At 38.6% G+C, this 57671-nt stretch carries 44 protein-coding genes and 1 pseudogene (2 of these 45 running past the window's edge); 25 read left to right on the forward strand and 20 right to left on the reverse strand.

Annotation, left to right across the window (positions count from 1 at the left end; translation table 11 throughout):
* Nucleotides 1-371: the 5' portion of a YciK family oxidoreductase gene (locus ASU03_RS04540; RefSeq protein ID WP_057830672.1), read on the reverse strand. 367 nt of this gene lie to the left of the window's left edge; the window shows 371 of its 738 coding nt (coding positions 1-371); the start codon lies at nucleotides 369-371; its stop codon lies off the left edge, out of view.
* A 280-nt stretch (nucleotides 372-651) separates the two neighbouring features.
* On the opposite strand from ASU03_RS04540, the gene ASU03_RS04545 reads away from it, so the two are divergent.
* On the forward strand, nucleotides 652-3111 hold the full coding sequence (locus ASU03_RS04545; protein ID WP_057830673.1) for a VolA/Pla-1 family phospholipase: 2460 nt from the start codon (nucleotides 652-654) through the stop codon (nucleotides 3109-3111).
* Nucleotides 3112-3271: 160 nt separating this feature from the next.
* Nucleotides 3272-4330 (forward strand): protease SohB, encoded by a 1059-nt coding sequence (gene sohB, locus ASU03_RS04550; RefSeq protein WP_082627140.1) that lies wholly within the window; start codon nucleotides 3272-3274, stop codon nucleotides 4328-4330.
* A gap of 166 nt (nucleotides 4331-4496) precedes the next feature.
* Here the strand turns inward: sohB and ASU03_RS04555 are convergent, their stop codons facing one another.
* On the reverse strand, nucleotides 4497-5858 hold the full coding sequence (locus ASU03_RS04555; protein ID WP_057830675.1) for a dicarboxylate/amino acid:cation symporter: 1362 nt from the start codon (nucleotides 5856-5858) through the stop codon (nucleotides 4497-4499).
* Between the two features lie 254 nt (nucleotides 5859-6112).
* Between ASU03_RS04555 and ASU03_RS04560 the strand changes: the two genes are divergently transcribed.
* Nucleotides 6113-8428: an Ig-like domain-containing protein gene (locus ASU03_RS04560; RefSeq protein ID WP_057830676.1), complete on the forward strand. Its 2316-nt coding sequence runs from the start codon at nucleotides 6113-6115 to the stop codon at nucleotides 8426-8428.
* 84 nt (nucleotides 8429-8512) lie between these two features.
* Here the strand turns inward: ASU03_RS04560 and ASU03_RS04565 are convergent, their stop codons facing one another.
* The gene (locus ASU03_RS04565; RefSeq protein ID WP_057830677.1) at nucleotides 8513-9619 is read right to left on the reverse strand and encodes an arginase family protein; all 1107 of its coding nucleotides are present in this window, start codon (nucleotides 9617-9619) and stop codon (nucleotides 8513-8515) included.
* Nucleotides 9620-10036: 417 nt separating this feature from the next.
* On the opposite strand from ASU03_RS04565, the gene topA reads away from it, so the two are divergent.
* Nucleotides 10037-12745 (forward strand): type I DNA topoisomerase, encoded by a 2709-nt coding sequence (gene topA, locus ASU03_RS04570; protein ID WP_057830678.1) that lies wholly within the window; start codon nucleotides 10037-10039, stop codon nucleotides 12743-12745.
* A gap of 83 nt (nucleotides 12746-12828) precedes the next feature.
* Here the strand turns inward: topA and ASU03_RS04575 are convergent, their stop codons facing one another.
* Entirely contained in the window at nucleotides 12829-13197 is a 369-nt protein-coding gene (locus ASU03_RS04575) for a ribosome recycling factor family protein (RefSeq protein WP_157465808.1), read from the reverse strand.
* Nucleotides 13198-13320: 123 nt separating this feature from the next.
* Nucleotides 13321-14091: a hypothetical protein gene (locus ASU03_RS04580; protein WP_057830680.1), complete on the reverse strand. Its 771-nt coding sequence runs from the start codon at nucleotides 14089-14091 to the stop codon at nucleotides 13321-13323.
* 281 nt (nucleotides 14092-14372) lie between these two features.
* On the opposite strand from ASU03_RS04580, the gene cysB reads away from it, so the two are divergent.
* Together cysB and ASU03_RS04590 are read left to right on the forward strand one after the other, a co-directional pair.
* On the forward strand, nucleotides 14373-15347 hold the full coding sequence (cysB, locus tag ASU03_RS04585; protein ID WP_057830681.1) for an HTH-type transcriptional regulator CysB: 975 nt from the start codon (nucleotides 14373-14375) through the stop codon (nucleotides 15345-15347).
* Nucleotides 15348-15671: 324 nt separating this feature from the next.
* On the forward strand, nucleotides 15672-16514 hold the full coding sequence (locus ASU03_RS04590; protein ID WP_057830682.1) for an HDOD domain-containing protein: 843 nt from the start codon (nucleotides 15672-15674) through the stop codon (nucleotides 16512-16514).
* Nucleotides 16515-16629: 115 nt separating this feature from the next.
* Here the strand turns inward: ASU03_RS04590 and rdgC are convergent, their stop codons facing one another.
* Together rdgC and ASU03_RS04600 are read right to left on the reverse strand one after the other, a co-directional pair.
* A complete protein-coding gene (rdgC, locus tag ASU03_RS04595; protein ID WP_057830683.1) occupies nucleotides 16630-17553 on the reverse strand; it encodes a recombination-associated protein RdgC in 924 nt (307 codons plus the stop codon).
* 76 nt (nucleotides 17554-17629) lie between these two features.
* Nucleotides 17630-19369, reverse strand: coding sequence for a sensor histidine kinase (locus ASU03_RS04600; RefSeq protein WP_057830684.1), 1740 nt, complete (start codon nucleotides 19367-19369; stop codon nucleotides 17630-17632).
* 481 nt (nucleotides 19370-19850) lie between these two features.
* On the opposite strand from ASU03_RS04600, the gene ASU03_RS04605 reads away from it, so the two are divergent.
* From ASU03_RS04605 to ASU03_RS04680, 17 genes and pseudogenes are all read left to right on the forward strand, one after another.
* Nucleotides 19851-20798 (forward strand): porin, encoded by a 948-nt coding sequence (locus tag ASU03_RS04605; protein ID WP_057830685.1) that lies wholly within the window; start codon nucleotides 19851-19853, stop codon nucleotides 20796-20798.
* A gap of 231 nt (nucleotides 20799-21029) precedes the next feature.
* On the forward strand, nucleotides 21030-21725 hold the full coding sequence (gene phoB, locus ASU03_RS04610) for a phosphate regulon transcriptional regulator PhoB (RefSeq protein WP_057830686.1): 696 nt from the start codon (nucleotides 21030-21032) through the stop codon (nucleotides 21723-21725).
* A gap of 43 nt (nucleotides 21726-21768) precedes the next feature.
* Nucleotides 21769-23073, forward strand: a complete 1305-nt coding sequence (gene phoR / locus ASU03_RS04615; RefSeq protein WP_057830687.1) for a phosphate regulon sensor histidine kinase PhoR — start codon at nucleotides 21769-21771, stop codon at nucleotides 23071-23073.
* Nucleotides 23074-23202: 129 nt separating this feature from the next.
* Nucleotides 23203-24165, forward strand: a complete 963-nt coding sequence (locus ASU03_RS04620; RefSeq protein WP_057830688.1) for a PstS family phosphate ABC transporter substrate-binding protein — start codon at nucleotides 23203-23205, stop codon at nucleotides 24163-24165.
* 225 nt (nucleotides 24166-24390) lie between these two features.
* Nucleotides 24391-25320 (forward strand): 4-hydroxy-3-methylbut-2-enyl diphosphate reductase, encoded by a 930-nt coding sequence (ispH, locus tag ASU03_RS04625; RefSeq protein ID WP_057830689.1) that lies wholly within the window; start codon nucleotides 24391-24393, stop codon nucleotides 25318-25320.
* Between the two features lie 471 nt (nucleotides 25321-25791).
* Nucleotides 25792-26367 (forward strand): type IV pilus modification protein PilV, encoded by a 576-nt coding sequence (gene pilV / locus ASU03_RS04630; RefSeq protein ID WP_057830690.1) that lies wholly within the window; start codon nucleotides 25792-25794, stop codon nucleotides 26365-26367.
* Nucleotides 26368-26413: 46 nt separating this feature from the next.
* Nucleotides 26414-27454, forward strand: coding sequence for a PilW family protein (locus ASU03_RS04635; RefSeq protein ID WP_082627142.1), 1041 nt, complete (start codon nucleotides 26414-26416; stop codon nucleotides 27452-27454).
* Nucleotides 27445-28002 carry a pilus assembly PilX family protein gene (locus ASU03_RS04640; RefSeq protein WP_057830691.1) on the forward strand — a complete coding sequence of 186 codons (558 nt, stop codon included), beginning with the start codon at nucleotides 27445-27447 and terminating at the stop codon, nucleotides 28000-28002. Before ASU03_RS04635 ends, ASU03_RS04640 begins: the two co-directional genes overlap by 10 nt.
* A 163-nt stretch (nucleotides 28003-28165) precedes the next feature.
* The gene (locus ASU03_RS04645) at nucleotides 28166-31234 is read left to right on the forward strand and encodes a pilus assembly protein (protein ID WP_057830692.1); all 3069 of its coding nucleotides are present in this window, start codon (nucleotides 28166-28168) and stop codon (nucleotides 31232-31234) included.
* 317 nt (nucleotides 31235-31551) lie between these two features.
* Nucleotides 31552-31965, forward strand: coding sequence for a type IV pilin protein (locus tag ASU03_RS04650; protein ID WP_057830693.1), 414 nt, complete (start codon nucleotides 31552-31554; stop codon nucleotides 31963-31965).
* Between the two features lie 830 nt (nucleotides 31966-32795).
* Nucleotides 32796-33365 carry a type IV pilus modification protein PilV gene (gene pilV, locus ASU03_RS04655; protein ID WP_057830694.1) on the forward strand — a complete coding sequence of 190 codons (570 nt, stop codon included), beginning with the start codon at nucleotides 32796-32798 and terminating at the stop codon, nucleotides 33363-33365.
* Between the two features lie 72 nt (nucleotides 33366-33437).
* The gene (locus ASU03_RS04660) at nucleotides 33438-34418 is read left to right on the forward strand and encodes a PilW family protein (protein WP_269432992.1); all 981 of its coding nucleotides are present in this window, start codon (nucleotides 33438-33440) and stop codon (nucleotides 34416-34418) included.
* Nucleotides 34412-34957 (forward strand): PilX N-terminal domain-containing pilus assembly protein, encoded by a 546-nt coding sequence (locus ASU03_RS04665; RefSeq protein WP_231731486.1) that lies wholly within the window; start codon nucleotides 34412-34414, stop codon nucleotides 34955-34957. The genes ASU03_RS04660 and ASU03_RS04665 overlap by 7 nt, the downstream gene beginning before the upstream one ends.
* A 37-nt stretch (nucleotides 34958-34994) precedes the next feature.
* Nucleotides 34995-38573: a pilus assembly protein gene (locus ASU03_RS04670; protein ID WP_057830695.1), complete on the forward strand. Its 3579-nt coding sequence runs from the start codon at nucleotides 34995-34997 to the stop codon at nucleotides 38571-38573.
* 2 nt (nucleotides 38574-38575) lie between these two features.
* Nucleotides 38576-38669, forward strand: a pseudogene (locus ASU03_RS22045) (prepilin-type N-terminal cleavage/methylation domain-containing protein); the annotation flags it as partial.
* Between the two features lie 127 nt (nucleotides 38670-38796).
* Complete coding sequence (locus tag ASU03_RS04675) at nucleotides 38797-38985, forward strand: type IV pilin protein (protein WP_057830696.1); 189 nt, start codon at nucleotides 38797-38799, stop codon at nucleotides 38983-38985.
* Nucleotide 38986: 1 nt separating this feature from the next.
* Nucleotides 38987-39334, forward strand: a complete 348-nt coding sequence (locus ASU03_RS04680; protein WP_057830697.1) for a TapY2 family type IVa secretion system protein — start codon at nucleotides 38987-38989, stop codon at nucleotides 39332-39334.
* A gap of 130 nt (nucleotides 39335-39464) precedes the next feature.
* Here ASU03_RS04680 and ASU03_RS04685 read toward each other — a convergent pair whose 3' ends face one another.
* From ASU03_RS04685 to ASU03_RS04730, 10 genes are all read right to left on the reverse strand, one after another.
* Nucleotides 39465-40058 carry a GspH/FimT family pseudopilin gene (locus ASU03_RS04685; protein ID WP_057830698.1) on the reverse strand — a complete coding sequence of 198 codons (594 nt, stop codon included), beginning with the start codon at nucleotides 40056-40058 and terminating at the stop codon, nucleotides 39465-39467.
* 115 nt (nucleotides 40059-40173) lie between these two features.
* Entirely contained in the window at nucleotides 40174-40794 is a 621-nt protein-coding gene (locus ASU03_RS04690) for a GspH/FimT family pseudopilin (protein ID WP_057830699.1), read from the reverse strand.
* A gap of 564 nt (nucleotides 40795-41358) precedes the next feature.
* The gene (locus ASU03_RS04695) at nucleotides 41359-42534 is read right to left on the reverse strand and encodes a chorismate mutase (RefSeq protein ID WP_057830700.1); all 1176 of its coding nucleotides are present in this window, start codon (nucleotides 42532-42534) and stop codon (nucleotides 41359-41361) included.
* Nucleotides 42535-42644: 110 nt separating this feature from the next.
* Complete coding sequence (locus tag ASU03_RS04700; RefSeq protein ID WP_057830701.1) at nucleotides 42645-43031, reverse strand: MAPEG family protein; 387 nt, start codon at nucleotides 43029-43031, stop codon at nucleotides 42645-42647.
* Nucleotides 43032-43093: 62 nt separating this feature from the next.
* Nucleotides 43094-45538: a penicillin acylase family protein gene (locus ASU03_RS04705; RefSeq protein WP_057830702.1), complete on the reverse strand. Its 2445-nt coding sequence runs from the start codon at nucleotides 45536-45538 to the stop codon at nucleotides 43094-43096.
* A 311-nt stretch (nucleotides 45539-45849) separates the two neighbouring features.
* Nucleotides 45850-46290, reverse strand: coding sequence for a hypothetical protein (locus ASU03_RS04710; RefSeq protein WP_057830703.1), 441 nt, complete (start codon nucleotides 46288-46290; stop codon nucleotides 45850-45852).
* Between the two features lie 475 nt (nucleotides 46291-46765).
* Nucleotides 46766-48934 carry a malate synthase G gene (locus ASU03_RS04715; protein WP_057830704.1) on the reverse strand — a complete coding sequence of 723 codons (2169 nt, stop codon included), beginning with the start codon at nucleotides 48932-48934 and terminating at the stop codon, nucleotides 46766-46768.
* 350 nt (nucleotides 48935-49284) lie between these two features.
* The gene (locus ASU03_RS04720) at nucleotides 49285-50037 is read right to left on the reverse strand and encodes an LrgB family protein (protein WP_231731487.1); all 753 of its coding nucleotides are present in this window, start codon (nucleotides 50035-50037) and stop codon (nucleotides 49285-49287) included.
* Entirely contained in the window at nucleotides 50000-50386 is a 387-nt protein-coding gene (locus ASU03_RS04725) for a CidA/LrgA family protein (RefSeq protein WP_057830706.1), read from the reverse strand. Before ASU03_RS04725 ends, ASU03_RS04720 begins: the two co-directional genes overlap by 38 nt.
* Nucleotides 50387-50392: 6 nt before the next feature.
* Nucleotides 50393-51340: a LysR family transcriptional regulator gene (locus ASU03_RS04730; RefSeq protein WP_057830707.1), complete on the reverse strand. Its 948-nt coding sequence runs from the start codon at nucleotides 51338-51340 to the stop codon at nucleotides 50393-50395.
* A 333-nt stretch (nucleotides 51341-51673) separates the two neighbouring features.
* Here ASU03_RS04730 and ASU03_RS04735 point away from each other — a divergent pair, with 333 nt between their 5' ends.
* Entirely contained in the window at nucleotides 51674-53257 is a 1584-nt protein-coding gene (locus ASU03_RS04735) for an isocitrate lyase (RefSeq protein ID WP_057830708.1), read from the forward strand.
* A gap of 128 nt (nucleotides 53258-53385) precedes the next feature.
* Here the strand turns inward: ASU03_RS04735 and ASU03_RS04740 are convergent, their stop codons facing one another.
* The 3 genes from ASU03_RS04740 to ASU03_RS04750 form a co-directional block, all read right to left on the reverse strand.
* A complete protein-coding gene (locus ASU03_RS04740) occupies nucleotides 53386-54171 on the reverse strand; it encodes a DUF481 domain-containing protein (RefSeq protein WP_057830709.1) in 786 nt (261 codons plus the stop codon).
* 627 nt (nucleotides 54172-54798) lie between these two features.
* Complete coding sequence (gene lysA / locus ASU03_RS04745) at nucleotides 54799-56061, reverse strand: diaminopimelate decarboxylase (RefSeq protein WP_057830710.1); 1263 nt, start codon at nucleotides 56059-56061, stop codon at nucleotides 54799-54801.
* A gap of 480 nt (nucleotides 56062-56541) precedes the next feature.
* Complete coding sequence (locus tag ASU03_RS04750) at nucleotides 56542-57066, reverse strand: NADPH-dependent FMN reductase (RefSeq protein WP_057830711.1); 525 nt, start codon at nucleotides 57064-57066, stop codon at nucleotides 56542-56544.
* A gap of 157 nt (nucleotides 57067-57223) precedes the next feature.
* Here ASU03_RS04750 and ASU03_RS04755 point away from each other — a divergent pair, with 157 nt between their 5' ends.
* On the forward strand, nucleotides 57224-57671 hold the 5' end (the start) of the coding sequence (locus ASU03_RS04755; RefSeq protein WP_057830712.1) for a LysR family transcriptional regulator. Its footprint extends 470 nt past the window's final position; 448 of the gene's 918 nt are visible here — the first part of the coding sequence; it begins with the start codon at nucleotides 57224-57226; the stop codon falls past the right edge of the window.

Raw genomic sequence — 57671 nt, forward strand, 5'->3', positions numbered from 1 at the left:
ACTTTCATCACATCATTAAACACTTGCTCATGAATTTGAGTAAAGGGCGTAAGTTCACCTAAAATTGAGGCATTAAGTAATGCACCATCTAACTGACCAAATTGACTTACAATAGTTGAACACATATCAATATAGTTTTGCTTAGTGGCACCCTTTAAATCTAAAGGAATAATCGCGGGCTTAGCTAAGCCAAGGGCTACAATTTCATCATAGACAGCTTCAAGTTTACTAACCGTTTTACCCAGAAGAATTACTGTGGCACCAAGTTTGGCATAAGTTAATGCGGCAGTGCGGCCAATACCAGCACCAGCCCCCGTAACTAGAATGGTTTTGTTGTTTAAACAAGCATCTTTTATTGAATAATTAAACATCTTAGATCTTTTCGCTGTGTGTGAGAAAAATACCTGTCTATTCTACTCGTTGACATTTTCATTGACGAGAAAAAAGTTTATTAACATGAAGAAACAACACAAAGTAAGACAGAATAATACAAAAAAGTAAAAAAATACTAGCACCTTGTGACATCTTGGGGTAACTTGAACTGGTCTAACTAGTTATTCAAACGTTAGTTTGAACTTTAGTTCGAAAGCTAAAATTAAAATAACTTTAACAACTATACATAATAAAAATTAAGGCATTGGGGAATTTAACATGAAAAAGCTAGCTCTCAGTCTTGCAATTATTAGTGCACTTGGTTTAAGTGCCTGTGATAGCGAAACTATCGAAGATGTACAAAAAGAAGTTGCTGATAATGGCTCAGCGGTTAAGTCGTTAGCTCGTATTGTTTTTGATCCCGGTGCGGGTGCCGCAGGCTTGTCTGTTCCAAATGACTTATTGTTTTCTGGATCCCAAGATGGCACGTTAAACTTCCCAGCAGAAAACTTGGTCGATGAAGACGGTAATAAAATACGTCCTGATTATTTGGATCCAACAGTTGTTATGGGGGCACTTGATGGTTGGTCGGTTAGTAACCCTTTTGTGCTTAAAATTAAATTCCCACTAGATACTACATTAGATGCAAGCTCAGTAATGAATCCTGCTTCTGTACGTATTTTTGAAACATTGATGGGGCAAGATGCAGGTTGTGAGGCAGTACCTCGTGGTGCTGCTTGTAAAGTGGTTAGTGAATTAACTTTTGGTGTTGATTTTGTTGCACAGGCAAAAGGCAATAATATTGTCGTTGCTCCCCTAAAACCATTCGCAGGTAAAACAAGTTATATCGTTGCATTAACAAGTAGTATCCAAGACAGTAACGGCACCTCAATTGCAGGCTCAAATACGTATGAAACCGTTCGTCAAGATATTACTACGAACCCATTAGCAACAGATGCTCAAAAAAGTTTACAAGGTGTTATCAATAGTTATGAAAATGCTATTGTCGATTTTGGCGCTGATAAAGACAGTTTAATTTATACTTTTGCTATGACCACACAGTCAACAACCGATTCATTAGTAGCTCTTAAAGGTTTAATGGCGAGTAATGTGCCCGCAATGCTTGCTAATGCAATGAACGGTATACCAGCCATTGGCTTTCAAGATAAAGGCATGTCTGTTGCTGATGTTTTAGGCGATAGCATCCCGGATGAACTAAAACCTTTATATAGTGCTGCTAACTATATGAAAGGTTCAATAACACTCCCGTATTACCTTGCCATACCAACGGCTGAAAATCCTCTAGCACCTACTAATGATTGGTGGAAAGCTTTATGTGATTCAGGCGCAATGTTGGCTGGATTAGCCGCAGTGAACCCTAGTGCAATTCCTGTTGAAGCTATTAGCCCAACTGATCAAGCTTGTATGGATATATCCGCTGCTAAGAATTTACCTGCGCCAGGTTTACGTGATTTAGGGATTGATGTTGAACGTCATATAACTAAATTTAATCCTGTACCGGCAGCACGCATTATGATGCCTATAGATGTTCAAATGACTACACCTAACTTAGCAGTAGCAAATGCTGTTCGTGCTGGTTTGGGTCTTGATGATTTAGTTAAACCTGAGGCTGGTTGGCCGATTGTTATTATGCAACATGGTTTGTCTGGCTATAAAGAACAAATGTTAGCCGTAACAGGGGCACTTTCTATATATGGCATTGCCACAATAGCAATAGATGCACCTTTACATGGTAGCCGTGGTTTTGACTTAGATGGCGATGGCAATGATGACATAAATGGCAGCGATACCACATTACATTACATTAACTTAGCTAGCTTATTAACGGGTAGAGATAATTTCCGTCAGACCATAGCGGATACTTTAGGTTTACGTCTAGGGCTTAACTTTATCGGGGCAGTTGATACTAATGGTGACCCAGTTGACTTAATGATAGATAAAAGCAATGTGCATTATTTTGGCATTTCTTTAGGTGGGATAATGGGTATAAGTATTACAGCAATGGCAAATACTCCTTTAGAGCCGCAAGTAGATGGACTTTTCAAGTTCAATACAGTTTCATTATCAGTACCAGGTCTAATGTTGGCAAACTTTGGTATGGAATCACCTGCTTTTTCAGGTTTGGTTAAGTCTAATCTTGTCTACAAAAGCTCTGCTGAATTTAAAGCCTTTGTTGATATGACATTTCCCAATGGTTTCACTCAAGATCAGTTAACAGCAACGTATGAAGCGTTTTACAGTGGATTATCCCCAGAAGAGCAAGCCGAGTTGAATACCGTTTTTGCTGAGTTTACTTTTGTGTCACAAACGGTAACTGACTCTGGGGACCCTATTAGTTATATCACTGATTTAGCTGCAAGCAATACACCTATAATGTTAACCGAAGTTGTGGGTAATGGTAGTGATAACCTGCCTGACCAAGTAGTGATTAATACAACGCCTAACACTCCTATGGGTGGCACTGAGCCAGCTATTGCATTATTAGGACTACCTAGTGTTTCAACTACATTGCAAGATGCAGAAATGCCGGTTTCTGGCGCTATCCGTTATGCTTTTGGTCATCATGGCTCGGTGTTAACTCCGGTGGCTATTCCTGGGGTGGCTCCTGATGCTGAAATGACAGCTAGGACGACAAAAGCAATGCAAAGCCAACTCGTTACCTTTATTTTAAGTATGGGTCATACTATTACAGTAACCGATGAAGACATTGTGAAGTAATAGTTTCTCTCATAATATTTATTGCGAAAGCCCTCTTTTGAGGGCTTTTTTTTGTCTAGTGTTTACATTATTTTTACTGTTGTTTGCAAGCGAATAAAATAGTGTAGAATTAGCGCAACTAGTTTTATCCTTGTTTATCATTATATCCTCAGGAGTCCTCTTGGAATTTTTATACGAATACGGTATGTTTTTAGCAAAAACGGTTACTTTTGTTTTGGCGGTAATTGCCATTATCATTGCTATTGCTGGCGCAGCCATGAAACAGCAACACAAAAAAGGTGAATTGGAAATCACCGACTTGTCTGAGCAATTTATCGAGACCGAAGAAGATATTATTCATGCCTTATTAACCAAGGAAGAATATAAAGAAAAAGAAAAAGCCGATAAAAAATTAGCAAAAGAAAAAGCAAAGGCCGATAAAGCAAAAGCTAAGTTAGCTAAAGCGGGCGAAGCAGAAGAGCCAAGTAAAGCCCATGTATTTGTTATAGATTTTAACGGCAGTATTGATGCTAAAGAAGTCAGCTCGTTACGTGAAGAGGTAACAGCGATACTTTCTGTGGCCAAGCCGACAGATGAAGTATTTATTCGTTTAGAAAGTGGTGGCGGTATGGTACACGGCTATGGCCTAGCTTCCTCGCAACTTGACCGCATTCGTCAGCATAATATTCCACTGACAGTCTCTGTTGATAAAGTGGCTGCTAGTGGCGGCTATATGATGGCGTGTGTAGCTAATCATATTATTTGTGCACCCTTTGCCATTTTAGGCTCTATTGGTGTCATTGCCCAAGTGCCTAACTTTAACAAATTACTTAAAAAGCATGATATTGAATTTGAGCAATTTACCGCCGGTGAATTTAAACGCACAGTGACTATGTTTGGTGAAAATACTGAAAAAGGCAAAGCCAAGTTTATTGAAGAACTGGAAGAAACCCATGTGTTATTTAAAAACTTTGTCAGTGAACGCCGACCTAGTTTAGACATTGCTAAAGTTGCAACCGGTGAACACTGGTTTGGTACTACAGCGCTAGAGCTAGGCTTAGTTGATAGCATTCAAACCAGTGATGACTACTTACAAGGAAAAAGTAAAAGTCATAAAGTTGTCGCGATTAAGTATGAAATTAAAAAAGGCTTGGCCGAAAAGTTTTCTAAAGCAGCGTCATTGTCAGCTGAAAGTTTTATCGGTAAGTTATTACAGCGTAATAATATTTTTCCTGGCTAGTCAGTAAATCATTAACTAAGCTCAAATCAAGTGAGCATGAACTGAACTGAGTTTAGTTTAACCGTTGATAAGATAAAAAAAAGCCTTGCTGAGTTTACCCAGCAAAGCTTTTTGTTTACTAGTAGCCAGTTATAACATGACTCTCGACTTCTATTTGACTTCTGATTTAGTTATCTTTTAAGTGTTTAAAGTTTATATCGTCAATGTTTAGACCTGCTTTGGCATCTAAATACATCTCATGGTCAAACTGACCTTCACTCTTAGCAATCACCACACTTACCATACTATCGCCAGTAACATTGACGGCAGTACGAGTCATATCAAGTAAACGGTCAACACCTATAATTAACGCAATACCTTCCACAGGTAAACCTACTTGCTCTAATACCATGGCTAGCATAATCAAACCAACACCAGGAACACCTGCCGTGCCAATGGAGGCTAAAGTCGCCGTAAGAACTACCATTAAGTAGTCAGCCAAGGTTAAATCCTGGGAGAAGACTTGCGCGATAAATACCGTGGCGACACCTTGCATAATGGCTGTGCCGTCCATATTAATGGTGGCACCAAGTGGTACGGTAAAAGAGGCAATAGAGTTTTTAACGCCCATCTTCTTCGTTGCAGTTTCTAAGGTAACCGGAATGGTAGCGTTAGAGCTGGCAGTCGAAAAAGCAAAAATAGCGGCATCACGCATCTTCTTTAAAAATATCAACGGGTTTAAACCGGTTAATAATTTTAGAATGATAGGGTAAGTGACGAAAGCATGGATCAATAAGACAAAGAAGACCACAAAGAAGTATTGTATTAAGTTACCAAAGGTATCGAGTGATACTGAAGTAAATAAGGTTGCTAATAGTGCAAAGACGCCATAAGGAGCGATATTCATTAAGATAGAGACTAAGCGCATAATGACGACACTTAAATCGTCAAATATTGAAGCAATGCGGTCACCGGCTTTTCCTGACAGGGCAATGGCAATACCAAAGAGTAAGGCAAAAACAATTATCTGCAACATATTGCCTTGGGCAAAGGAAGCAAAAGGATTGGTAGGGAACATTTGAATAATAACTTGCGCTAAAGAAGGTGCTTCTCTACTAGTAAAACTGCTATTCGCTACCATATTTACTCCTTCTCCCGGAGCAATAAGTAAGGCGACAAAAATAGCAAAACTAATGGCGATGGCGGTAGTAGCGAGATATAAACCAATGGCTTTACCACCAATTCGGCCAAGTTTACTGATATCTTTTAATGAGCAAACCCCGCACACCAGAGAGACAAAAACCAGTGGCACAACTAACATACGTAAACTGGCCATAAATATTTGCCCTATGACCTCTAAAACACCATCAACGAGAAAACCTTGCAGGGATAAATCAAAGAAATAAAGGTTGATGATTTTGTCAGAGCCATTTGGCATCAGCCACTGTAAGAAGGTTCCCAATAATATACCGGCAACCATACCGATAACAATACGGCTAGTTAAATTGGTTTTTTTGAGAGCAGGGGAAGTTGTTTGATCAATTGTCATAGTGTCTATGTTACTTCAGCTAGGTGGTAAGTTAAGTGGTAATAATTAAATAGCTATTACGATTAAATTTTAATGGCTTAGATTAGCAATTATTGACGAGATTAAAAACCACTTTATTGCCGATGTTGCAAAAGTTAAACAACGGTTAACTCATTATAGGAATGTAACTTTTTTTTAAGAAGCAGTACCTTTTTGTTATTTATAAGTTAATATGGTTAAAGTATGAAAATTAAAAATAAATTTAGGGAAGCTTTATGCAGTTATTTCGACGTTTAAGTTTTACCATGTTACTGATGTCGTTAATGACTTTAGTTGCCTGTGGTGATGGTGATGGTAACCTTCTGGGTGATGGTGATGATGCCGTAACCTTAACAGTTACAAAATCCGATGGTGATTTATCAGCGGCTAATGATATAACCATTACCGCTACTGTTTTGGCTAATGGTAGCCCAGTGGCTAATAAAACCGTTACCTTTACTTTTGCCGTTGAAGGCTCTGCGACATTTGACCCTATAACAGGTACTGCAACAACAGATGCAGATGGAACCGCCGAAATCAAGATTAACGTAACTGATTATGAAGGTTCAGTTAAAGTTATTGCCAGTTATGAAAGTGCTACTGACAATATTAGCTTTGAGAGTGCAGGAAATGGAGTGAAAATTGTTATTGGCGAACCACAGCCTGCCACTATCACATTATTCGCAAGCTCTCAGCAATTGCCTTCAAGTGGCGTAGAAATGATTACGCTTACCGCTATTGCTAAAGATGTTAATAATCATTTATTGGTAGGAGTAACTATTAACTTTAATGTTGATAGTGGCACTATAGGCGGAGTTGAGAATGCAGAGGGTGATATTTCAAACGTAACTGATATTAATGGGCGAGTTCAAAAAGGTTTGATAACCCCTGCTAACCCAGAAAATAGAGTGATTACCGTTAATGTTAGTAGTAGTGATGGTGATGTCACTGATAGTTTAGAAATAGAAGTAGTAGGTACAACAATAACGTTAACAGGTACTAGTTCTTTAGCATTAAATGATGAATCGAGCTATATCGTTAATGTTTTAGATTCTGATGGTAATGGTGTAGCCAACAGTACGGTGGCAGTTTCTTTGTTAGGGCTATCAACCGATGCACCTGCAGGCAAGGTTGCCGATATAACAATTCCCGCAACGGTAACTACAGATGCTGAAGGTCAGGTAACCGTAAAAGTGACTGGTATTTCTGGGGGTACTAATACTCTTCTTGTTAGTTCACTTAGCGCATCAGCGAGTCAAGATGTATCAGTACAAGCGGATTCGTTCCTATTTACTAGCTTTAGTAATGGCGTTGTCAGTGTTGACCCTGCAACCACGCCTGTTGTTCCTGATGTATCGTTAATACAAACAGCTTCGCTAACACTTACGTGGCGAAGAAATGCTGTTCCTGTCGTTGGTAAGGAAGTAACCTTTACCACCACACGAGGTGTTTTATTAGCAAATGACGGTGTAACCATCATAACAAAATCGATAACTGATAATAATGGACAAGTAACGGTTAACTTAACATCGAATAATGCCGGTAAAGCGCTGGTTACCTTTGTAGGATCGGATACTGTTGATGATAAAGCTATAGAGTTAACTAACCAGCTAGAATTTGAGTTTTTTGCCGATATTGCTGCAAAAATAAAGGCGCAAGCATCACCGAATTCTATTGGCCCAAATGAGCAAAATTCGACCATCTCTGTCGTAGTTAAAGATGTCAATGGTAACCTAGTTAAAAATAAACGTGTTAAGTTTATATTAACTGATATCAGTGGTGGCTCTATTTTTCCGGCAACGGCGGTAACTGACAGTAGTGGTAACGCTTCAACTATTTATACTTCAAATAGTACTTCAGCAAAAGATGCTGTTTCGATAGAGGCAATTGTTGAGGACACTGCAATTACCGATACGGTAACGTTAACCGTTTCTAAACGCGAGCTATTTATTACTTTGGGTACGGGTAATACCTTAGAAGAACTAGGGGTTACGGATTATATTAAAGAGTACTCAGTATTTGTTACTGATGTCGACTCCAACCCTGTAGCAAATGTCGATTTAGCCATTTCTCTAATCCCTGATCGGTATTATAAAGGCCACTGGGCAAGATTATATGATGGAGATAAATTCAAAGTGTGGGTTACTAACGCTGTAAGTGGTGATATTCAAGTTCGAACAGCACCTATTTCTTGTGATAATGAAGATATCAATTTAAATGGTATTTTAGATTTTGGAGAAGACCTTGAAGACACTAATAATGATGGAGTGTTAACACCTGGTAATGTTGCCATAGCAGATGGAACAGTAACTACAGATGAAAATGGTCGAGCGATTGTACAAATTACTTACGGTCAAAGCTATGGTCATTGGGTTAACATACATCTAATTGCATCGGCAAAAGTCACAGGTAGTGAAAGTTTAAATCAAACGATCTTTACATTACCTGTATTAGCATCTGATATTGCTTCAGAAGAACTGTCTCCACCAAGACAAGGGGTAGGAAGTGAAGGTCCTTTTGGGGGTAATCAAAGTTGTTCAGTTCCCGATTAATAAGTTAGATTAAATGATAAAAAGGCTCCCTAAGGAGCCTTTCTTAATTGAATGACGTTACGAACTATGATTTATATAACTAAGCTACTTCGCCATTTCTTCCAGTAAAAATGCCGAAATCTCAGCACCTACTTTTAATGTTTTTTCTTGTCCAGCTAGCCCTTGCCCAGAGCTATCAGTAAAAGGGGCTATCTCCATCATATCAGCGCCGGTTATCGGGTATTCAGCGGCTAATGCACGTAATATATCCATTGCTTCACTTGGCATTAAACCATCGGGCTCTGGCGTGCCGGTAGCACTAGCAAAACTCTCATCAATAGCATCTATATCAAAGCTTACATACAGCTCGTCAATATTTTCATCTTTAAGTTGGTCAAGAATATTATCAATGGTTTGCTGGATACCTTGGGCTTTAATGTCTTTTGCCCAATGCTGTCTTACGCCAAAAGTCTCTTCCCAGTGACTTTGTGGTCTACCACTAGAGCGAATACCTATTTGAATAAGGTGATGTTTTTCATGCAGGTCATTTAAAATGTGAGTACACCAAGAGCCGAAACATAAATCTATGCCTAAACGCTCAACCAATAAATCGGTATGGGCGTCAAAATGAATAATTGCCGCTCGAATGCCTTTTTTCTTTTTCGCTTGCAAATAAGCCTTGGTTAATGGATAACTAACACTGTGATCACCACCAATACCAAAAATACCTTTTTCAGGGAATTCAGCATAAAAGTCATGTAAAACATCTTCAGTAATAGTTAATGGGCTAACGGCATATTTGCTGTGTTCATCTTGATAAAGCGCTTTGCGACAATTAGCGATTGTTGCTTCATTTAAATATTTGTCAGCAAGTAAATGTGGAATAACACGAATATCCCCCATGTCAAAAGCGGTCAGTTCGGGGTAGTTCTCTAGTAAATTAGCCCGTAAAAATAACGGTCCCCAATTAGCGCCACGTAAAATACCGCCACCACAATCGGACGCTATACCTAAAATAACCGCTTTAGAGGTGTCTGGCAGCTTATTTAACGATGCTTTCCATAAATCATCAACCCCGACCGCTTGGCCGTAAATAGTTTGATGTAATTGCTCTTTACGCTCTTTAGCGGTATTTACGGTAAATACGCCGTTGCCCGGAGGACACAAGCAATTGCTAAGTTTATTATAAAATTCCGATGTAATAGTTGTCATTTTAAGTCTCTGTTTGATTGTTTACTCGGATCATCAGTTGATGCAGGTGACCCTTAATACGTTCATAAATTAAATTTTTTAACAATATGCTCTTATGTTTTATTGTAAAGTCTATTATGATTGCCGCTAAAAATAGGCAAGGTGTGACTTAGCGCACAGTGTTATCAATAAATGCCTATTATAGCTAAAACCCCTATGTGGGTGAATAGCATTCCCTGATAAGGAAAATAATTACTTGTCAGTTTGCATATTTATAGATATACCTATAGATAGTTATGCAGAGAATGATTTTTAAATAAGATGTTTTTTTATCGCTAGCAAGGTCATAACAAGTACGCTCGCACTTTGTTAACTAGATTAGCGTTTGAATAAAAAGGCAAAAAATAATTTGCCTTTATCGAAGGATTATAAATTTTTATGGCAAAATCACTGGTTATTGTCGAGTCGCCAGCCAAAGCGAAAACAATTAACAAATATTTAGGTAAAGACTTTATTGTAAAGTCGAGTGTGGGTCATGTCCGTGATCTGCCACACAGTAGCACGGGTAAAAAAGTTGCTGCTAAATCTCCGGCTGAAGTGCGCAAGATGGCGCCAGAAGCAAAAGCTAAATACAAAGCTAAGCGTGATAAACAAGCGCTGGTTAATCGTATGGGTATTGATCCTGAGAATAACTGGGCGGCGAATTATCAGATACTCCCAGGAAAAGAGAAAGTGGTTAGTGAACTGCAAAAACTGGCAGAAAAAGCTGACATTATCTATCTCGCGACCGATTTGGATCGCGAGGGAGAGGCGATTGCTTGGCATTTGAAAGAAATTATAGGTGGCGATGAGAAAAAATTTCGTCGCGTTGTTTTTAATGAAATAACCGAAAGCTCAATTCAACAGGCGTTTTCAACTCCCGGTGAATTAAGTATGCCAGGTGTTAATGCCCAACAAGCTCGACGCTTTTTAGATCGTGTGGTTGGCTTTATGGTTAGCCCACTGTTATGGAAAAAAGTTGCTCGTGGCTTATCAGCCGGACGAGTTCAATCGGTCGCGGTAAAACTTGTGGTTGAGCGGGAACGGGAAATAAAAGCTTTTGATCCCAAAGAATTTTGGGAACTTGCTGCGGATACTCATGCCAGCACCGGCGAAGCTTTAGCGTTAGACGTGACTCATGAAAATGGCAAAGCGTTTAAACCAACCAATAAAGCGGATACTGATAAGGCGCTAGCGATACTTAACAGCGCCGACTATGCGGTAAGTAAGCGAGAAGATAAACCGTCTAAAAGTACGCCGTCGGCGCCCTTTATTACTTCCACGCTACAGCAAGCCGCAAGTACTAAGTTAGGTTATGGCGTAAAGCGTACCATGGGCTTAGCTCAGCGTTTGTATGAAGCGGGCCATATTACTTATATGCGTACTGATTCAACTAATTTAAGTAAAGATGCAGTAGAAATGTGTCGTAGCTATATTAGTGATAACTTCGGTGATAATTATTTACCGGAAAAAGCTAAGGTGTATGGCTCAAAATCTGGCGCTCAAGAGGCGCATGAAGCTATTCGTCCCTCTAATGTAAAACTAGTCGGCGCTTTCATTGAAGGTGTTGATGCGGATGCTAAAAAGCTATATGAGCTGATCTGGCGCCAATTCGTTGCCTGTCAAATGACAGCAGCGCGTTACACTGTTAGTACACTGACCATCAGTGCCGCTAGCTTTGATTTGAAGGCTAAAGGTCGGGTCATGCAGTTTGATGGTTGGACCAAAGTTCACCCACAATTAAGTAAAGGTGATGATAAACATTTACCCGATTTGAAAGTCGGCGAAGTACTAACATTAGATAACTTAGCTGCAAGCCAACACTTCACTAAACCCATTTCTCGTTTTGGCGAAGCATCTCTGGTTAAAGAATTAGAAAAACGCTCAATTGGCAGGCCATCAACGTATGCGTCTATTATCTCCACCATACAAGATAGAGGCTATGTACGTTTAGATAAAAAACGTTTCTATGCTGAAAAAATGGGTGAAATAGTATCCGATAGTTTATCAATTAGTTTCGAAAAATTAATGAGTTATGATTTTACTGCCAATATGGAGCAAGAGCTCGATGGTATAGCTGAAGGTAAGCTCAACTGGAAAGATGTACTTGATGATTTTTACAAAAACTTCAGTAAAAAGCTAGCCCTTGCCAATAAAGAGTCTGCTGATGGCGGTATGCCAAATAATAACCCAGTATTAACGGATATTGATTGCCCTACCTGTCAACGTAAAATGGGTATTAGAACGGCTTCTACTGGGGTGTTTTTAGGTTGCTCTGGTTATGCCTTACCACCGAAGGAGCGTTGCACCACGACAATGAACCTAACACCCGGTGAAGAAGCGGTGAGTGTGCTAGCTGAAGATCAGGAAACTGAAGCATTAAGGGCTATGCATCGTTGTACAAAGTGTAATACCGCAATGGACAGCTATCTTATCGATGAAACCAGAAAGTTACATGTATGTGGCAATAACCCTATTTGTGATGGCATTGAAGTTGAGCAAGGGACATTTAAAATTAAGGGCTATGATGGTCCTATTTTAGCATGTGACCGTTGTGAAGCAGAGATGGAGTTAAAATCAGGTCGTTTTGGCAAGTATTTTGATTGTACCAATAGCGAATGTAAGAATACCCGTAAATTATTAGCCAGTGGTGAAGCTGCGCCACCTAAAGAAGATCCGGTACAATTACCTGAGCTTGAATGTGAAAAGTCTGATGCACATTTTGTCCTTCGTGATGGTGCTGCGGGCATCTTTTTAGCCGCGCATACATTCCCTCGCTCACGGGAAACCAGAGCACCGAAAGTAGCTGAGCTAAAACGCTTTAGAGATAGAATTTCAGAAAAATTCTATTATTTAGCCGATGCACCAGCAGAAGATAATGAAGGGAATTTATCGGTAGTACGTTACAGCCGTAAAACCAAAGAACAGTATGTTATGACCGAGATTGCTACTGATGAAGGCAAGCCCAAAGCAACAGGCTGGACCGCAAAGTTTATTAACGGAAAATGGGTAGAAGATATTCCTAAGAAGAAAGTAGCGAAAAAGAAAGCGGCGAAAAAACCAGCCAGTAAAGCCAAAGCAAAGAAAGAAGATACAAAATCAGCCTAGAGAATTTATTCTAGTTTGAAGACAAAAATAGATACCAAGAGGTATCTATTTTTTTGTCTTTATTTTGAGCCCAGTTCAGTGCGTTAATCTAGTTGCTCTAATTCATCTAATACTTTTCTTGCTTGTAACAAAGTACAGTCTGTTTGTGCCATTAAAGCGGTGATAGTAACCTGGTCCAGTCGAGCAGCAAGCTGTAAAAGATTTTCATGGCTTAAGTATTTATATTCTTTTCTAAGTAGCTTGGCAAGCCACAGCCAACTATCTTCATGCTCTTGCTCGATAAATTCAACAATGGCTTGTAATTGGCTAAAGTTGGCTTTTAGTTGCCAATTCCTTGAGCGACCAATACGGCTTAGTTCACCGCCTAATTGTCTTATATGAGCTTTTAAGAGGTATGCTTTCATCGTGCGTCGAAGAAAGCTCGGCAAGCTAATGCTGTTGATTGTTACCACGGGGATTTATGTCTTGAATAGTAAGAAATAAGCCAGTTATATACCCGTTACCATTCAATATGCATGTTTCAGAGTGCTGAGCACTTTGAATGGTGACGGGTATATGCTGGCTTATAAAATAATTTACCACTTTTTCTTCGGCTGGAATAAAATATCTAACTCGCTTTCTTCACTTTTTGCTTTCTTCGCCGCATCTTTAGCATTGGTGTGTTTCAAGGCATCAGTAATGTCTTCTAATTTTTGTGAAATTTCTGTATGTTTTGCGGTAACATAATCATTTTTAACTGGGCTATTGATTAAAGTTTGTAAGGCTTTCTCAAAATATTGTCTGGCAGAGCCAAGCATCTCTTTATTAAAAGCTTGGCTACCACGCTTAATTAAACTTTCAATATTAATTTTTAGTTGCATGGCCGCTAATCGTTGATCTTCTGCAGTAAAAGTCTGTGCATCTAAAGTACCTTTGCTTTGCTCCGATTTAATGACTACGCGTAATTTCTTTATACACTGTAAAATGGCAACGAGTTGCTGCTCATTGTCGGGTAAGATAAAATTATCGTCCATGTCAGTCTGATTATCAGCCAGGTCTTCTGATGCTTTTAATCGGGACTTTAATTCTTGAGCTCTTTTTTTTATGCCTTTGACTTCCGGCATAAGTTCTTGCATCGTTTTAGCTGCATTTAAGCTGCGGCGGTTTAATATTTTGACGATATTAGGGTTACTTGGCAGGTTTGCCAAATTGAAAATCAGCTCTTCACTTTCATCAATAATCGCTTTTTGTTTGGCGACTTTAATGCGTTTTTCAGCTTCTATTTTTTCTTTATGTTGTTGTATTGAGGTTACCACTACAACAAAAATAATTAAGGCGATAATTAACCCAACAATAATAGCAATCATCTAAGATTCTCTTGAATAAATAAACTACTTAGCAGTCTACAAAAAATGTTTTGTTTAGCATAGAGCTAGTTGCATATTTAGTTTAAAAACGCCTGAAAAAATTGGATTTATAAAAGACAGTTTAGCTAAATGAGAATATTATTTGTTGAATTTAGTCTAAGTGGTAATTTTAATTTACAAAAACTAATAAATTATTATGGAATAAATGATTGATTAAGTATATTGTTTTGGTATAAGAACATTAGCAACCTCGCATTTTATTAATGCTATCGAGTATTTATATGAAGTTACAGCAACTGCGCTACATAGTTGAAGTATTAAACAATAATTTAAATGTTTCTGCCACAGCAGAGAGTTTGTTTACTTCTCAGCCCGGTATATCTAAACAAGTAAGAATGCTTGAAGACGAGTTAGGTATTCAAATATTTGGTCGTAGTGGCAAGCATTTAACCCATGTCACGGAAGCCGGCCAAGATGTCATTGATATTGCAACGCAAATCATGTCAAAAGTCGAAGCCATCAAAGCAGTTGCTCGCGAGCATACTCAGCCGGATGAAGGTAAATTACGCATTGCTACCACACATACACAAGCTCGTTATGCTTTACCTGATGTTATTCAGGGCTTTATTAAAAGATATAGTAAAGTTTCATTGCAAATGTCTCAAGGCACGCCCGCGCAAATAAGTGACGCGGCCGCTAAAGGCGATGCAGATTTTGCCATAGCAACAGAGTCGTTACACTTGTACAATGATTTAGTCATGTTGCCTTGTTATCATTGGAATCGGAGTATTATTGTTCTTCCTGATCATCCTTTAGCGAACAAAAAAGATATTACCATAGCCGATATTGCTAAATATTCACTGGTGACTTATGTTTTTGGCTTTACCGGCCGTTCTGAGCTCGATGCTGCCTTTGATGCCGCAGGAGAAAAACCTCAAATTGCTTTCACAGCGACAGATGCAGACGTGATTAAAACCTATGTACGCTTAGGTGTTGGTGTCGGTGTGATTGCTTCCATGGCCATTGATAAACGTATTGATAGCGATCTTGTGGTCATTGATGCGAGTCATTTATTTAAAGCGAGTACCACTAAAATTGGTTTTAGGCGAGGCAGTTTTTTACGTGGTTACATGTATGACTTTATTGAGCGATTTGCTCCACATCTAACTAAAGATATTGTCACTCGTGCTATGTTATTGAAAAATAACCATGAGGTTGACGAATTCTTAGCTGATATTGAGCTACCGACACGTTAAGAGGATTAAGTAACACTAGCAATAATCGCTTATTGCTAGTGTTACTTGTATCATGGCAGTTAACCACCAGCAAAGCTTATCAATTTTTACACCATCAATTGCGCAAACACCTACCCAGCTAGGTATGTTGTAATGGCCTAGTCATTCCGTATCTTTATCTTTATCTATATCTATTTCATCAATGTTAACCCTGCTTTAACTGGGGGAGTGCGGGTCATGGGTAGGGGGAAATAAAAAACATTCTAGCTATTAACTTGAAATACATTAATTTTTAGAAAATGTGCTACTTTTAATGTTAAGCACAATAAAAATAAAGGTGGATTTATGGCAACTGAAAATGCCCTGTATACGATTTTGACTGAAAAGATAAAACAAGACACCCTTGTACTGCCAACCTTACCAAAGATAGCATTAAAAGTAAGAAGTGCTGCCGATGATCCTAATATTAACTTGCATCAAATGAGTGATATTATTGCTCAAGATCCAGCATTATCTCTAGGTATGCTTAAAGTTGCTAATAATGCTATTTTGGGACGTAGTATTAAAGTTGAAACGGTGCCACAAGCGGTAACTCGTATAGGCTTAAGGCAAATTAAAAGTATTGCCACGGCCATGGCAATTGAGCAGGTATTTGTATCACATAATGATGTAGTCACCATGTATATGAATAAAGCTTGGTTAAAAACCATTGATATTGCTTCGGTGGCGGTAAGTTTGATGGCTATGTATTTAAAAGAGCATAAACATACTTCACTTTCTTTAGATACTATTACCTTAGCGGCACTCATACATAATATTGGTGTTTTGCCTATTTTAACTGAGGCTGAAAATCATCCCGATGTTTTTGCTAATCCGACTTTTTTGAAGCAAGCCATTATTAAGTTATCTGGGCGGATTGGCGGAGCTATCACGCGCAGTTGGGGCTTTTCTGAGGAGTTTACTCTCTTGGCAGAAAGTTGGAGCGACTTAACGATTTTACCTACCGAGGTACACTATTTAGATTTCATTCGTGCTGGGGCTATTTATCATAATGTCTTTAAAAATGAGTCAACTAAAGAGGCGCTGTTAAGCAGTTATACTAAGAAAGGAATCTTACCTGAGGTGGATTATATGGACAGTGATGAATTCAAAGAGAAATGTGATGCGGTAAGAGCTATGTTTATTTAGCTAGTCAATATTTTATATAAAATAAAGTGGCGTCATTGAGTATAAGAAGAGGGCGATATAATATCGCCCTCAATTGTGTCAATTAAATTTTAAGGCACTCTTGTAATGCACAATATTAATCTTTTTCTAGAGGATCCGTTGTTTTCATGGAAAATTCAGCTAAAAGATCGATAATAAAACGGTTTAGCTCGCCAGCCATTAAGGCAAAATCAGCGTCAAGTTTAGCGACTACGTCATCGCTATCAATATCATCATTTTGTTCTTGTATAACATCAAAAAACTTAATTCGCTTAATGGCTAAATCATCACATAAAATAAAGGATAAAGATTCATCCCATTCTAGGGCTATTTTAACCACGTATTTATCCGCATCTAAATGCGCTTGAATTTCATCTCCTATTAGATCTTGATTTTTTACCCTAACTACCGCGCCATCATCACCTAAAGCGTTAAATTCGGCTTCCATACCTAAAGTAAACTTGCCACCTAAACTTTTTTCGCTTAGCCAAGTTGTCATGGTTTCATCGACACAAATATCAGGATCAAAGCTGGTCACAGGCAAGGTGCCAAGTACTTTACGTAATAATGCTAATAAATCTTCTGCTTTACCACGTGAACTTGAATTAATGACAATGATATTATTTACTGGGCTGATATAAGCGTGTGTATCGGTAATACGGGAAAAAGCACGAGGCAGTAATTCGAATATAATATCTTCTTTAAACTGCTCCCGCTCTTTTTTTGTAGCGCCGCGGCCTTGCTCTTGTTCAAGTAAATTAACCTTCTGTTCTACCATATCTTTGATAACAGGCGCAGGAAGTATTTTTTCTTCTTTACGAGCACAGATTAAAAAATTATCGTCTGCGCTATGAACACTCGAGTCACCATGTTTGCCTAAAGCATTAATCCAACCAAAGTGTGCTAGTTCTGTCGAGCCTAATGGAGTAAATAGGTGTTCAGATAAGTGTTTTTCTAAGTCTTCCTCTGACCATTCAAATGGGCGAGTAAAGGCAAAAAAGTATAGGTTTTTAAACCACATAAGTAATTCCTAGGCTGATAAGGGCGTATTTTGGCGATTATCATACCTGAATTATGGTCTTTAGACAGCAAGCTTTTTAACTATACCTCATATCTGGGAAGGTTATGCGATATCTTAAACCTTCACCTTCTGCAGAATATGCATCGATAGAGCCATTAAGGGTGTCTATGACAAGGTTCTTGATAATATGAGTGCCTAAACCAGTACCACCGTTGTTTGCTTGAGTGGTGTAAAATGGCTCAAATATCCGCTCAAGCTGCTCCTCATTAACTCCAATACCATTATCTCGATAAAGTATCACTAGTCTTTGCTGTTCTACGGCAATATCAATAGTCATTTCACCGCGGTTAATATTTGGGAAGCCATGAGAAAGAGAATTGATAATTAAATTGATAATAATTTGCGCTATAGCCCCTGGGTGGGTATATATTTCAATATGTGGATCGCAATGAACTTTGATACTATGGTTGGTTTTCTTTAATTTAGGATGAATAGAATGAATAATTTCATCAAGGTATTTAGCAATATTGATTAACCTCACTTTGTCATTAGTTTGATCAACAGCGACCTGTTTAAAGCTGGTGATCAATTCTGCGGCTCTTTGTAAGTTATTTGAAAGTAGTTCAACACATTGCCCGGCATTATCAATAAAGCTGTCGATAGTACGTTTAGACAGTTTTTGCGAATTTATGTCCTGTTGAAATTTATGGATTATATCTGAGAGGTAACTTGCTGAGGTAATGCTAATACCAATGGGGGTATTAATTTCATGGGAAACTTCAGCACTAAGCAAGCCCAGTGAGGCCATTTTTTCGGCTTCTAACAGCCTATCTTGAGCTCTACTCAATTCTATTATCGAAATTTTTAAATCTTTATTGGTCGTGATTAACGTGCTTTCGGTTTTACGGCGACGGTTATTTTCTGCTTCTAACTGATGCTGTTGGGCTAACATGTCCTTTTTTTGTACTTCCATTCGTAATAAGGTGCGGCTTAACGTAGACGTTTTTCTTGCCACCTCTTGTTCAAGTAACGAGTTTTGCTCATCTAATTTATCATTGGCTAAGTTTGTTTCTCGTTGCGATAATGCCAACTTGTCTTTAAATTCAACCAGCTCATCGATAAGGTTGTTATAAGCATCTTCTAAGACATTCAGCTCATTTCTTTCATTATTCATACTATGAAATTTAGACGCTTCAGGATCATGTAAATCAAGTTGCTTCATTTTGTCGGTGAGCTCTTGTAAAGGCTCAGTTAATAATTTGGTAAAAGCCAATGAGAATAAAAAGATCAAAAACGCCGTTTTTACAATAGCGTTGCCGATAAGAAAGTATATGCCTACTTCTATGCGACTAAATATAACATCATTACTCGATAATAAAGTAACGGTACCAACGGTAGTTGTTCGGCCTGAAAATTCAAATATTAAGGGGAAAGAGTGTCCAAATAAACCTTCACTAATAGAGCTTATACTTTGATGTTCGCTATAGGTTTCTTGGACGGTTGAGGGTAGGGTAAGTACTTCGCCAAGTTGAGCGATAACTTTATTAGCTTCATCCGTTACTGTGATCCCCTTAATCATAGGGATGGCGATTAAACCTTTAGATATATCAATAGCTTGTTGGGTATTAAGTTCCCAAACTGCGCGAGTTAAACTGCCACTAATGGTTTTTTGTAAGGTCAATAACTCACTATTGATATGACTTTTTGTATTAAAATATTCAGCAATAATTTGAATGCCCGTAACACTGAAGGTCAAAATAAAATAAACAGAGAGTACTTTTGATAGCAGCTTACGAGATATACTGGTTATTTTCATATCAGTTATCTTTTAGGTGATTTTTAGGGACATATCGTTAATTCTAGTAAAACCAATTTTAAAAGAGCGCGAAATTAAAATTCATAGTCTAAAATTATATTAATTAGTCAATTGAAACATTATTTTATCTAAATAGATACTATGACAGCTAGAGGTACTCTTTATGAAGTGTAAGCTGATGGATGTAATAAAAGTGCAATAAAGATCTTGTAGGCTACTCACTATTAATCAGTCACCTGACTTCTCATATATTATTTGGATATACTCATAAAACAGATTAAAGCATTAGGGCAATAACGATCTTTTTTCTATTAACTATGCCAATGTTTGCAGCCGATAAAGCGCTAACGAAAGCCTAAGACAATAAAGAAGTTATCTATTTTACGGGAAGTTAAATATTTTATTATAAGAAACGGAATAAAAACGCCATATTATAATAATCAAACAGTCATTAATAACTAATAACTAAAGGTTTAAAAAAATGAATTTTTCTAAAAAAGCACTACTAGTCTCAATGTTTTATACTGCTACGGTACCTGCCATGGCTGCATCGGTAGATATTTACGGTAGAGCTGATGTTTCAGTACAATCATCAGATGAAGGTGACGGTAAATTTACTGAAATTAAAAGTAATGCCTCACGACTTGGCTTTAAAGGCACTCATGAATTAAGTGAAGGCCTTGAAGTCGTATATAAAGCTGAATTTGAAGTTGATATAGATGGTGATGGTGAGACCTTTAAGACACGTAATCAATATATTGGTTTGAAGGGCGTTTTTGGTGAATTTTTACTCGGTAAAAATGACACCATGTTAAAACAGTCCCAAGGTAAAGTGGACATTTTTAGCGATCATAATGGTGATATCAAACACCTCTGGGTTGGTGAAAACCGTTTAAGTGATACACTTAGTTATAAGTCTCCTAAATTTAAGGGCTTACAGTTAGGTCTAACTTATATGGCTGAAGACGATGTAGATTCTGATGATGCTTATTCTATGGCGATTTTCTACGGTGATAAAAATTTGAAAAAATCAAAGGTTTATGCTGCAGTTGCCTTTGATTCTGATGTCAAAGGAAAGTCAAAAGATGGCGCAGTGTCCGGGCACTTTGACACAATGCGCGCGACCGTGTCGGGAAAAATTGCCGGTATCACATTAGGTTTAATGTTACAAAACCAAGAAGAAATTGAAACGGGTGCTGAAATGGACGGTGTCATGTTTTCAGCAAAATATTCTTTTGATAACATCACCCTAAAAGGACAGTTTCAAGCAGCAGATCATAAAGATGGTGATAGTCGTAATGGCATAACAGCAGGTATCGATTATAAGCTTGCTAAAAGCACTAAACTTTATGCCTTTTATACTAGCTTTGATTTAGACACAGCCAATGATGAAGATTATTTAGCTGTGGGCATTCAGTACAAGTTCTAAATTTTAATAGCAGTTGTTAATGCTTAGTTAATAATTATCAGTTAAAAGTCGCGTCAGCGGCTTTTTTGTGTGTATAGGCTTGCTAAAGCATTAAGCCTGCTTGATAATTTTCTTTTTGTCATAAAACTGTCACTTAACTTCGGCACAATAAGCTATCGAGTGTGACCGTTTGTTAATATTAGTTTATTAGCAGAAGGTGCCATCAGTTAGTCATATTATTAGGATGTATACATGAGTCGGAATATATTAGTCGTTGAGGATGAAACCCCTATCAGGGAAATGATTTGCTTTGTATTAGATCAAAATGGTTTTAATGCTATAGAGGCCTGTGATATCGAGCAAGCCCTAGCTAAAATTCAAGAACCTTACCCTGATTTAATATTACTTGACTGGATGTTGCCTGGTGGCACCGGTGTATCCTTGGCAAAAAAATTAAAGCAAAATGAATACACCCGTAACATCCCTGTCATTATGCTAACAGCCCGAAGTGATGAAGATGATAAAGTAAAAGGTTTTGAGGCAGGAGTTGATGACTATGTGACTAAACCATTTTCCCCTAAAGAGCTTATTGCCCGCATTAAAGCGGTTATTCGTCGTGTTTCACCAACGTCTCTTGAAGAGGAAGTTGACTTTCATGGTCTAAAGCTCGATCCCGTTTCTCATCGTGTTGCCATCAATGGAAGGAGTTTGGATCTAGGGCCGACCGAGTTTCGATTATTACACTTTTTTATGACCCATACTGAAAGAGTCTATTCGCGAGAACAGTTACTTGATAATGTCTGGGGCACCAATGTTTATGTAGAAGATAGAACGGTGGATGTGCACATAAGGCGTTTGCGTAAAGCTATTTCAGGTGAAGGTCATGATGATTTTGTTCAAACTGTACGTGGTGCAGGCTACCGATTTTCTAGTAAATTAAAGAAGTAAATATTCTATGGTTTTTTTAATATTGCAAAGTAATTAGGTAAGCATGTATTTTCGTTTATCTTTTAAAAATATAGTTTCTCGTTTCTTCGCCATACTGATTGCCAGTGCTTTTGTCGGCTGGTTATTTGACCGTGTGCTGTTAGTTATGCTAGCCAGCAGCATATTTTTATTAATATGGCATTACCATCATCTGTTTAAATTAATTAAGTGGTTATGGCAATCTAAGGCATTGTCTCCGCCACAAGCAAGTGGTGTTTGGGGCTATTTATATGATGGTCTATATCGCCAAGTGAAACAGCAACGTAATAAACAAAAGCAGCTCAATGAAAAAATCCGCCGTTTTCGTGATGGTGCTGAAGCACTTCCCGATGCGGCATTAATGTTATCAGAAGAATTAACCATCGAGTGGGGTAACAAAAAAGCACAGCGGCTTTTGGGGGTTAGATGGCCGGATGACTTTGGTCTGCGCATAGATAACTTGTTACGTGCGCCAGAATTCGCTGCTTACTTAGCCTTAGAAAACTTTGAGTCTCCTTGCCTGTTAATTTCTCCAGTAAATCCAGCAGTACAATTAGAGATACGTATTATGGCGTATGGCAGCGAGCATGTGCTCCTCTTGGCAAGGGATATTTCTAATATTCAGCGTTTAGAAGATATGCGTCGTGATTTTGTTGCCAACGTCTCCCATGAACTAAAAACACCTTTAACCGTTGTTCGCGGTTATGTTGAAATGATCCAAGCTTCAAAGGATTCATTTGAGCCACATTGGCAAAAAGCATTTCAGACTATTGAAGAGCAAGTATCTCGTATGGATCGTCTCGTTGAACAATTACTCAATCTAGCGAAAATAGAAAATAATAGTAATGATGACAAACAATGGGTAGATATGGCGCAATTAATTACTACCTTGGTTGATGAGGTTACTTGGCTTAATCAGAATAAACAGCATAAAATCACGCTAAATATTAGCAGCAATGTTAAAATTTGGGGTGCTGAAACTGAGCTTAAGAGTGCTTGTGCTAACCTTTTATCTAATGCTATTGCCTATACTCAGCCCAATGGCTGTATCGATGTTAGATGGCAGTTACAAGACGATAAAGCTATTTTTTCCGTCAAAGATAACGGTGATGGTATTAAACCTGAACATGTCAATCGATTAACTGAACGCTTTTATCGTATTGATAAGTCCAGATCTAGAGATACGGGTGGCTCTGGTTTAGGCTTAGCAATAGTTAAGCACGTCTTACACCACCATCAAGCAGAATTGGTTATTAATAGTCACTGGGGTAAAGGCAGTGAATTCTCAATCTATTTTGATCAAAGTGCTTTGTCGGATACTGCGCGCTAGCTCATAGTAAAGGTGAATATTACTTTATAGTTACTCGTCATATTTTTGTCATAAAACATCGGCATAACTGTCATATTAACTTCGTATAGTATGAATAATTAATCAGTTCAAACTCTTATTGGAGACACCATGAGTTTTAAAAAAATGTTAAGTATTATTAGTTTATCAAGTCTAGTTAGTTTTTCTGCTCTCGCACTCGATGACCAATTACCAGAATATAAAAAAGTTAGCGGTATATCGGGCAATGTATCTTCAGTTGGCTCTGATACATTAGCTAATATGATGACTTTTTGGGCCGAAGAGTTTAAGCGTACTTATCCAAACGTTAATATACAAATTCAAGCCGCCGGTTCCTCAACTGCGCCACCGGCATTGACTGAAGCCACCGCAAATTTAGGACCGATGAGCCGTAAAATGAAAATGCGAGAAATTGAATCTTTTCAAAAACGCTATGGTTATAAACCGACTAGAGTTAGAGTTGCTATTGATGCTTTAGCTGTTTTTGTTCATAAAGATAATCCGTTAGAAGGGCTAACAATCGCTCAAGTCGACGCTATATTCTCCAACAATCGTAAATGCGGAGCTAATAAAAATATTGACCGTTGGGGAGACCTTGGTTTATCAGGAGCTTGGACAGGCAAAGATGTACAATTATATGGTCGAAATTCTGTTTCGGGTACCTATGGCTACTTTAAAAAGAAAGCGTTATGTAAAGGGGACTTTAAAAATAGTGTCAATGAGCAACCGGGTTCAGCATCGGTCGTTCAATCTGTATCAGCCTCACTGAACGGTATTGGTTACTCAGGTATAGGTTATCGTACTTCTGGAGTCCGAGCTTTACCTTTAGCTAAAAAAGGCAAAAACTATATTGAAGCTAATGTGGAAAATGCCATTTCAGGAAAATATCCGTTATCGCGCTATTTGTATGTCTATGTAAATAAACATCCTAATAAGTCGCTGCCACCTATGGAAGCTGAATTTTTGAAAATGATACTGTCTAAATCAGGTCAAGCCATTGTTGAAAAAGATGGCTATATACCCTTGCCAAGTGCCGTTGCGGCAAAAGAGTACCAAAAACTAGGCTTGTTATAATATTTACCACGGGTACTTTTTTGATAAAGCGAACTTTTAACTAAGCTCGCTTTTTTTATTCTCTCTCTCTCTCTCTCTCTCTCTCTCTCTCTCTCTGCTATAACCCCTGCAATATGTACTCTTTATGGTTAGCTACTTTAGCCGCTGTTAAAATATAGATAATTGTACTGTTTCGTTGATATAATGCCAACCAGCTTTTGTTATTGCTTATTTTGAAGGAAAGGTATGGAAATTATTTTAGCCAACCCTCGTGGTTTTTGTGCGGGTGTTGATAGAGCCATTAGTATTGTTGAACGCGCATTAGATTTATTTGGTGCGCCTATCTATGTCCGTCATGAAGTTGTCCACAATAAATTTGTTGTCGATGGGCTAAAAAAACGTGGTGCTATATTTGTTGAGGAACTCGATGAAGTTCCTGATGATAATACTATTATTTTCAGTGCTCACGGCGTATCTAAAGCAGTTAAAGACGAAGCTAAAAATAGAGATTTGAAAGTATTTGATGCCACATGCCCTTTAGTAACTAAAGTTCATATGGAAGTGTCTCGTGTTAGTCGTAAAAACATTGAGTGTATTCTCATCGGTCATGCCGGTCATCCAGAAGTAGAAGGTACTATGGGGCAATATAGTAATGATTCTGCCGGTATTTACTTAGTTGAGTCTCCAGAGGATGTCGCAACTTTAGTAGTGAAAAATCCAGAGAAACTCTATTTTTGTAGCCAAACCACCTTATCCGTAGATGATACTGTGGATGTTATTACTGCCCTCAAAGCTAAATTTCCATTGATTGAAGGGCCACGTAAAGATGATATTTGTTATGCCACTCAGAACCGTCAAGATGCCGTTCGTGAAATAGCGGATAAAGTTGATCTTATGTTGGTCGTTGGTTCAAAAAATAGCTCTAACTCCAATCGACTTAAAGAGTTAGCAAGTAAAATGGGTGTCACCTCGTATTTAATTGATACTGCAGAAAATATTGAAGCTGATTGGTTAACTGGGGTTAACAAAGTGGGAGTAACCGCGGGAGCTTCAGCGCCAGCAGTGTTAATTACACAAGTTGTTGAAGCGCTAAAAAACTATGGCGGTCATCAAGTTACCGAACATCCAGGCAAAGAAGAAAACATCGTATTTGCAGTCCCGATAGAATTGCGTTAGTCTAATTTTACCTGTTAACGTTTAATAAGTGGTCATTTCCGAATGTCCTACTTATTAGAATTGGTATGCTATGAGGTGTTAATAGATAGCCGTCGGTAGCAGTGAAAATAGGCCAGACTTATCTACTTTATTAGAATATGTTTAGTGTTTAATAAATGAATTGTGGTAGGTTAAGGCGGTGAGTGGCAGCAGTAGATATTAAACGTATTTATGACGTGTTTCACTACTCTAATGAGCTGTGCTGTTTTATGTATTCAATATTGCCAGTGCTAAGCCATAAATTTGCAAGGATAGTGAATTTTCATCATGAACCTTTAAATAAAACCATTCTATTTTATTACCGTAATATTTAATAAAAACGGACAGTTATGTTATCTTGTCTGCCTATTTGTTTTTTCTTACACCAATCTAAAGGTAAAGTGCCCTTTTTATTTTTAGAATAAATTGATTTGTGCTCACTATGGAATGAATATGAAAAAACTTTCAATATTATCTAGTTTCAGAAAGAATCAAAATGGTATGACATTCATTGAAGTACTAATAGCGGTCGTTATATTGGTTATCGGTATTTTAGGGGCTGTTGCACTACAAGCGGTGGCAATGAAAAGTAGTTTTGATTCTATGCAGCGCTCACTCGCGTCCAGTTTAGCACAAGATATTGTTGAACGAATGCGGGGTAATAACCCCAATGCAATTGCTAATTATCAACTAGGTAGCCCTTTTGGTGGTGGCGGCGCGGGTAAGAAAACTGATTGTGCTGCAGCATTACCTGTTGGCTGTACAGCAGCCCAACTTACAGCAAATGACTTATTTGAATGGGAACAAGCCTTGATGGGGGCTGGTACTAAATATGGCACGTCACTGGTTGGCGGTCTAGTTAATGGTGTTGGTTGTATTCGCGTAGTTGACGATAATAGAGTAACCGTGACTATTTCTTGGCAAGGCAGAATAAAGCTTGCTGAACGTGTTAGTTCTAAGATAGGTAAGGCCTGTAAAACAATAAAAAATAAACGTCGTCACGTGGTGGTAAATGCCTTTATTATATAGTCGATAGTACAGTTAATTAAAACATCTACCTTGTGTGAATCATTATATGAAAAAAAATCTTAAAAACAGTAACCGAGCTAATCTAGTACTTCTTAAAGTTAAAACCCGCCAACAAGGTTTTACTTTAGTTGAACTGATGATTTCATTATCGATAGGTTTAGTGGTTATTGCTGGTGTATTAAGTGTCTTTGTTGGTATGCAGCGTACAGTCAAAGAAACATCAAGCTATGGAGAATTACAAGAAAATGGCCGTTTTGCTATTAGCCTTTTGACTGACGATTTGCTTAGACAAAATTTTTGGGGTGATTATACCGGTTCGTTAAATTTTAGCAGCCTTGACGCAGTGCCCGTAATAGCTGCATTGGATAATTGTGTAGGCGGGGGCGTAAATAATGGTACTTATCCCCTAGCGGTTGGCACTTTTAGAACCTTATGGGGCGAAACCTCTACCGCCGTTGGTGCAACCAACATGACTTGCATAACTGATGCAGCACCTGATTCTGATGTGATACAGCTTAAACGTGTCATCGCATTCCCCTCAGATCCCGCAGATCCCTTAGCAGTCCCACTGGCTAATAATTTTTCTTATTTTGTTGCTAATTCTGATCATGGCGCTTTGTATAAACTACCACTGGTGCCAGCTGCCGTTGTTCCCATTATTAATAATAGTCAAGTATGGCAATATCAACATCATATTTATTATGTAAGAGCAGGTATCCCTGTGCTGATGAAATGGCGTTTAACTACTCAAATGGTCAATGAACCCATGGTGGATGGCATTGAAAGAATATATTTTATGTACGGAGTTAGTAACGTTATAGATCCCACCGTGGCAGGTTATGGTGTTATTAATGCTTATGTTTCAGCAGCGAATATGACAGCAGCGTTATGGAATAATACTAACAGTAGAATACTGGCGGTGAAAATATACGTACTGGCGCGAAGTATTTTACCTGATAATAACTATGAGAATGAAAATACCTATATCTTGGGTGATCAAACACCTTATATACCAGCAGATAATTTTCGTCGGTTATTATTGAGTTCAACAGTCACGCTATTTAATTCGGGGGACACATGGTTATAAAAAATAAAGGTTTTTTAAGACATAATACTTTACCAATAAGAGGCTTAAGTAAAGTGATTTTGTCGCCACTACCAGTAAAACAACAGGGGGTAGTGCTTATTGTCGCACTAGTCTTTCTCGTGGCATTAACTGGTGTTGCAGCGGCATTAATGCAAAATACTACCAGCGATATGAAAATGGCGGGTGCGAGTAATGAAAAAGTCGTTGCTATGCAAGCAGCAATAAGCGCGGTTGATGAGGTTATTGATAATCAATTGAATCAACAAGCAGTCAATTTGTTTGCTCGGGGTTTAGACGCTTTTGCCGGTTATAATAATGGCCAACTGTTACCCGCAGCAACAGCAACTGGGGCCACGGCCAATACTGTTCTTATCAATAACCTTACCTTTGATGAGTACAGTTGCCCACGATCCAGCGTCGCTTCTTCTGTTGGCATAATAGAATGCAACTATTTACAACTGCAAATACAGCGCCCATACGGTAGAAATAACACCAGTATTATCGTGGTGAATGCGAATATAGTACAGCAATTATTATCAAATAATTAAGTCACTGCTTGGCTCTCTGTGTAAACTGACGGTTTAAATAATACCAGCAGTTTACCAAGCTTTAGAAGTACGCTAGTACTGAGTTGAATTATTAGGGTTGAATTATTATGGTTGAATGTATAAAAAACCTCATGGCGAACGGTATTAATGTTAAGGGTAAAAGATGATAAAATATGTATTAGTTATATTGTTTTTGGTATGGTCAAATCAAGCTTTTAGTGACGATATAGACTTGTATGTCGATAATAACTCCGTCACTGTTCAACGTCCTAGTGTGCTGATTATTTTAGATAATTCACCTTCAATGGTCATGTTTGATATTAATGGTAATACTTTAACTGATCAGAGTGTCAATAATCCTCTGTCAAGAGCCCACTTAGCAAGGGAAATTATTATTGATTTAATTAATGATAATCCAGACATAGATTTTGCTTTACAACTATTTAATGTAAATAATACAGCCGAGACTGTTAATGGTGGTCGCATTGTTTTTGGCCTGAAAAATTTAAGTGAGAGTACTCATAGAGCTGACCTAATAAGTATTCTTGATAGCGAGCCAGGTGATCCTACAAGTGCTACTTATACAACTTTTGAAGGGAACGGCACCCCCTTGTGTGAAACGCTCTATGAAACATATCGTTATCTTTCTGGTGGTAACCTTTATTATGGAAATCACGATACGAATACACCACTCAGTATCATTGCCACTGGAAGTTATACCAGCCCATTTGCCGATATTACTTGTAACAAAGAAATTACCATTATTTATATTACTGATGGGGAACCAACTATAGATACTGATGCAAACGTTAAGGTTGCAACGTTAACGGGAACTAGTACAGCAGGAAACTATTTAGGTGTTTTGGGTAGTTGGATGGCTACCAGAAACTGGGTTGGACTTACAGGTGATGATGACCATCTGAAATTAAATACTGCAATTGTGGACACTGATGAAAGTGCTATTGTAGCTTCAGTAAAAATATATACTGTTGGTTTTGGTTCTGGAGTTACAAGTGCGACTAACTTACTAGAACTTGCGGCGCGTGATGGCATTGCAGCACTACCAGCTACCTCAGGTAAACATGCTTCTCCCGCTGGTGGCAAGTATCATGCAGCCAGCACTGCCGAAGCGTTAAAGGGCTCGTTAGGGGCAATATTAGAGCAAATCATGGCCACTAGCACTTTAACCTCTGCGTCTGTATCGAGTTTTGATCGCATCATAACATCAGATGCTGTGTATTACGGTATGTTTGAGCCAAGCAATACCGCAAGATGGCAAGGAAATATAAAAAAATATAAAATTGTCAATGGCGAGCAAAAAGACGCAAACAACAATCTCGCAATTGATGCAACGGGAGAGTTTGATAAAAATGCAAAAAGTTTTTGGTCAGCAGAGGTTGATGGTAATGATGTAAACAAAGGAGGGGTCGCTGAAATGTTAAGAACAACGGCGACTGTTGATAGAAAACTATTGACGGATATAAACGGCAAAGGCACGTTAACTGTTTTTTCCGTGGGCGATATGGAGACAAAGTACAAGACTAATATTCCCGGGACTAATAATACCTGGACTAATGATACCTTAACGCTATTTGATATTCCTCCTAGTGAAGTCGCTGATATCCCTAACCATATAAAGTGGGCAATGGGTGTAGATGTCGATGATGATGACAACGATGTAGCTACGATTGTTAGGTTTGACGTCTTCGGCGACCCTTTACATTCTAAACCCATAGTCATTAATTACGCTGTCGGTGGTACTCGTATTGTGGTAGGTACTAACGCCGGGGTCTTACATATGTTTAAAGATGTAAGTGATACTGAAGTAATAGAAAAATGGGCTTACCTGCCAAAAGAATTATTTAAAAATATTAAACCTTTACGTCAAAATACAATTGCAATAGATAATAAAATTTATGGGCTTGATGGTGAGATCACACTTCATATAAAGGACTTAAATAGTAATGGCAAAGTGGACCCTGGCGATACTGCATGGCTATTTTTTGGCCTTCGACGTGGTGGTTCTAGTTATTATGCCCTTGATATTAGTCTTGCTGATACGCCTAAGTTAATGTGGCATATAAAAAAGACCGATCCCTTTGCCGAATTAGGGTTAACCTTTTCGCAACCTAAAGTTGTTAAATCAGCGTTAAATGCAGAGACAGATAAACTAGTGGTTATTTTTGGTGGTGGTTATGACATCAAAAAAGATGGACCCGGGGCAAACCTAGACGAGGATGAGTTCGGGGCGGCTATATATATGGTTAATGCCGCAACAGGCTCGTACATATTTAAAATGCCAACGGGTGCCAAAAATGGTATTGCCTCAAGTATTGCTAGTTTAGATAGCGACAACGATGGTTTTGTTGACCGATTATATGTTGGGGATACTGGCGGTAATGTCTGGCGAGTTGATATGCCTGATGAAGTTTTGCTTCATAGCTCAATCATACAACTGGCTAGTTTAGCAGGAACAACAGATGCTAACGACCTACGTTTTTTTAATCAACCCGATATTGTTAGAACGTATATTCTTGAAACCTATAAGGTAGGAACAGGGCGGCATGCTACAATTGTTAAACAACAAGTCCCTTACGATGCCATATTATTAGGCAGCGGTGATAAAGCAACACCGACTGAGCTTGATACGAACGATGTGTTTTTTATGATTAAAGACAAGTACATAAAAACTCAACAATTTGGTGATTCACCCGCTACACCGCTACCTACGATTATTACCCTAAGTGCACTTTATGATTATACCACTGATCCTTTTAAGGGTTACCCAACCTTAACTTCGGATCAAGAAGATGAACTAATAGAAGCTAGTAAAAAATCTGGTTGGTTTTTTAAGTTAACACAACCAGGTGAAAAAAACTCTGCTAAATCTATTGTCATTAATAATGTGGTCTATTTTACCAGTTACACCCCTTCCGCAGCCGTTTCTTGCTCGGTCGAGCCAGGTAACGGCTGGTTGTATGCTGTTAATTTAGCGCTAGGATTTAAAAAATATGATTGGGGAACACACACCGATAACAGGGCAGGGGATGACAGAATTAAACACATAGGTAACCAGTTTTTGGGGGCGGCAACATTAATATCTACCGAAGTCGAAGACCTTGTTACAGGTGACAAGCACACACAAGGCAACCTTATTATTGGGAAAGAAGTGCTGGAAGTTGGTTTTACTTTACAGACCATGAGAACCTCTTTAACGATTCCTGAAAATTAACAGACGTAATAGTGACAAAGATTAAATCAAACTGCTTGTATCAGTACAAAAAAGCAGTTTGACTTTACCTCGATATTACTCATGATAACAGTTGCAATTGTTGCTGATTTAGCCGTAATTGGCAATTAATCAGCTGGTTGATAAATGCCCAGATGGTTGTTGACACTAAATCTAAGGTAACTTCATATTACAAATATTATAAACGTAAAAGCTAAATGGATTTATACTCATAAGTTGTTAACCTGAGGTAAAGTGAACGATTAAAGTTTGTCATTATAAACGTCAAAAAATTATTTATATGTTGCAGAGGATAACTAATGAGAAAAGTTAATGTAAAAGGTTTTACTTTAATAGAATTGATGATAACAGTTGCAATTATCGGCATATTGGCCGCAATAGCGTACCCCTCTTATACTGAATACGTTACCCGGGCAAATCGTACTGAAGCCTTACGAGAACTATTACGTATTGCTAATTTAGAGGAGCAGTATTTTATTGATTATCGAGTCTATACTAATGATATAAGTAAGTTAGGCGTAGGAAGTGGTATTAAATTCACCACTGAATCAGGTAAATACAAGCTTATGCTAAGGAATTTTAATGTTAACACTAGGACATTTAATCTAAAAGCGAAAGCACTAGGGATTCAGGCTACCAATGATCCGGACTGCAAGAACATTTTCATTACTGATACCGGTAAGAAAACCCCCTCCGATTGTTGGGAACAATAATATGAAAAAAATTATAAAGGAATTTACTCTGACAGTATATTGTAGGTAGATATTACTTCAGCCTACGCAGAGCCGTTAGTAAAGAGTCGGCTCATGTAGGTCAAGATATTAACAATCAGAGTTTCGACGATAAGCCATGGGAGGTAGGACAAGGTTATTCTTACAAATATTTCTCTAACTGGATCGTATTTTATATCTTGTCACATAGCGTTCAGTTGACCAGCTTACTTCAACGTAATTCACACAATTCTACTCAATACGGCCACCTTAGTTAATGATTTTCGTGGTTGTGTTGCTAGCCCTCTTTGTCAGTATTATTTTCGACAATGAACAATACCTAAGTAATTGTTACTGCTCATATTAGTTAAATCTAATGCATTTTAATAGGTTTAATTACTCCCCTTTTCATTTTTCAGCTTTGCTTAAACAGATAAAGTTACCCATACTCTATTGTATCTGAGTCAACTTATTTACACTTTTTTGATTTGTATATTTACTATAAATATAATTTATTGAAAAAATAAAATTTAATAATAATTGATTTTTGTATTAATCACCAATGATTGACCACCGTAAATCTTATTGCTCTAGCTGATAATAGAAGGAGGGATGATGAAGTCTTTATTACAGTTAATCGGGTTGTTTTCTCTATATAACGCAATATATTTCACCCACCCTAGTAGATTTATACTTGGTACTGTTCCAACACACGCTCACTCTAGCAATATTTTTCTCAGGTGTTTTAATAAAAACTTTCAACGCTTAAATCGTATTATCTGTGTGCGGAATATCTACAAAAATAATTTTATTACTTTTGGGGAACTTATCGAATGTTAAAAATTGGCAGTCGTATTTCATTTGTTAAACATACCCATCTTCAACGTGGCATGACTTTTATCGAAGTGCTAATTGCCTTGGTTATTATGGTTACGGGTATCTTAGGTTCAGTTGCGATGCAAGTAATAGCCAAACAGGGCAGCTTTGATGCTATGCAACGCTCACTAGCTTCAAGTTTAGCGCAAGATATTATTGCCAGAATGCGTGCGCAAAAACCATCGACAGACCCAAATTTAACACTAATTGAATATGTGAAAAACGATTATGGTAAGGAGGACGGAGTCTATAAAGATGATGCTAGCGATGTAGATATGATTGATAATGACCGGTATGAATGGGAATTAGCACTCATGGGAGGAGATGTTACTACAGATAATGGAACTGTAAGTGTAGGTGGTTTAGTTGGTGGTAGAGGTTGTATTGCACAAAACGGTAATGCATATACTGTTGTTGTTAGCTGGCAAGGTAGAACTAATACAGTTGATGCTGGAACTGGTGTTAATGCTTGTGGGGTAAGCGGAAGCAAGCGACGCCAAGTTGTTGTCCAAGCCTTTATTTTTTAGATGAGCGTATTCATGAATAATTATAGTCACATAAATAAGCCAATAAAACGATCAGTCACTAAGCATAGAAGAATAAGTAAGTCTTCAAAGGGCTTTACTATGATCGAGCTAATAATTTCAATGGCTATCGGCCTAATATTATTTGCTGGTGTGATGAGTATCTTTGTCGGTATGAGAACAACAACAGCTGAGACTTCAAGCTACGGTGAATTACAAGAAAATGGCCGTTTTGCTATTAGTGTGCTTACTGATGACCTATTGAATCAAAATTTTTGGGGGGATTATTCAGGGACCTTTAGCACCGCTAATTTAACTCTTGTTCCTGCAGCGCCAGGCAATGATTGTGTCGGGGGAGGTGTTAATAATGCAACATTCCCTTTAGGTGTCGGACATTTTCGTACGCTTTGGGGGCAAACACTTACTGCTGCTCAGCCTAACCCACTTGGCTGCTTTCCTGCAGGAAGTCAAACCAGTGTAGGCTCTGATGTTATCCAAATAAAACGAGTTATTGCTAACCCTGTAGGTGCCGCCCCTTTACTTATAGCAACTGCGGGTAATTATTTTTTAACAACGAATACGGTTACAGGGGGAATATTCCCTTTTGGTGGCGCAGCTCCTGTGCTTAATAATGCCCGGACCTGGCAATATCAGCACCATGTTTATTATGTCAGAAATGAAACAGTTGGTAATAATGTCGTACCAGTTTTAATGCAAGGACGAATTGCCAATTTAAGAATGGGTTTTGCTCCTATAATTGACGGTATTGAAATGATTCGTTTTATGTATGGAATAGGTCCTGAAGCTACCGGTGTTGTTGATAGGTATATCTCTGCAAATACTATGAATGCAGGTTTATGGGATAATGCCGCAGGCACTCGAATTTTAGCCGTTAAAATTTATGTTTTAGCGCGAAGTATATTACCGGATAACAAATATCAAAATACCAATACCTATCAACTTGGTGGTTTGGCGTTTACTGTAAATGATAATTTTCGACGTTTACTCTTTAGCTCAACAGTAACCTTATATAATGCGAGTGTGGACTCATGGTAAAAATTAGCAAAGTTAAAAAGCAGCTAAATCACTATAGTCAGAGTTTAAATAAAAGTAGAAATAAACAACGTGGTGTTGTGCTAGTAGTTTCATTGGTGTTTCTGGTTGCATTAACGGCAGTAGCTTCTGCATTGATGTTAAATACCACTACCGATATGAAAATGTCAGGGGCGAGTGAGGCCAAAGTTGTCGCCAATGAAGAGGCTTTTGGTGCCACAGATGAGCTTATATTTCGCCAGATTGGACCCGGAGAAAGAAATGACTTCGCTTTACCTATTGTTAATTATGCAAATGGTGACAGTGACGTCTTGGCTGATTTAGTGCAGAGTAATACTAATAATGATGTTATAACCGCAACTATCGGCTTAGCCAATAATCAATTTGTGTTAGTGTCTGACTGCCCCCACTCCAGGTCAGCTTCTTCGACACAAGTGTTTACTTGTAATGTCCTTAGGGTGCAAGTAACAAAAGTCTATGGTCGAAATCAGACCAGTACAGTGCAAGTTAATGCGGGTATCGCTCAACAACTATTACGATGATATTGCAATTGCTTAACAATTGTATGGGGATCTAACAATGAACAAGTTTCTTTTAATAAGTCTACTGGCAATATCACTTTCTGGTGTATCAAATATAACCTTAAGTGAAGACATTGAACTTTATGTAAGTGATAAGGTTAGGCAGGCCGGTAAGACTACTAAGGTACTGATTATATTTGATAATTCTGGCAGTATGGGGACTGTGTCTGATGAGTTGCCAAAATTTGACCCCGAGGAAGACTACCTTGCTGAGGGGCCCGCACATGCCTATAATGATGAAGCCACTTATTTCAATAAAGGTGGTGCCGATGATAGTACTTCTATTCCCACTAGTCCAAGTGATGCCCGTCGATTCTTAGCAGAAATTAACAGTTGTGAAACTTCAAAACAAATTTTAGCTACACAGGGATTTTATAATGGTCGCATTCGTGAGTATTCATTTAAAGGCAATAAAGGTACTTGGAATGAAATTCCTGAAAACAATGGTTTAAATATTGAAGTACTAGACTGTGAAGATGATATTTACCAGCTTGTTAATAACGTAAATGTTGGCTCTAAAGAAAATGCTGCGGGGCTTCCAAAGGGATATCCGATCAATTTTAAAGGCAGTAAAAACTCACCTGAATATCACACCCTAGATGAAGGACCTTCTAATGTAAATTGGTCGTCAGGTGGTTATGTCACCCTTTATAGCGCTAAATATTTACGCTACTACTATGGCCAAAGTGTTTCTGAAGTGCCGACCTCTCGTTTGGAGTCAGCCCAAAATAGCATCACTGCTGTTATTAATAGTACTCCGTCAATCGAGTTTGGTATAGAGATCTTTAACTATAACAAAGGTGATGGTGATAGCGATGGTAATGGTGGTCGTATTGCTTTAGGCATAACAGAAATGACAGCAGGTAATAAGGCTAAATTGCTTGATATTATTAATAATAAAATCAGTGCCGATACTTGGACACCACTTTGCGAGTCAGTTTATGAGGCTTCACAATATTTTGCTGGTAAACCAGTTGAATTCGGTGACGATGATATAAATGTTAGTTGGGATAGCTATCAAAAGAATAAACCACCAATGGATACTAATATTGTCACTGATGGCAGCTATGACTCTCCTTTTACTGAGTGTTCATCGAGTGTCTCACACATTATTTTAATCACAGATGGCGTACCAACCCACGATTTTGGTGCTGATGCAAAAATAGAAGCGTTGACTTCTGAAGCACCTGTCGAGGGTGATGTATGTAATATGGGACCTGTTAGCTTTAGTGGAGAGCGTTATACCCTTGATGGTAGTAATAGTTACTTGCCAGCTTTAGCCGGTTGGATGAGCACTTATGATATAAACCTTAACCAAGATGGTATCCAAAGAGTTATTACTCATACTATCGGTTTTAGTGAGGGAGCTGTTCAAGCGACTGCATTATTAACAGAAACAGCAAGGCAAGGGCAAGGTAAGTTTTATATAGCAAAAAATGGTTCGCAATTAACACATGCTATAACAGGAATTTTAAATCAGTTACCACCGTCAATAAGTAGCTTAACATCCGCCTCAGTAGCGCCCTTAGATGGAGTTAAAACTTCAGACTCTATTTATTTTTCCTTGTTTGAACCTCAAATAGGTGCAAGATGGCAAGGTAACTTAAAAAAATATAAAGCTAAAGATGGTGAAATAGTAGGGCTAGGAAGTGATAGTAATGTCTGCAATGCTAATAATACCGATGCACCTGTGTGGGATGTTGCCTCTTGGTTTACCGATGATAAAATTACAACACGAACATTTTTTATGGATGCAGGTGTCGGGCCCTTAGTTAGTTTTAACCGAAGCAATCTTGAATCCGCTTTCACTGATGCTACAGGTTTGGCGGAAGAGCTAGGTGTACTAGGGCTCAATGATGATAAAGGAGACTCCATTGAAAGTATATCTATCGACCAGCAGATTAGTTGGGCAAAGGGTATTGATGTGGATGATGAAGATAAGGATGGAAGTTATGTAGACATGCGCAAAGATGCCTTTGCCGATCCATTGCACTCAAAGCCAGTAGTTGTCAATTATGGCGGTAGAGTATATGACGAAGACACCGGTACTTATACGGGTGAGGATGATATACGAATTATTGTTGGTACAAATGCCGGTGTTTTACATATGTTTAAGGATGAGGGCAATACGGTAAAAGAAAATTGGGCTTTTATGCCAAAAGAATTGGTTCATAACATTAAAACTCTGCGTGATAACTATTCCACAGCCAAAAAAGTTTATGGTATTGATGGCGAAATAACTGTTCACCTCAATGATATAAAGGGCGACGGTAAAATTGATGATAAAGATACTGTATGGCTATTCTTTGGCTTAAGACGCGGTGGCGATTCGTATTATGCGATAGATATTACCAACCCCTCAGCTCCTGAGTTAATGTGGCATATTGATAGTACCAGTCCTGGATTTTCAGAGTTAGGACAATCTTGGTCACAACCTAAAGTGGGTTATTCCAGATTGAATGCTTCAGATACTACTGCGAGTCCGGTGTTATTTATTGGTGGTGGCTACGATACTAACAAAGACTATTTAGGTGTGGGAACAGAGGATAGCAAAGGGCGAGCTATTTATATGCTAGATGCTAAAACCGGCGCTCTTTTATGGAGCTTAGCGCCAACAGGAGGAACAACAACATTTTCAGGTACAGATAGCATTCCATCGACAATTGGGTTGTTAGATAGTACAGGGGATGGTTTAGTTGACCGCTTATATGTTGGCGATACTGGTGGTAATGTTTGGCGTGTAGATATGCCAGGCGCTGATAAAACTAAGTTTTCAGTGTTCAAGTTAGCCAGTTTTGGCAGTGAAACTGATAATTTAATTGATCAACGCTTTTTCTATGAGCCCACGATAGTACGTACTTTTATTTCTGAAACGGTTGAAACCACAGTAAGTGATGGCAGTGGTGGTACTACAACTATGACGGTTCATCAGGAAATCCCTTACGATGCTGTGATCATAGGATCAGGAGATAGAGTAAATCCGCTTGGTAAAGATACCAGCGATACACTTTATATGATTAAGGATAGTTATATTGTTAGTCAAACTTTCTCTGGCAGTTCAGTACCGGCAACACCGACAGCATTTACCAAAGCTAGTTTTTATGATTATACCGATAATCCTTTTAGTAAAACCACGACCACACAAGAAGAAGAAGCGTTACAACTTGCGGTTAGTAAAAAATCAGGCTGGTATATGGACTTATTAGAAGATGGTGAGAAAAATACTTCAGCGGGACTGGTTATTAAAGGCATCGTTTACTTCACCACTTATACGCCGGCAGTACTTGATAACTTAGTTGGCTGCAAACCTCCTGAAGGCAGCGGCAATCTTTATGCGGTCGATCTTGCCCTAGGGGTCAGTAAACAGGTAGTCAAAACAGCTACGCGTGATAACGATGACCGAGTCATTAAGATCAATGATGACTGGTTGGGTTCTCCTACCTTAATTGTGTTACCGAGTACGGATCCAAACTCTACTCAAGTTAATTCTGGAGATATCATTGTTGGAGATGTTATTATCACTGTTGGTTTTAATTTAACGACTTCACGTACTTACCTTTACCGCACGGAACAATAATAATGATTAAAGTACAACAAATTCGTGGTTTTACCTTAATTGAATTAATGATTGTTGTGGCGATTATTGGTATTTTAGCTGCAATTGCTTACCCTTCGGACAATGACTTTGTGCTGCACTCAAACCGCGCTGAATCTCAGGGGGAACTGATGCGCTTAGCCTAACTTGCAGGAGCAGCGATTTGTTGATTGGCGAGCTTACACAGCAGATCTGACGGCCTTAGGTGTGGCTGATCCATAGTCTAACACTATCAGGAAATTACAGCATTGAGGCTACAAGTACCAATAAAACCTTATTTACTTTAACGGCTACTGCGAAAAAGGCTCAAGTAAAAGATACCCAGTGCTTAACATTAACTCTAAATGAAGTTGGGCAGAAAGGCGGAACTTCAAGCAATTGTTGGGAGCAATAATATGACAGGATTTAAATCAATACTTTCAGCCACTTTAGCTATATTGGTCTTTAGCAGTTCGTTTGCTACTAATGCTGAAGAGAGCAACCAAAAACATGTTGGAGCCAAAAATACTAAAATGACAGTAAAGTGTTATGTTGAATACCGTGGTGGTGGTGAGGATATACGCTTTGTTATAGGAGATTTTAAAACGCCCAATCAAGCTAAAGGAATATTGCATGGTCGTAAAGTTATTAAAAGTAATGGCACCATCAAAAAAATCATAATGAAAGTAAAAGAGTGTATTAAATCCACAGAGAAGTTTAGTACTAGCCGCGCAAAACAATTAGATAAGTCAGTGGCAAGGTAGTCTACTTATATTTGTTTTAAATGGAAAAAGCACCTTGTTGAACTTATATATTAAGTTTAACAAGGTGCTTTTTATTCAAATTATAAATCCCTACCTCAATAATATCGCCCCGTAATTATAACATATTAACTTATGGACAAATTACATCAGCACCTGTTCTATCTTCTTCTATACCGTCGTTATCAGTATCTGAACTAGTATAGCTTCGACCTGAAAGGGAAACAGTAATACCTCGACCAGCTCCGCTTTGAGGGCAATAAATAAAACTAGCAGCAATGGTTAATAAGCGTCCTGCTGGTGTGTAAATAACACTTGTTTGCGCATATTGCAGTGTATCGCCTGATTTTACCGCTGCTTTTATTTTAACTAATTCATCATTTGCGGCAAAGACATTACTATTAGCTAATGTATTAACGTTGTTGGTAAATACACTGATTTCATCTTGCCAATTCGTTGTGCAAGCCCCTACAGCGTTAATAGGGCAAACCGTGGTGTTTTTTCCGGTATTTATCGCCATGTTTCTAGCGGTTAATAATAGCCTTTGTATTTCGCTTATCTCATTATCAACACGCATTCTTGTTAAAAGTTCATTGAAACTGGGTAGAGCAATCATGCTTAGGATACCAGCGATCGCAATAGTGATCATCAGCTCAACTAAATTAAAACCTTTAGTCAGTTTAGTAATGTGCTTTATTTTAGCTGATTGAGGATTAAATTGTTCCATGATTAATGACCTAACAGATACTGCGATAGTACCTGTTATAACATTTTCTACGGTATCAGGCTAGTTACGTTAGTTGTGAAAACAATATAGCTTGCTATGGCCTTGATAGAATTTATCAATTACATGTTATTTCTTTATTCATACGAGTTTCATCTTTTGAGTCGTTGTCAATATCACTAGTTACGTAAAATCGTCCAGAGCGAGCAATGACAATGCCTCGCGACTTAACCTCATGACCAAGTGGACAGTAGCGAAAGGTACCATTACTTAGGCCCGTTAAGTGTCCTGAGGGCCGGTAGGTAACCATGGTCCGCCCTTTGCCATAAATTAGCTGATCACCTAATTTAATGGCTGCTTTTGTCACTACTATTCTTTCATTATTTGCCGCATCATAAGTTTTGTTATTATTTTTATCAATAAAAACACTCAGAACTTCATGCCAGTTAGTGGTGCATTGACCACCTTCGGTTAATGGGCACATTATTACCTTTTCGCCACTGTTGATTGCTGAGTTTCGAGCCGTGAGCAGTAAACGCTGTAACATAGATATTTCATTATCGACACGCATCTGTACGGTAAATTCATTGAAGTTAGGTAAGGAAATTACGGCTAATATTGAGGTGATTGCTAAGCTCATCATCAATTCAACTAGTGTAATACCTTTTTGTAATTTAAGGGAAAGAATAGATGGAGGCAGTTTTTGATTATTGAATTTTATTAAAGTGACATAAAACATAAAAAGTCCATTTTTATTTATTGTCCTGATTAACAGTTATAGTTAATAAAAATTGATAATGCGATAAAATAAACTTTTCTGACTAGCTATTTATCATAAGTAAGTGGTATTGCTTGTCTTTATGTCTATTTTTTATGAATGTTAATAACTCTATTTACGAAAGCCCGGTAGATTTATCATGAGAGTTGAAAATCGGCTGGTGAAGGCTGACTTTCGAACATTGAAAAAGTGAGTCTACGTTTTTGAAGGGTGTATGAAAGTAGTGTTCTGTATGATTATCAAGCAAATCATACAAGGTATTTAATATTTATAGGCTCTATTCCATAACACGGTTGTTTACATTATAAGCACATGGTTTTATGTTCAGTGTTAATGAAGTGATAAGGCGATCTACACATGCATGGATACTTGTGTAGAGTCTTATGGTCGTTCCTAGACGCCTGTCTCCACGACATTAGTGCATCCATGCACGTCAGAAGTTTATGTGTCTTGTTTGTTTACTCAGCAACACTAAACTACAACAGAGCCTATTTATAACACTTCCTTTGCATGGTGTTATTACCGTTATAGCGCACTACTAGGAATACTCGTTGGACTAATATGTTCTATCGGGTAGCAGCCTAAAACCTTAATGAAGTTGGTATGTGGGGTCATTTCGTTAATTGCTTCTTGTAAGGCAAAACTCTTTAAATTAGCTTCGACATCAATATAAAACATTTCTTCCCATGGGCGTCCTTGAATAGGGCGAGATTCAAGTTTGCACATGTTAATGCCTTTTTGCTTAAGGACTAATAAGCATTCGACTAAAGCACCTGATTTTTGACCAGTAGACAAAATAATCGCAGTTTTTGCTGGAATTTGTTCTGCCACGTCAATTGCTTTTCGAGCAACTAAAATAAAGCGAGAGTGATTTTCTACTTGGTTGGCAATAGAGTACTCTAAAGCGTGCAACTGATAAAGGTGGCCACCTTCTTCGCTGCCAATTACCGCAATGGTTTCATCTTGCAACTCAGCAACCTGTGCCATGGCATCGGCAGTACTATCACAATATTCAATACGAATACCCGTTTGCTTATCTAAGAAATTACTGCATTGGGCAAAGGGTTGCCCATGTGCGTATATGGTTTTTATTTTATCTAAGCTAGTGTTTACCGACGTTAACAGACAATGCTCTATCGGTTGAGTTATTTCACCCACAATGAAGAGGTTAGTGTGTTGCAGTAAATCATAAACTTCGTTAATACTACCTGAGCTAGTATTCTCTATAGGCAACATGCCGTAATCAACTTGCCCTGATTCAACTTGATGTAATATGTCAGAAAAACGTTGGCAACCTGATTCTATGATTTTCTCTGCTCTACGAGAAAAATAGCGATGGCTGGCAAGATAGCTATATGAGCCTTTATCACCTAGGAAGGCTACGCTAACGGTTGGCACTTGAATATCAGGATTAGCCAGTGTTTGTAAGTAAGCTTGTTGATTTAAAACCGAGTCTTCAATAATAGTTTGAAATACACTGGTAACATAGTGAGCATCTAAACCTAAGATTTTACCATGCTTAATTAAGCGTATTAAAAGCGCTTGTTCGCGTTGTTGATCTCTAATAGGGCGGATTTGTTGCACTTTACTCTTAGCGACATTAAGTGTTAACGCCCGACGTTTAGCCAACAAAGCTAATAAATCTTGATCTAAAAGCGTTATTTCTTGTCGTATTTCATTTAAATCTAACTTTTCGCTCACTAGTTTACCTTTTTATTGTTGATTGACTGTTTATCTTGAGTAGTTACTCTAGCTAGCTTAGCTAAATAGTGTCAACTGTTTCTTTAGACGTTTTTGTTTGTCAGTAGTGGTTAAGGTATACATTGAAATATTATGGCAAAGCTGCATAAAGTAGCAATAGCCCATACTATTGATCTTAATAGGCCAATATTTAACAAATAGAAAAGGTTATAGAGCACTCGTGCAATGATATGAACAACGGCCAACACCAGTATTGTTGGTTGGCTATTGTTTGTTGCCAAGGCTAAAAGAAGTGCGGGGGCAAAAAGAATAACTGACTCAAAAGCATTTTGATGGGCAGCGAGGGCACGAGCACCAAATCCGGTCAGTTTGCTTTGCTGCTCTCTTGGGTGGTTATTGTTGTATCCGCCAAGTTTAGCCATGGCAAAAGCTACGGGTATTTTTGCCAGTAGTGGTAAAAACAGTGCTAAAAACAAGCAAATAATTAATATAGTCATAGTTTATCTCTTTATTAAATTGTGATCATAGTGCCAATATTGTCTTCACCATTAAACACAACTTAATAGCTAAGCAAAGTCAACGTATACTGCGTTTTTCCCGGTAAAAATGGCGAAGCTATACCTTGTTCCCAGTCACTATGTCCCATGCCATAATACGGACTCCAAGGGTGACCTGATTGGCTAGTTGGCATATGAAATATACCATCAATTTCGTGACCTGGTGAGACCACCATACGTTCAGAGGCGCCAAAGGCTTTTCCTTGTACTCTTGGCATATAGCTATCACCGGCTAATGCTTCACTTGGCATATCAAGCCAATAATGTAATAGCGGCAGGGCACTACTCAAGGGGTGTTTTATTGCCGAACTATTTTGTTGCCCCCAGGTCGCAGCATCTAGTGGCTGGTTAGTCGACATATCCTTAAGGGTTAAGGTTAGCGCCTTAGTAAACAGCTCTTGCCAGCTATTTTCTCCTAGCATCATGAAATTCTTGGGTTGTTCATTAATAAGCTGCCATAAGGGCACTTCAATTTGGTGGCGAATACTGTTAAAATTAAAAGCGTCATCAATATTTTTTAAACTTGCATTCAATTCGAAAAAAACACTATCTCTAAGATTAATTCTAAAGTTACGCACTAAGCGATAACTAACAGAGTCAATGCTAGCTCTTAATACTTTGGGGTTTGTTAACAATGTTTTTACTTGCGCAAAGTTATTATGTTGGGTAAGTACTTGTTCGGTTAACACGGTCTCAAGAATAAACTGCTGCCAGCGTTGTAAAAAAACGGCTTCATCATCTAGGCCTATTTTAAGTAGCGCTTGTTCGTCAAATTGTTCTTGGGCGAGTAAATTATCTTTAATTTGCTTTGCACGAGCACCGAGTGCATAGCCACCATTACCAAGTTTTTCATACATTTCACCACCAACGACACGGGAGTTCGCCGTCCATAGTCTGTTGTTTTCTGGATTTTCAATGCGAGGATAGTCTGAAGGAATTAAATAGCCTTGCCAGCGATTATCCCCTGAGCTCCATGATTGCGGTGTTTCACCAACGGCGCCTTTTTTGATAGGGATTGCTCCCATAATGGTCCAGCCAATAGCGCCGTCTTTATCCGCGACCAATATGTTTTGCGCAGGGATACCCGAGCGAGCCGCAATATCTAACGCCTGCTCAACAGTTTTTGCTTGCTCTAATTGAGTAGCCGTTAAGTTGACTGCTTCTTTATCGTGGGCAACCCAGCGATAGGCCAGAGATTTTCCTTGATGGTTTTTCCCAATTACAGGCCCCCAAATTGTTTCCTTTACCGTGATCGCTTGGGCTTTTTGTCCTTTAATGGCGATTACCTGTTTATGAAAGGTAAAGTCTTGATAGCCAGTTGGCGTTAAATATTGGCTGTCATCAGCATTAGTGGTTAGCACAATCACATCACTATAGTCGCCGTAGCTATTGGTAAAGCCCCAGGCAATATGACCATTACTACCAATAACCATATTTGGAGTACCTGGCAAGGTGGCGCCAGTGACTTTAATTTGTTCAGTAACGGACTTTAAGCCAGCAATTGTTATATGTGGGTATTCAAAAGAAGCGCGAAACCACGTATTTGGTACACGAATGCCAAGGTGCATATCATTGGCTAAAATGGCGCTTCCGGTCGAGGTTAACGCGCCTGAAATTGCCCAACTGTTAGAGCCAGGGAAATGTTCACCTTGATATCTATTGGCAATCTTATTAGCTAGTTGTGTGTTATTAGCCAATGCAATGTCATTTTTACCATCAAGGTTAACACTTGTAGCAGAAGGCCAAGCTTCTTTAGGCATAGGCGCTGGAGATAATTGACTACCATCAATTGGCGCATCCCAGATACTGCCTTTAGGATCTAAAAATGCATACACATCACCAGATAACACTGCTTTCATTAAGCCTAGGGTACGCTCACGTTTACCATCGTGGTATTGAAGATCTATATACATACTAAAAATAGTGAGGATGGAGTCTTCTTCACTCCATTGCACCGGCTCTTGTTGCAGCAGAAGGTATTCAAAAGGCGAAGAGGATAAATATTTTAACCCTTGGTTGACACCTCTAGTATAGGCTTTCACTAAATCCAGTTGCTCTTGGGGCAACTGAGCGACTATTGCTCTGGCCCGATCGCGAAAGCGATGTTTACGGATCGATTTATCATAATCAAGAGCGATAACACCAAAAAGGCTGGCCAACTCTCCTGCGGAGTTTCGTCTTAATAAGTCCATCTGAAAAAATCGCTCTTGTGCATGGACAAACCCTAAAGCCACAGCAATATCGGCTCTACTTTCGGCCTTTATCGTGGCAATACCCTGCTGGTCTCGCTCAATTATGGCAGTATTTTTTAAGCCAAAGACGGTTTTTTTCCCGTCTAGTAGTGGTAGGGCGCTATCAACTTTACTGTAAAGCCAAGTTAATGCCGTTGCTAACACTAATAAACTGATAAGTAAGAAGCCAGTGAGTATTTTTTTTATTTTGTTCATGGATAAGGCAAGCTAGATAAATTGATATAGCAGAGTAACGCAAAATGCCCTGAGTGAATATTTTTAGTTACTTTTATTTAAACAATGGTATGAGCATACTTATGGCTATTAACTCAATAGACCTCAAGAGTATTACTGTTTATTCTTGGCCTTGTAAATACTGAGTTGTTGGACGAGAGAGATTGGTGATTTGCCCATATTTAGTTAACTAAGCTGAACCCTGGATTATGGGGGGGTAATATCTAAGTTAAATTAAGGGCACAATTTATTCAATTATTAAGGCAAAACGTTTATCAATAGCGGGTCATTAACTATACTTTGCTGTTACACTTCGTCTTTATCACTTTACTCTTAGGTGTTGGCTCTAGCTGCTCAGTAATATTTCCTTTAACCGGGCTGGTAAAGTATGAAATAAATTGGTTTAGCTTGTCGCTAAAAGCCATGGCGCTGTTAAAAAACTCATTGGAATTATTGACAACATTCATTGTTAAAGGTGAATTTTCTAGCGTTAACATAGTCGGGTTTGACAAAATTAAGCCCGTAGAAAAATTATTACGGTATTGAGTGGCTAGTGTGCTAGGTGTTTTTGCCGCGACCTTGATAAAATTGTAGTTATTATAGCTCGAGCTATAGGCATTGCTCACATTTAAATACTGTATTTTAATAGCAGACTTGGCAAGTGCCGGGGATATATTGCTCAATATTACGAAGGTGATAGTAAAACTAACTAATAGTAATTTAACTGATTTCATTGCCTATATCCTTTAGCTTTACCCATATACTGGTTAAGTGTGGTGTTGTTCGCTACCACTATGTCTTTCATTGCTTGAGCTGCAGCTATTATTTAAGATTACTTAGTTGTAACGATTGTAACAGTTGTTACTTTACTGGTTGTTTACTCATTATGCTAGCGAGTTGAGATAAGTTGCTTCTTTCACACGGTAGATGGTAAAGGTCGGTTAAAGAACATTGTTAAAGTAAAATGGCTAATAATTACCTATAAGCTGTCTATTTATTAGCACAGTTTGAAGGGATAAATATTACCAAGTATTTCAAAAAAATCACATTAGTCACAAAAAATCGAAGCGGTTGTTGAACCTAGCCTAACGTTTTGACTTCGCTTAGGTGAGCATGACAACCAACACAGGCGCTATTATGCAATAGCGCCTGTGTTGGTTACTTTTTCCGTTTAGCGCTTGAGCGACTAAGTTTAACTTTAACTATTAGTTAGCGCTGTTGACGCTTCTTTGCTAAGCGATATTGATGCAGTAATGGCTCGGTATAACCATTAGGCTGTTTAGCACCGGAAAATATTAATGCGCAAGCGGCTTTAAAGGCAATGTTATTGCTAAAGTCATCACTCATTGCTTGATAGTTAACATCAGTCGCGTTTTGTTGATCAACAATACGGGCCATTTTCTCTAAACTTGTCTGTACTTGCGCGGTTGTACAAATGTTATGTGTTAGCCAGTTGGCAATGTGTTGACTGGAAATTCTTAAGGTCGCTCTATCTTCCATTAAGCCGACATCATTGATATCCGGTACCTTAGAACAGCCGACACCTTGATCTATCCAGCGTACTACATAGCCTAGAATTCCTTGGCAATTATTGTCTAGCTCTTGGCTTATTTCCGTTGCACTCCAATTGGTATTTTTTGCCAGTGGAATGGTTAATATATCATCAACATCTGCGGCTTTACGTTGACTAAGCTGTGTTTGTACAGCAAATACGTTCACTTTATGGTAATGCAGGGCGTGCAATGTCGCTGCCGTAGGTGAAGGTACCCAAGCCGTATTTGCCCCAGCTTCCACATGATTTATCTTGGTTGCTAACATGTTTGACATTTGATCTGGAATTGGCCACATACCTTTACCAATTTGCGCCTTTTGGCTGAAACCGCAAGCCAGCCCGACATCAACATTGTTATCTTCATAGGCGCTAATCCAAGTCGTTAACTTGATATCGGCTTTTCTTGCCATAGCACCAGCCATCATAGAGGTATGAATTTCATCGCCTGTTCTGTCTAAAAAGCCGGTGTTGATAAATACCACACGATCTTTGGCAGCAAAAATACAGTTCTTCAAATTGACACTGGTACGTCTTTCTTCATCCATAATACCCATTTTTATGGTGTTGCTTGGTAATGACAATGCCTTTTCTACCCGAGAGAATAAGGTATCGGCAAAAGCTACTTCTTCAGGGCCGTGCATTTTTGGCTTAACAATGTAAATTGAACCTTCACTACTGTTACGGTGTTCACCATTACCTTTTAAGTCATGCAAGGCAACTAAAGAGGTGATCATTGCATCGAGTATGCCTTCAGGTACTTCGTTACCTTCGCTATCGATAATGGCATTATTTGTCATCAAGTGACCGACATTACGGACGAACATTAAACTTCGCCCCTTCAGGGTAACGGTGTCGCCATTGAGTGTCTGTACGCTAAAATCAGGGTTCATGGTACGAGTGATGGTTTGACCATTTTTATTTACCGTGGCAGATAACTTACCTGTCATTAATCCCAACCAATTTCGATAAGCTAATACCTTATCCTCGGCATCTACCGCTGCGACTGAATCTTCAAAATCCATAATAGTGGTTAAAGCAGATTCAAGCATGATGTCACTTAACCCAGTAACATCTTGCTGACCACTATTACTTTCATCATTAAATAATAAATTTAAATGTAAGCCATGGTGAGAAAACATTAACGATTGTGGTTTATTGATACTGCCAGTAAAACCAATAAAAGCTGAGGGTACCTTTAAGGCGGTTTGTTGACCATTAGTCAAAGTTACCATCAATTGCTGCTCAGTTAAGTGGTAACTAATCGCTTGCTTATGGCTGCCAGAAACAAGTGGCAGGGCTTGATCTAAACTATCCTTGGCAAAGGCGATAACCTTTTTACCCCGTACTGGGTTATAGGCTTTACTTGGTTTGGCACCATTTTCATCACTGATGACATCGCTACCATAAAGCGCATCATATAGACTTCCCCAGCGTGCATTTACCGCGTTTAAGGCAAAGCGAGCATTCATTATTGGTACCACAAGTTGCGGTCCTGCCATAAGCGCTAATTCACTATCAACATTACAGGTGTTAATACTAAAGTCTGCTACTTGCGGGACAAGGTAATTAATTGTCATTAAAAACTGCTTGTAGTGAGCAAAATCAAAGGGCTTATTGTCTTGATGGTATTTATCTATGCTTGCTTGTAAGGCTTCACGTTTTAATAACAGTTGTTGGTTTTTGGGGCTAAGTTCATTAATTAGTTTGGAAAATTGCTGCCAAAAGTGCTTTGAACTAATGGCCGTGCCAGGTAATGCTTCATATTCAATAAAGTCAAAAAGACATTGGCTTACTGTTAAGTTTTCTATGGTTACTGTTGCTGGCATTATAACTTGACCTTTTCTTCAAAAAAAATATATTAAAAGTGTTAAGAATGTTGGTGTGAAAGTTTCTATTATTAACGTCACTGCTAGCGCAATTACACTGAAATAGCGTTGTAAATAAATATTAATGATAATCCTATGGCTTATTATCACTGCTGGCAATAGTGCTTTAAGCTTATAAATTTATACTAGGTAAGACTATTATGACTACGACTCCATCTAAGTAATTGTTAGTTAATGTTATTTTGTTGTTTTTATTATAGGTTAGGTCGGTAGCATGATATTATTGTACTTTATGATAAAGACCATTCATATGGTGAATGATTCTTGCTGCTGAGTGCTGGTAAACCTTTTTAGTTAAATAGTTGCTGCAGTAAAGGCACTAACCAAGGGCTGATCAGTGCGGTAAGTAAGGCGGATAAAATCAAAGCAACTGAGCTGTATGCGCCATGTTCAGCACTCACCCTAACTAACACCGCGGTACCAATAGCATGACTGGCACTACCTATGGCCAAACCCTGAGCTTTTGCGGAATTTACGCCAATAAAGCTAAGCCAAGCAGGCCCAAGTAAACCGCCAAATAGCCCGGCAAGCAAAATAGCAAAAGTGGTAATGGAGCTATCACCGGATAATTGCTCGGTTAACGTAATACCAATAGGTGTGGTTACTGATTTAAGTGATAATGCTATGGCTATTTCAGGCGCTTTAATAAAGATCATCGCCAGAATAAAGCTGACTGATATCACCACTATAATACCTAAGCTTAAGATAGACATAATCTCCCGCCAATGAAATTTTATCTGTCTGAGCTGTTGATAAAGTGGAAAACCTAGGGCAACAATCGCTGGTTCTAATAGAAGATTAAGAAAATAAGTCGCTTGGCTATATTGCTGATAATTTATATCAACTAAAAGCAGTAGTGGTACTAATAAAATGATGGTAAACAACATAGGGTTTAACCAAATTGATTGCCATTTTTGTTGAAGTTTGACGGCCAATTGATAGGTGGTAACCGTAATTAAGGTGATGGCGATACTTGCCAAAATAGACGTGTTAATTAGCGCACTATCAAGCATTATTTTTACCTGCGGATCTGCTGTCATCATCAGGTTCAGGCATAATAAGAAAGCGTTCACTTAGACAGCCTATGACCGTCAGTAAGAGAAAAGTCGAGCTAAATATAATGGTAATCAAGGCGATGCCGTGTTGTTGTATTAATTGAAAATGATTAATAACACCAACGCCGGCAGGAACAAAACAAACCCCCATATTTCTAATAAGCCACTGATTAGTAACGCTAACCTTTTTCGCACTAAACCAGTTTAGCTGTAAAAAAAAGGCATAAATAACCATACCGTATAAGCTTGCTGGTAGGCCAGACAATAAATAGTTAACAAGCTTTCCTAGCAGTAAACTAATACTGATGGCAAAAAGGGTATAAAGCGCATTTTTCATCGTCAATTATTTATTATTCTCACAAGTTTGTGCTGCAGCAATGACTAATTTTCTAAACCAAATATGGCTGGCATCGTGATGTAATAAGGGACTCCAGATCATTTTTAATTCTATCTCTGGGATATCAAAGGGCGGTTTTAGAATAGTATAGTTACTGTCATTCTTGTGTAACATCGCCGCTTTGGTCGGTAAAGTAGCAATTAAATTATCTTCATAAGCAAATTGCATAGCAACATGGTAATTACGGGTAAAAACTTTAATGTCACGCTTCTTACCTAAGCGGGCTAGCGCTTCATCAACCCAACCAAGCTTTTGCACATCTTTAGGATCCATACCCACGCCAACACCAAAGCCAGTTTTTGAAACCCAGACGTGTTTTGCGCTAAGGTAAGCGTTTAAATTAAATTTATTGACTAATGGGTTGTCAGCGCTTAATAAACAGGAAAAAGAGTCACGCCAAATTGTTTTTTGATGGAAAGATTGTGGCAATTCATCAAAACGGTTAATCGCCATATCAATTTTACCTGCCTCTACATCATGAAAGGTAACATCACTTGGCGTCATAATATCTAAGGTGACATTAGGGGCTACTTCATTTAAAGATCTTAGTAGCGTAGAGAGCAATGTTGAAGCCGCATAATCACTGGCCATGATCCTAAAAACACGTTGACTGTTAAATTCGTTAAATTCTTCCTCGCCTTGCAAAGCTTCTTCTAAATCAAGCAATATCTTACGAATACTTGGGCCTAAAACGCGAGCCCGTTCTGTCGGGACCATGCCATTAGAAGTACGTACTAAAATGGGATCGTTAAATAAAGTTCTGAGCCGTTTTAAGCCATTACTCATCGCCGGTTGGGTAATATTAAGCTGGCTTGCTGCCCGAGTAACATTTTTTTCACGCAATAATACGTCTAAATAAATAAGTAGGTTTAAATCGATTTTAGAAATATTCATGTCGTTAATGGCTCTCTCGATTAATATAAGTCAGGTAGATATAAGCTAAATTCTGAGCTAATTCAATGTGTTTTTACCAATAAAGTGATAAAAAGTGGTTGATAAGTGGCATAAAGACCAAGACTTATTCATTTTGTGAATGATGGTAATCATAAATATATATTTTAAAAATACCCTAAGCATGGGTTATTGTTTTTGTAGTCCGGTATGAAAGCTTATTATTTTAAATTCAGCTTAACGTTTGACCCTTTGATTTAAGGTCTCAATTTGCCAGTTAATCAGCCAATACTAATAACACCTATTTAATCTACAACAAGACTTTTGGAGAATGATATGTCTAACTATCAAAGTGCAATAGAAGCAGTTAAAGCCATTAAAGAGCAAGCAGGTAGCTCTTGGGCCGCCATTAACCCTGAGTCTGCTGCTCGCATGCGTACCCAGAACAGATTCAAAACGGGTCTAGACATCGCTAAATATACGGCAGACATTATGCGCAGTGATATGGACGCTTATGATGCTGATAGTTCTAAGTACACTCAGTCTTTAGGTTGTTGGCACGGTTTTGTTGGTCAACAAAAAATGATTGCTATTAAGAAGCATTTTGATGGTAAAACAGACCGTCGTTATTTATACCTTTCTGGTTGGATGGTCGCGGCACTGCGTAGCGAATTTGGTCCTCTTCCAGATCAATCTATGCACGAAAAAACGTCTGTAGCATCATTGGTTGCCGAGCTTTACACCTTCTTACGTCAAGCCGATGCCCGTGAGTTAGGTGGTCTTTTCCGCGATCTAGACGCGGCAAGTGAAGGCGAAAAAGCTGCCATCCAAGATAAAATTGATAATCACGTTACTCACGTTGTGCCCATTATTGCCGATATCGATGCGGGTTTTGGTAACGCGGAAGCGACTTATCTAATGGCTAAACAAATGATTGAGGCTGGTGCTTGTGCTTTGCAAATCGAAAATCAAGTTGCTGATGAAAAACAATGTGGTCACCAAGACGGTAAAGTAACGGTTCCCCACGCAGATTTTCACTCTAAGATCCGTGCATTACGTTATGCTTTCCTAGAGCTTGGTATCGACAATGGTATCATCGTTGCTCGTACTGATTCTGAAGGTGCGGGTCTGACTAAAGAAATTGCGGTGGTTAAAGAACCGGGCGATCAAGGTGATATATATAACTCATTCCTAGACGTTGAAGAAATTGACGTAGCTGACATGGCAGAAGGTGATGTCTGCTTTAACCGTAACGGCAAGCTTGTGCGCCCTAAGCGTTTACCTTCTGGTTTATACCAATTTCGTCAAGGAACCGGTGAAGAGCGTTGCGTATTTGACAGCATCGAAGCAATTAAAGCGGGTGCTGACTTGCTTTGGATTGAAACGGCCACACCAAATGTCGCTGATATTACGGCAATGATGAACGAAGTTCGTAAAGAAATTCCGAATGCTAAACTGGTTTACAATAACAGCCCATCATTCAACTGGACACTAAACTTCCGTCAGCAAGCCTTTGACGCCATGGTTGCTGCGGGTGAAGATGTCTCAGCATACGTTCGTGCTGATTTAATGAATGTTGAATATGATCAGACTGAATTGTCGGCAACAGCTGATGATAAAATCCGTACTTTCCAAGCGGATACTTCACGTGAAGCGGGTATCTTCCATCACCTAATAACTCTTCCTACTTATCACACCACGGCATTGTCTGTTGATAACTTAGCGAAGGAGTATTTTGGTGAAGCGGGTATGCTGGGTTATGTTAAAGGTGTACAACGTAAAGAAATTCGTCAAGGTATCGCCTGTGTTAAACACCAAAACATGTCAGGCTCTGATATGGGTGATGACCACAAAGAATACTTTGCTGGTGAGAATGCCCTTAAAGCTGGCGGCGCAAAAAACACGTCTAATCAGTTTTAATATTAATTAGCGAATTAATTATTGAATAAAAAAACCAGCCTTGAAGGCTGGTTTTTTATTTTTTACTTATTATTTTTAATAATACAAAAGCAGCTAGCATTGTGGCATTGCTACTTATAGTTAATAAATTAGAAGTTATAAACTAAGGTTACCGAGGTTTCAGTGTTAGTATTTTCAAAACCTTGTTCTACTTCAGTATCGTAATCAACACGAAAAGAAAACTTGAATTGTAAAGATTCCATTAGCTTGGTAGTCAATGAAGTCTCTGATTTATAAATACTATTTTTACCAGACTCCAATGCTTGTTTGGCAACAAAGTATTGTTTGAATTCAACAAAATCATTAATTTGTTTAGTGTATAAAGCTTGGGCTTGCACAATTGCAGCAGTTTCGCTGTATTCTTCCATCGCCAGCTTAGTATCAGTCGCATCAGAAGCGCGAATAACGTCGTATTTTACACCTGGGCCAATATCAGCGAAAAATGAACTAGTTTCAGTTTCCCACCAGTGACGACCCCAACCAAAAGAAGCTGAAGTTTGGTATTGAAAACTACTGAACTTATCTTGTTCATAATAAGCGCTGCCGTAAAGGTAGTTTTTACCGCCTTCTTCTAGCGAATAATTAGACTGACCAAGAATATCCCACTTGTTGTCAGTGCTTTGAAATTCATCTTCTGTTTCAAGTTTCTTAGCAAGGGCATTAAAAGCTAGTGAATTTAACCAACGTCCTGCTTCATGTTTAATGTTTAGGCCGGCTTTGATATCACCACTTTTAGTGTTGCCCGTTTTAAACAACATGCCTAATTCGGCTGAGATAGTAAAAGAAGATTTTTCTTCAGCAACTTCTTCAGCCAGGGCATATTGGCCAGTAAAAGGTAATAACAGCAGAGCTGCAGCAGCTATTTTAGATTTCATGTTCATCCTTAAAAAATGATAATTGATCAGTTAAAATGTTGGAGGGATTAATTTTTCCGCGATCCTATCAAATTTTTAGAGGGCAGCCAACGTGTAAACTTATGTAAATGAAAAATTTTAATAAATTTCACCTTAATTGCCATAACTCAGTTAATTAAATAATATATATCATCATGTTAATTTATTAACCGTATATCACTGATAAATATTGTACCGCCTAACTAGGCTCAAGACCGACACTAATCACGACAAAATTTTTCATGTAATACAGCTAACAAAGCTACAATTTTTGGGCGTTTTTTAATAGCTTTTCTTGCTTAGTGTTCATCAGGATTCCGTGATTATTAGGATCAGTAGTAGGTGTTTTAAACTCACAGTGGTAACCATGGGCTGAGCGCGTCGGCTATGCGGGTTCGAAAAACATGTTATCGACTCTGCAGTGTTCTATGGCCATGTTGATTATCGCCGGCTGTTGGTAAATATTGTCCAGCATTTAAAGCCGGCCAATGGCCAGCAGCAAGGTGCTATTCAATTTTTCGGCCTGCGCTAGGTAAGGTTGCTCGGGCCGCGGTGTTAAGGTGCAACGCTTGATAAAAAGATGAACATTCGCTGGCCTAGACAGCTTTGCTAAAGCCAGCTTGGTATAATATCTTGTTGGATGATTTCTTCATAACTCGGGCGCTTTCTGACTATGGCAAATTCATTACCCTTAACCATCACTTCTGGCGCTAGCATACGGGTATTATAATTTGATGACATAACTGCGCCATAGGCCCCACAGCTCATAATAGCAATTAAATCGCCGGCATTAGACTCATGCACTTGCCTCGCTTTGGCAAAGGTATCGCCCGTTTCACAAACAGGACCAACGACATCATAGGTTTTTAGTGATTTTTTACCCTTATTGACGGCAAAAATTTGATGATAGGCATCATACATACTGGGTCTTATCAAGTCGTTCATACCCGCATCGAGTAGTAAAAATTGTCGTTCTTCACCATCTTTTACAAAAACGACACTGGCTACCAGAATCCCCGCATTGCCCAATAGCGAGCGACCCGGCTCGATAATTATTTTGCAATTAAGTTGGCCAAGTTGGGCGTTGACTATATCGGCATAGGCTTGCTTGCTGGGAATGACTTCATCACGGTAGGTAATGCCTAAGCCACCACCAACATCAATCACGCTAATGTCATGACCATCGGATCGAAGTGCACTAACCAGTTCGGCAATACGTTGGTAAGCTTCGGCAAAAGGAGCCAAGCTGGTTAATTGCGAGCCAATGTGTACATCCACACCTTGAACTTTTATGCCGGGTAACGCTGCCGCTTTTTTATAGGCCAATCGTGCCTTGGAAATGGGAATACCAAACTTATTCTCAGCCTTTCCGGTGGAAATTTTTTCATGCGTTTGCGCACAAACATCAGGGTTAATACGAAAAGCAATCGCTGCTGTGGTATTAAGTGAGCTGGCAACTTTCGATATCAACGCTAGCTCAGGCTCAGACTCAACATTAAATTGTAAAATACCTAAGGATAACGCGTAGTGGATTTCATCTTGGGTTTTAGCCACCCCCGAATAAACAATTTTATTTGGGGGGATGCCAGCAGCAATGGCGCGACGAATTTCTCCCATTGAGACTACATCGGCGCCTGAGCCCAATTTTGCTAAAGTGGCAAGTACCGCTTGGTTGCTATTCGCTTTTACCGCATAACAAATCAAAGCGTCTTGGTCGCTAAATGCCTGTTGATAATCTTGAAAACTTGCTTCAATGGCCGCGCTTGAATAGCAATAAAAAGGTGTTTGAACCTGCTTGGCAATATCACTAATAGCAATATTTTCAACATACATTTCATCATTTTTGTGTGGGAAGTAGCTAACTGGTGTCATAGGGTAATCATGGGTCTTGAGCAAAGATAATGTAGCTCAATTTATGCTAACTGGTGGCACTATTCAAGGGCTAAGTGTAATAAGGTCTGGGTAAAAAGTTATAGCTCATAACTGGTATCGAATGGGCTAGGTGTTTACTTAACCTGAACTCTGGATAATGTGTGCTTGATGGTTAAGTAAAAACAACAACTTACGATTATTAAGAATAAAATTTACAAAATCAGTCGCGATATATGTTATCAATGTTTCAATTTATTCGATTATCAAGGCAAAACGTTTATGAATAACGGGTTATTTATCGACGTTTTAACGCTGATAATCAGATAAAGGGGAATATTGAGCAAGTGCTGCTTATCCATAGTTCAGGTAACTTAACTTCTTTTGAGCGATTCAGCAGGGACTTAGAGGGGGAACGTGGTGGTAAATGTTATGGCTCTAGCCACTGTTTTACTTGTTAAAACAGTGGCTAGATCGGCATTTTTAGCTTAGCTGTGCCAGAGCCGACTGTAATTCATCAAGTAGGTCCAAATTAGTAATTTCTTGTTTGTCACTATCAAAATTATCAAAGAAACTTGGAATGGATAAACTCGCTTTTACATCCGCGGCAAAATAAGGTGCTGAGGCTGTCGCTGCTGCTAATACCGTTTTAGCGCCTCCTGGGCCAGGAGAGGTTGCCAATAAAACCATAGGTTTATTTTGAAATAACTTCATGTCGATGCGAGAGGTCCAGTCAAATAAGTTTTTATAAGCTGCGGTATAAGAGCCATTGTGCTCAGCAAAAGAAATGATAATAGCATCGGCTTGGCCTAATTTAGCGTAAAAAGCTTTGGCGGCCTCGGGTTGACCTAATTCATCTTCTCTATCTTGACTGAATAAAGGCATTTCATAATCGTTAATATCTAATATTTCTACCGTGGCATTAGGTACCAGAGAAGCGGCATACGTTGCTAATTGTTTGTTGATTGACTTTGAGCTGCTGCTGGCTGCGAAGGCTAATAATTTCATAATGAGGTGTCCTTTTAACGATTTATAATGTTTAATTTTAAGCCTTAGTTCACTGGTAAATAAGTGACTAACCCTTTGGCTTAAACTCAAGATGTGAGTAGTATACAGCTATAACCGAACGTAATTAATACCCTTAAATGATAAAAACTATTTCCATATGACTCATAATCACGATTCCAAGCTATTCGATGGCATGGTTATCTTTACCCAAGTCGTTGACTGTGGCAGTTTTTCTGGCGCAGCGATAGCGACCGGGCACTCAAACTCCTACATTAGTAAAACACTCAATAAACTTGAAACACGTGTGGGTGTACGGTTATTAAATCGCACTACTCGCTCTATCAGTTTGACCCCAGAAGGACAAGTTTACTATGAGCAATGTCAGCAGTTGGTCTTTGATGCTCATGATGCGGTGTCTTTATTAAAGCAAAGTCATATTGAACCTAAATGTGTACTTAAAGTGAGTTGTCCAACTTCCTTTGCGCAAAGCCATTTACAAGAGGTGGTGTCAGCGTTTATGCACCAATACCCGCAAGTAAATCTGGAATTAGACTTAAATGATCGACATGTTGATCTAGTTCAAGATGGCTTTGACTTAGTCATTA

Origin of the sequence: Colwellia sp. TT2012 (assembly GCF_001440345.1) — a bacterium.
GTDB lineage: Bacteria > Pseudomonadota > Gammaproteobacteria > Enterobacterales > Alteromonadaceae > Colwellia.

Bases quoted from the DNA above. Each gene is read 5' to 3' on its own strand.
- ASU03_RS04580 (WP_057830680.1), bottom strand. From the start codon at position 14,091: ATGATTGCTATTATTGTTGGGTTAATTATCGCCTTAATTATTTTTGTT.
- topA (WP_057830678.1), top strand. From the start codon at position 10,037: ATGGCAAAATCACTGGTTATTGTCGAGTCGCCAGCCAAAGCGAAAACA.
- ASU03_RS04715 (WP_057830704.1), bottom strand. From the start codon at position 48,934: ATGCCAGCAACAGTAACCATAGAAAACTTAACAGTAAGCCAATGTCTT.
- rdgC (WP_057830683.1), bottom strand. From the start codon at position 17,553: ATGTGGTTTAAAAACCTATACTTTTTTGCCTTTACTCGCCCATTTGAA.
- ASU03_RS04680 (WP_057830697.1), top strand. From the start codon at position 38,987: ATGACAGGATTTAAATCAATACTTTCAGCCACTTTAGCTATATTGGTC.
- phoB (WP_057830686.1), top strand. From the start codon at position 21,030: ATGAGTCGGAATATATTAGTCGTTGAGGATGAAACCCCTATCAGGGAA.
- ASU03_RS04670 (WP_057830695.1), top strand. From the start codon at position 34,995: ATGAACAAGTTTCTTTTAATAAGTCTACTGGCAATATCACTTTCTGGT.
- ASU03_RS04565 (WP_057830677.1), bottom strand. From the start codon at position 9,619: ATGACAACTATTACATCGGAATTTTATAATAAACTTAGCAATTGCTTG.
- ASU03_RS04555 (WP_057830675.1), bottom strand. From the start codon at position 5,858: ATGACAATTGATCAAACAACTTCCCCTGCTCTCAAAAAAACCAATTTA.
- ASU03_RS04590 (WP_057830682.1), top strand. From the start codon at position 15,672: ATGGCAACTGAAAATGCCCTGTATACGATTTTGACTGAAAAGATAAAA.
- ASU03_RS04650 (WP_057830693.1), top strand. From the start codon at position 31,552: ATGAGAAAAGTTAATGTAAAAGGTTTTACTTTAATAGAATTGATGATA.
- ASU03_RS04620 (WP_057830688.1), top strand. From the start codon at position 23,203: ATGAGTTTTAAAAAAATGTTAAGTATTATTAGTTTATCAAGTCTAGTT.
- phoR (WP_057830687.1), top strand. From the start codon at position 21,769: ATGTATTTTCGTTTATCTTTTAAAAATATAGTTTCTCGTTTCTTCGCC.
- ASU03_RS04700 (WP_057830701.1), bottom strand. From the start codon at position 43,031: ATGACTATATTAATTATTTGCTTGTTTTTAGCACTGTTTTTACCACTA.
- pilV (WP_057830690.1), top strand. From the start codon at position 25,792: ATGAAAAAACTTTCAATATTATCTAGTTTCAGAAAGAATCAAAATGGT.
- ASU03_RS04740 (WP_057830709.1), bottom strand. From the start codon at position 54,171: ATGAAATCTAAAATAGCTGCTGCAGCTCTGCTGTTATTACCTTTTACT.
- ASU03_RS04710 (WP_057830703.1), bottom strand. From the start codon at position 46,290: ATGAAATCAGTTAAATTACTATTAGTTAGTTTTACTATCACCTTCGTA.
- ASU03_RS04545 (WP_057830673.1), top strand. From the start codon at position 652: ATGAAAAAGCTAGCTCTCAGTCTTGCAATTATTAGTGCACTTGGTTTA.
- ASU03_RS04725 (WP_057830706.1), bottom strand. From the start codon at position 50,386: ATGAAAAATGCGCTTTATACCCTTTTTGCCATCAGTATTAGTTTACTG.
- ASU03_RS04735 (WP_057830708.1), top strand. From the start codon at position 51,674: ATGTCTAACTATCAAAGTGCAATAGAAGCAGTTAAAGCCATTAAAGAG.
- lysA (WP_057830710.1), bottom strand. From the start codon at position 56,061: ATGACACCAGTTAGCTACTTCCCACACAAAAATGATGAAATGTATGTT.
- ASU03_RS04750 (WP_057830711.1), bottom strand. From the start codon at position 57,066: ATGAAATTATTAGCCTTCGCAGCCAGCAGCAGCTCAAAGTCAATCAAC.
- ASU03_RS04600 (WP_057830684.1), bottom strand. From the start codon at position 19,369: ATGAAAATAACCAGTATATCTCGTAAGCTGCTATCAAAAGTACTCTCT.
- ASU03_RS04645 (WP_057830692.1), top strand. From the start codon at position 28,166: ATGATAAAATATGTATTAGTTATATTGTTTTTGGTATGGTCAAATCAA.
- ASU03_RS04560 (WP_057830676.1), top strand. From the start codon at position 6,113: ATGCAGTTATTTCGACGTTTAAGTTTTACCATGTTACTGATGTCGTTA.
- ASU03_RS04690 (WP_057830699.1), bottom strand. From the start codon at position 40,794: ATGTTTTATGTCACTTTAATAAAATTCAATAATCAAAAACTGCCTCCA.
- ispH (WP_057830689.1), top strand. From the start codon at position 24,391: ATGGAAATTATTTTAGCCAACCCTCGTGGTTTTTGTGCGGGTGTTGAT.
- ASU03_RS04640 (WP_057830691.1), top strand. From the start codon at position 27,445: ATGGTTATAAAAAATAAAGGTTTTTTAAGACATAATACTTTACCAATA.
- ASU03_RS04720 (WP_231731487.1), bottom strand. From the start codon at position 50,037: ATGATGACAGCAGATCCGCAGGTAAAAATAATGCTTGATAGTGCGCTA.
- cysB (WP_057830681.1), top strand. From the start codon at position 14,373: ATGAAGTTACAGCAACTGCGCTACATAGTTGAAGTATTAAACAATAAT.
- pilV (WP_057830694.1), top strand. From the start codon at position 32,796: ATGTTAAAAATTGGCAGTCGTATTTCATTTGTTAAACATACCCATCTT.
- ASU03_RS04705 (WP_057830702.1), bottom strand. From the start codon at position 45,538: ATGAACAAAATAAAAAAAATACTCACTGGCTTCTTACTTATCAGTTTA.
- ASU03_RS04605 (WP_057830685.1), top strand. From the start codon at position 19,851: ATGAATTTTTCTAAAAAAGCACTACTAGTCTCAATGTTTTATACTGCT.
- ASU03_RS04685 (WP_057830698.1), bottom strand. From the start codon at position 40,058: ATGGAACAATTTAATCCTCAATCAGCTAAAATAAAGCACATTACTAAA.
- ASU03_RS04665 (WP_231731486.1), top strand. From the start codon at position 34,412: ATGGTAAAAATTAGCAAAGTTAAAAAGCAGCTAAATCACTATAGTCAG.
- ASU03_RS04730 (WP_057830707.1), bottom strand. From the start codon at position 51,340: ATGAATATTTCTAAAATCGATTTAAACCTACTTATTTATTTAGACGTA.
- ASU03_RS04635 (WP_082627142.1), top strand. From the start codon at position 26,414: ATGAAAAAAAATCTTAAAAACAGTAACCGAGCTAATCTAGTACTTCTT.